55 protein-coding genes, 2 tRNA genes, 1 other RNA gene and 1 riboswitch (1 of these 59 running past the window's edge) are annotated in these 56,099 nt (G+C 62.3%); of the genes, 15 read left to right on the forward strand and 43 right to left on the reverse strand.

What is annotated here, in order from left to right:
* The first annotated feature begins 563 nt into the window (after nucleotides 1–563).
* From K9U15_RS09185 to K9U15_RS09210, 6 genes are all read left to right on the forward strand, one after another.
* Nucleotides 564–2,102, forward strand: coding sequence for a CCA tRNA nucleotidyltransferase (locus K9U15_RS09185; RefSeq protein WP_301155960.1), 1,539 nt, complete (start codon nucleotides 564–566; stop codon nucleotides 2,100–2,102).
* 175 nt (nucleotides 2,103–2,277) lie between these two features.
* A complete protein-coding gene (locus K9U15_RS09190) occupies nucleotides 2,278–3,045 on the forward strand; it encodes a CDGSH iron-sulfur domain-containing protein (protein ID WP_197702164.1) in 768 nt (255 codons plus the stop codon).
* Nucleotides 3,046–3,251: 206 nt separating this feature from the next.
* A tRNA-Gln gene (locus K9U15_RS09195) sits at nucleotides 3,252–3,325 on the forward strand.
* 31 nt (nucleotides 3,326–3,356) lie between these two features.
* Nucleotides 3,357–3,433: transfer RNA gene (locus K9U15_RS09200), tRNA-Glu, on the forward strand.
* A 67-nt stretch (nucleotides 3,434–3,500) separates the two neighbouring features.
* Nucleotides 3,501–4,571, forward strand: a complete 1,071-nt coding sequence (locus K9U15_RS09205; protein WP_227114985.1) for an MBL fold metallo-hydrolase — start codon at nucleotides 3,501–3,503, stop codon at nucleotides 4,569–4,571.
* A gap of 49 nt (nucleotides 4,572–4,620) precedes the next feature.
* On the forward strand, nucleotides 4,621–6,279 hold the full coding sequence (locus tag K9U15_RS09210) for an amidohydrolase (RefSeq protein ID WP_301155961.1): 1,659 nt from the start codon (nucleotides 4,621–4,623) through the stop codon (nucleotides 6,277–6,279).
* Nucleotides 6,280–6,335: 56 nt separating this feature from the next.
* On the opposite strand, the gene thiD is transcribed toward K9U15_RS09210, so the two are convergent.
* The 4 genes from thiD to thiC all read right to left on the reverse strand — a co-directional run bounded on the left by thiD (nucleotide 6,336) and on the right by thiC (nucleotide 10,023).
* Complete coding sequence (gene thiD, locus K9U15_RS09215; protein WP_301155962.1) at nucleotides 6,336–7,136, reverse strand: bifunctional hydroxymethylpyrimidine kinase/phosphomethylpyrimidine kinase; 801 nt, start codon at nucleotides 7,134–7,136, stop codon at nucleotides 6,336–6,338.
* A 31-nt stretch (nucleotides 7,137–7,167) separates the two neighbouring features.
* Entirely contained in the window at nucleotides 7,168–7,818 is a 651-nt protein-coding gene (gene thiE, locus K9U15_RS09220; RefSeq protein WP_301155963.1) for a thiamine phosphate synthase, read from the reverse strand.
* Nucleotides 7,819–7,842: 24 nt separating this feature from the next.
* Nucleotides 7,843–8,679 carry a hydroxyethylthiazole kinase gene (thiM, locus tag K9U15_RS09225; RefSeq protein ID WP_157006222.1) on the reverse strand — a complete coding sequence of 279 codons (837 nt, stop codon included), beginning with the start codon at nucleotides 8,677–8,679 and terminating at the stop codon, nucleotides 7,843–7,845.
* Nucleotides 8,680–8,682: 3 nt separating this feature from the next.
* The gene (gene thiC, locus K9U15_RS09230) at nucleotides 8,683–10,023 is read right to left on the reverse strand and encodes a phosphomethylpyrimidine synthase ThiC (protein ID WP_227114984.1); all 1,341 of its coding nucleotides are present in this window, start codon (nucleotides 10,021–10,023) and stop codon (nucleotides 8,683–8,685) included.
* Nucleotides 10,011–10,140: riboswitch (TPP riboswitch) on the reverse strand. (Overlaps the previous gene by 13 nt.)
* Before the next feature lie 167 nt (nucleotides 10,141–10,307).
* Between thiC and K9U15_RS09235 the strand changes: the two genes are divergently transcribed.
* Nucleotides 10,308–10,652 (forward strand): GIY-YIG nuclease family protein, encoded by a 345-nt coding sequence (locus K9U15_RS09235; RefSeq protein WP_227114983.1) that lies wholly within the window; start codon nucleotides 10,308–10,310, stop codon nucleotides 10,650–10,652.
* A gap of 391 nt (nucleotides 10,653–11,043) precedes the next feature.
* On the opposite strand, the gene K9U15_RS09240 is transcribed toward K9U15_RS09235, so the two are convergent.
* Nucleotides 11,044–11,676 (reverse strand): thiamine diphosphokinase, encoded by a 633-nt coding sequence (locus tag K9U15_RS09240; RefSeq protein ID WP_087192079.1) that lies wholly within the window; start codon nucleotides 11,674–11,676, stop codon nucleotides 11,044–11,046.
* Complete coding sequence (locus K9U15_RS09245; RefSeq protein ID WP_096226880.1) at nucleotides 11,677–12,195, reverse strand: GNAT family N-acetyltransferase; 519 nt, start codon at nucleotides 12,193–12,195, stop codon at nucleotides 11,677–11,679.
* Between the two features lie 122 nt (nucleotides 12,196–12,317).
* On the opposite strand from K9U15_RS09245, the gene rnpB reads away from it, so the two are divergent.
* Nucleotides 12,318–12,678, forward strand: an RNA gene (gene rnpB / locus K9U15_RS09250) — RNase P RNA component class A.
* A gap of 63 nt (nucleotides 12,679–12,741) precedes the next feature.
* Here the strand turns inward: rnpB and K9U15_RS09255 are convergent.
* The 16 genes from K9U15_RS09255 to K9U15_RS09330 form a co-directional block, all read right to left on the reverse strand.
* A complete protein-coding gene (locus K9U15_RS09255; RefSeq protein WP_227114982.1) occupies nucleotides 12,742–13,536 on the reverse strand; it encodes an ABC transporter ATP-binding protein in 795 nt (264 codons plus the stop codon).
* A complete protein-coding gene (locus tag K9U15_RS09260) occupies nucleotides 13,529–14,536 on the reverse strand; it encodes an iron ABC transporter permease (RefSeq protein ID WP_301155965.1) in 1,008 nt (335 codons plus the stop codon). The genes K9U15_RS09255 and K9U15_RS09260 overlap by 8 nt, the downstream gene beginning before the upstream one ends.
* Nucleotides 14,537–14,551: 15 nt before the next feature.
* The gene (locus tag K9U15_RS09265; protein ID WP_096226882.1) at nucleotides 14,552–15,559 is read right to left on the reverse strand and encodes an ABC transporter substrate-binding protein; all 1,008 of its coding nucleotides are present in this window, start codon (nucleotides 15,557–15,559) and stop codon (nucleotides 14,552–14,554) included.
* Nucleotides 15,560–15,584: 25 nt separating this feature from the next.
* A complete protein-coding gene (gene nirJ2, locus K9U15_RS09270; protein ID WP_096226883.1) occupies nucleotides 15,585–16,589 on the reverse strand; it encodes a putative heme d1 biosynthesis radical SAM protein NirJ2 in 1,005 nt (334 codons plus the stop codon).
* Nucleotides 16,590–16,739: 150 nt separating this feature from the next.
* On the reverse strand, nucleotides 16,740–17,507 hold the full coding sequence (locus K9U15_RS09275) for a MerR family transcriptional regulator (protein WP_096226884.1): 768 nt from the start codon (nucleotides 17,505–17,507) through the stop codon (nucleotides 16,740–16,742).
* A gap of 190 nt (nucleotides 17,508–17,697) precedes the next feature.
* Nucleotides 17,698–17,988 (reverse strand): DUF167 domain-containing protein, encoded by a 291-nt coding sequence (locus tag K9U15_RS09280; RefSeq protein WP_015539748.1) that lies wholly within the window; start codon nucleotides 17,986–17,988, stop codon nucleotides 17,698–17,700.
* 36 nt (nucleotides 17,989–18,024) lie between these two features.
* On the reverse strand, nucleotides 18,025–18,840 hold the full coding sequence (locus K9U15_RS09285) for a DivIVA domain-containing protein (RefSeq protein ID WP_015539749.1): 816 nt from the start codon (nucleotides 18,838–18,840) through the stop codon (nucleotides 18,025–18,027).
* Between the two features lie 45 nt (nucleotides 18,841–18,885).
* On the reverse strand, nucleotides 18,886–19,146 hold the full coding sequence (locus K9U15_RS09290; protein WP_041239409.1) for a YggT family protein: 261 nt from the start codon (nucleotides 19,144–19,146) through the stop codon (nucleotides 18,886–18,888).
* A gap of 48 nt (nucleotides 19,147–19,194) precedes the next feature.
* Nucleotides 19,195–20,157: a cell division protein SepF gene (locus K9U15_RS09295; RefSeq protein WP_096228559.1), complete on the reverse strand. Its 963-nt coding sequence runs from the start codon at nucleotides 20,155–20,157 to the stop codon at nucleotides 19,195–19,197.
* A gap of 144 nt (nucleotides 20,158–20,301) precedes the next feature.
* Nucleotides 20,302–20,994, reverse strand: a complete 693-nt coding sequence (locus K9U15_RS09300; RefSeq protein WP_096226885.1) for a YggS family pyridoxal phosphate-dependent enzyme — start codon at nucleotides 20,992–20,994, stop codon at nucleotides 20,302–20,304.
* Between the two features lie 4 nt (nucleotides 20,995–20,998).
* Entirely contained in the window at nucleotides 20,999–21,856 is an 858-nt protein-coding gene (locus K9U15_RS09305) for a polyphenol oxidase family protein (RefSeq protein ID WP_096226886.1), read from the reverse strand.
* A gap of 11 nt (nucleotides 21,857–21,867) precedes the next feature.
* Entirely contained in the window at nucleotides 21,868–23,004 is a 1,137-nt protein-coding gene (gene ftsZ, locus K9U15_RS09310) for a cell division protein FtsZ (protein ID WP_041239412.1), read from the reverse strand.
* Between the two features lie 171 nt (nucleotides 23,005–23,175).
* Nucleotides 23,176–23,436, reverse strand: coding sequence for a hypothetical protein (locus K9U15_RS09315; protein WP_227153985.1), 261 nt, complete (start codon nucleotides 23,434–23,436; stop codon nucleotides 23,176–23,178).
* An 85-nt stretch (nucleotides 23,437–23,521) separates the two neighbouring features.
* Nucleotides 23,522–24,640: an AAA family ATPase gene (locus K9U15_RS09320; protein WP_331712879.1), complete on the reverse strand. Its 1,119-nt coding sequence runs from the start codon at nucleotides 24,638–24,640 to the stop codon at nucleotides 23,522–23,524.
* A gap of 91 nt (nucleotides 24,641–24,731) precedes the next feature.
* On the reverse strand, nucleotides 24,732–25,457 hold the full coding sequence (locus K9U15_RS09325; RefSeq protein ID WP_301156105.1) for a reverse transcriptase domain-containing protein: 726 nt from the start codon (nucleotides 25,455–25,457) through the stop codon (nucleotides 24,732–24,734).
* Nucleotides 25,458–25,470: 13 nt separating this feature from the next.
* Nucleotides 25,471–26,115, reverse strand: coding sequence for a hypothetical protein (locus K9U15_RS09330; RefSeq protein WP_123674519.1), 645 nt, complete (start codon nucleotides 26,113–26,115; stop codon nucleotides 25,471–25,473).
* Nucleotides 26,116–26,630: 515 nt separating this feature from the next.
* Between K9U15_RS09330 and K9U15_RS09335 the strand changes: the two genes are divergently transcribed.
* The gene (locus K9U15_RS09335; RefSeq protein WP_154249256.1) at nucleotides 26,631–27,554 is read left to right on the forward strand and encodes a helix-turn-helix domain-containing protein; all 924 of its coding nucleotides are present in this window, start codon (nucleotides 26,631–26,633) and stop codon (nucleotides 27,552–27,554) included.
* 58 nt (nucleotides 27,555–27,612) lie between these two features.
* Nucleotides 27,613–27,891, forward strand: coding sequence for a hypothetical protein (locus tag K9U15_RS09340; protein ID WP_096226890.1), 279 nt, complete (start codon nucleotides 27,613–27,615; stop codon nucleotides 27,889–27,891).
* Nucleotides 27,892–28,265: 374 nt separating this feature from the next.
* Here K9U15_RS09340 and K9U15_RS09345 read toward each other — a convergent pair whose 3' ends face one another.
* From K9U15_RS09345 to loaP (K9U15_RS09425), 17 genes are all read right to left on the reverse strand, one after another.
* Complete coding sequence (locus tag K9U15_RS09345; RefSeq protein WP_123674516.1) at nucleotides 28,266–29,687, reverse strand: lipopolysaccharide biosynthesis protein; 1,422 nt, start codon at nucleotides 29,685–29,687, stop codon at nucleotides 28,266–28,268.
* Nucleotides 29,684–30,982, reverse strand: a complete 1,299-nt coding sequence (locus K9U15_RS09350) for an O-antigen ligase (RefSeq protein ID WP_096226892.1) — start codon at nucleotides 30,980–30,982, stop codon at nucleotides 29,684–29,686. The genes K9U15_RS09345 and K9U15_RS09350 overlap by 4 nt, the downstream gene beginning before the upstream one ends.
* Nucleotides 30,979–32,088 carry a glycosyltransferase gene (locus K9U15_RS09355; protein ID WP_157780531.1) on the reverse strand — a complete coding sequence of 370 codons (1,110 nt, stop codon included), beginning with the start codon at nucleotides 32,086–32,088 and terminating at the stop codon, nucleotides 30,979–30,981. Before K9U15_RS09355 ends, K9U15_RS09350 begins: the two co-directional genes overlap by 4 nt.
* Before the next feature lie 32 nt (nucleotides 32,089–32,120).
* Entirely contained in the window at nucleotides 32,121–32,876 is a 756-nt protein-coding gene (locus K9U15_RS09360) for a hypothetical protein (protein WP_096226894.1), read from the reverse strand.
* On the reverse strand, nucleotides 32,876–33,331 hold the full coding sequence (locus tag K9U15_RS09365) for a serine O-acetyltransferase (protein ID WP_096226895.1): 456 nt from the start codon (nucleotides 33,329–33,331) through the stop codon (nucleotides 32,876–32,878). Before K9U15_RS09365 ends, K9U15_RS09360 begins: the two co-directional genes overlap by 1 nt.
* 35 nt (nucleotides 33,332–33,366) lie before the next feature.
* Nucleotides 33,367–34,686, reverse strand: a complete 1,320-nt coding sequence (locus tag K9U15_RS09370; protein WP_096226896.1) for a nucleotide sugar dehydrogenase — start codon at nucleotides 34,684–34,686, stop codon at nucleotides 33,367–33,369.
* Between the two features lie 15 nt (nucleotides 34,687–34,701).
* Nucleotides 34,702–35,748: a glycosyltransferase family 4 protein gene (locus tag K9U15_RS09375; RefSeq protein WP_096226897.1), complete on the reverse strand. Its 1,047-nt coding sequence runs from the start codon at nucleotides 35,746–35,748 to the stop codon at nucleotides 34,702–34,704.
* 2 nt (nucleotides 35,749–35,750) lie between these two features.
* Nucleotides 35,751–36,965, reverse strand: a complete 1,215-nt coding sequence (locus K9U15_RS09380; RefSeq protein WP_123674514.1) for a glycosyltransferase family 4 protein — start codon at nucleotides 36,963–36,965, stop codon at nucleotides 35,751–35,753.
* A complete protein-coding gene (locus K9U15_RS09385) occupies nucleotides 36,962–38,308 on the reverse strand; it encodes a phenylacetate--CoA ligase family protein (RefSeq protein ID WP_096226899.1) in 1,347 nt (448 codons plus the stop codon). Before K9U15_RS09385 ends, K9U15_RS09380 begins: the two co-directional genes overlap by 4 nt.
* Before the next feature lie 33 nt (nucleotides 38,309–38,341).
* Nucleotides 38,342–38,470 carry a hypothetical protein gene (locus K9U15_RS09390; RefSeq protein ID WP_256172794.1) on the reverse strand — a complete coding sequence of 43 codons (129 nt, stop codon included), beginning with the start codon at nucleotides 38,468–38,470 and terminating at the stop codon, nucleotides 38,342–38,344.
* Between the two features lie 2 nt (nucleotides 38,471–38,472).
* Nucleotides 38,473–40,341 (reverse strand): alginate lyase family protein, encoded by a 1,869-nt coding sequence (locus K9U15_RS09395; protein ID WP_123649922.1) that lies wholly within the window; start codon nucleotides 40,339–40,341, stop codon nucleotides 38,473–38,475.
* A gap of 12 nt (nucleotides 40,342–40,353) precedes the next feature.
* The gene (locus tag K9U15_RS09400; protein WP_096226901.1) at nucleotides 40,354–41,727 is read right to left on the reverse strand and encodes a UDP-glucose/GDP-mannose dehydrogenase family protein; all 1,374 of its coding nucleotides are present in this window, start codon (nucleotides 41,725–41,727) and stop codon (nucleotides 40,354–40,356) included.
* Nucleotides 41,728–41,757: 30 nt separating this feature from the next.
* A complete protein-coding gene (locus tag K9U15_RS09405; RefSeq protein WP_301155967.1) occupies nucleotides 41,758–43,104 on the reverse strand; it encodes a sugar phosphate nucleotidyltransferase in 1,347 nt (448 codons plus the stop codon).
* Nucleotides 43,105–43,113: 9 nt separating this feature from the next.
* Complete coding sequence (locus tag K9U15_RS09410; protein WP_227153982.1) at nucleotides 43,114–43,956, reverse strand: sugar transferase; 843 nt, start codon at nucleotides 43,954–43,956, stop codon at nucleotides 43,114–43,116.
* A 2-nt stretch (nucleotides 43,957–43,958) separates the two neighbouring features.
* The gene (locus K9U15_RS09415; protein WP_096226903.1) at nucleotides 43,959–44,240 is read right to left on the reverse strand and encodes a hypothetical protein; all 282 of its coding nucleotides are present in this window, start codon (nucleotides 44,238–44,240) and stop codon (nucleotides 43,959–43,961) included.
* A 27-nt stretch (nucleotides 44,241–44,267) separates the two neighbouring features.
* Nucleotides 44,268–44,777, reverse strand: coding sequence for an antiterminator LoaP (gene loaP / locus K9U15_RS09420; protein ID WP_096226904.1), 510 nt, complete (start codon nucleotides 44,775–44,777; stop codon nucleotides 44,268–44,270).
* A gap of 309 nt (nucleotides 44,778–45,086) precedes the next feature.
* Entirely contained in the window at nucleotides 45,087–45,605 is a 519-nt protein-coding gene (loaP, locus tag K9U15_RS09425; protein WP_096226905.1) for an antiterminator LoaP, read from the reverse strand.
* Nucleotides 45,606–46,365: 760 nt separating this feature from the next.
* Here loaP (K9U15_RS09425) and K9U15_RS09430 point away from each other — a divergent pair.
* The 5 genes from K9U15_RS09430 to K9U15_RS09450 are packed head-to-tail and all read left to right on the forward strand — an operon-like array spanning nucleotide 46,366 to nucleotide 51,904.
* Nucleotides 46,366–47,223 (forward strand): cytochrome b/b6 domain-containing protein, encoded by an 858-nt coding sequence (locus K9U15_RS09430; protein WP_096226906.1) that lies wholly within the window; start codon nucleotides 46,366–46,368, stop codon nucleotides 47,221–47,223.
* A gap of 5 nt (nucleotides 47,224–47,228) precedes the next feature.
* Nucleotides 47,229–48,014, forward strand: coding sequence for a 4Fe-4S dicluster domain-containing protein (locus K9U15_RS09435; RefSeq protein ID WP_096226907.1), 786 nt, complete (start codon nucleotides 47,229–47,231; stop codon nucleotides 48,012–48,014).
* Between the two features lie 10 nt (nucleotides 48,015–48,024).
* Nucleotides 48,025–50,067: an aldehyde ferredoxin oxidoreductase N-terminal domain-containing protein gene (locus K9U15_RS09440; RefSeq protein ID WP_301155968.1), complete on the forward strand. Its 2,043-nt coding sequence runs from the start codon at nucleotides 48,025–48,027 to the stop codon at nucleotides 50,065–50,067.
* The gene (locus K9U15_RS09445) at nucleotides 50,064–50,627 is read left to right on the forward strand and encodes a hypothetical protein (RefSeq protein WP_227114973.1); all 564 of its coding nucleotides are present in this window, start codon (nucleotides 50,064–50,066) and stop codon (nucleotides 50,625–50,627) included. Before K9U15_RS09440 ends, K9U15_RS09445 begins: the two co-directional genes overlap by 4 nt.
* Nucleotides 50,624–51,904 carry an aminotransferase class V-fold PLP-dependent enzyme gene (locus K9U15_RS09450; RefSeq protein ID WP_096226909.1) on the forward strand — a complete coding sequence of 427 codons (1,281 nt, stop codon included), beginning with the start codon at nucleotides 50,624–50,626 and terminating at the stop codon, nucleotides 51,902–51,904. The genes K9U15_RS09445 and K9U15_RS09450 overlap by 4 nt, the downstream gene beginning before the upstream one ends.
* Before the next feature lie 26 nt (nucleotides 51,905–51,930).
* On the opposite strand, the gene K9U15_RS09455 is transcribed toward K9U15_RS09450, so the two are convergent.
* The 4 genes from K9U15_RS09455 to murG form a co-directional block, all read right to left on the reverse strand.
* Nucleotides 51,931–52,815, reverse strand: a complete 885-nt coding sequence (locus tag K9U15_RS09455) for a cell division protein FtsQ/DivIB (RefSeq protein ID WP_231897333.1) — start codon at nucleotides 52,813–52,815, stop codon at nucleotides 51,931–51,933.
* A 148-nt stretch (nucleotides 52,816–52,963) separates the two neighbouring features.
* A complete protein-coding gene (murB, locus tag K9U15_RS09460; protein WP_087192000.1) occupies nucleotides 52,964–53,890 on the reverse strand; it encodes a UDP-N-acetylmuramate dehydrogenase in 927 nt (308 codons plus the stop codon).
* Nucleotides 53,891–53,898: 8 nt separating this feature from the next.
* Nucleotides 53,899–55,359, reverse strand: coding sequence for a UDP-N-acetylmuramate--L-alanine ligase (gene murC, locus K9U15_RS09465; protein ID WP_096226911.1), 1,461 nt, complete (start codon nucleotides 55,357–55,359; stop codon nucleotides 53,899–53,901).
* Between the two features lie 53 nt (nucleotides 55,360–55,412).
* Nucleotides 55,413–56,099: the 3' portion of an undecaprenyldiphospho-muramoylpentapeptide beta-N-acetylglucosaminyltransferase gene (murG, locus tag K9U15_RS09470; RefSeq protein WP_096226912.1), read on the reverse strand. The gene runs 414 nt beyond the window's last position; only the last 687 of its 1,101 coding nucleotides appear in the window; the start codon falls outside the window, past its right edge; it ends in the stop codon at nucleotides 55,413–55,415.

Raw genomic sequence — 56,099 nt, forward strand, 5'->3', positions numbered from 1 at the left:
TCCTGTCAAGGACTTTTTTCAGGAACTTTCGTTCCGAGTCCGTCCGGGAGGCCCCGGGCCGCGTCCTCCTCGAAAACGCAGCCCGAATATAATACGCTCCCCGCCGCGGCCTGGCAAGGGGTGTTTCGGAAAATCTTCGGGACGGGGGCTCCGGGAGGGCGTTTGCGCAGGCGGGGGACGGGGAAAATTATTCTCGCCACCTCTTTTCGCGAGGGCGCGGGCTCGGGCAGGCGGAAGCTTGGGCGGGGGCGGAGCGGGTTTCAAGGGAGGTCGAGGCCGTATGAGGTTCTGCGGCAGGACCGGCCTCGGCGCGCTGCCGCGATGTGCCGCGGGGCAGGGGCGCGGCACCCAAACGGGAGTGGGAAAGGGTGTCCGGGAAGAACGAAAGCGACGAGGAGGGCTTCGCCTTCGGTAATGCAACGGTGGGACTACTTCAAGAGGGTGCGGGCGATAAGGCCCAACGGATTCACCTATACTAGTAAGGGCAACAAAGAGCGCTAACAGGGAAAAGCAGGGCGGGCAAGGGCGCTCCCGCAGGGAGCACAGGCGGGATAGGAGACGACATGGAGGCACCCGGACAAATTGGCGACGAGCTGGCAGAGCGGGGGCAGGCTCGCAGCGCTGCCCCCGGAGGCCCTCGCCCCGTCACGATCCCCCTGCCCCCGCAGGCCGCCTTCGCCCTCGCCGCTCTCGAGGAAGCCGGCTTCGAGGCATGGTGCGTGGGCGGTTTCGTGCGCGATGCGCTGCTCGGGCGGGCGTGCGCCGACGTCGACGTGGCCACCGACGCGCCCTGGCAGGAGGTGCAGCGCGTGTTCGAGGCGGCCGGCTGCCGCACGCACGAGACGGGCACGGCGCACGGCACGCTCACCGTGGTAGTGGATCAGGAGGCGCTGGAGATCACGACCTACCGGGACGACGGCGCCTACGCGGACGCACGGCACCCCGAGGCCGTCTCCTTCGTCCGCACCATCGAGGAGGACCTGGCCCGCCGCGACTTCACCATGAATGCGCTGGCCTACCATCCAAAACGCGGTATCCTCGATCCGTACGGCGGCGTGGCGGACCTGGAGGCCCGCACGATACGCGCCGTGGGCGACCCCGCCCGCCGCTTCTCCGAGGACGCGCTGCGCATCCTGCGGGCATGCCGGTTCGCCTCGCAGCTGGGGTTCTCCATCGAGCCTGCCACCTACGCCGGCATGATGGCGAACAAGGGCCAGCTTCTGCGCATATCGGCCGAGCGGGTGACGCACGAGCTGGAATGCCTGCTCTTGGGCGCGCACGTGCACGACGCCCTCATGGGCACGATGGACGTGCTGGCCGCGGTGCTGCCCGAGCTGGTAGCATGCAAGGGTTTCGAGCAGCGCACACCCTACCACGTATACGACGTGCTCGAGCACACGGCATTCGTCGTGCAAAGAACCCCGCCCTCCCCCCTCGTGCGCTGGGCCGCGCTCTTCCACGATACAGGGAAGCCGGCGGCGTTCTTCCAAGATACGGACGGCACGGGGCACTTCTACGGCCATGCGAAGATCAGCGTGGAGCTGGCGCGGGCGGCCATGGGCCGGCTCGCCCTCTCGCCGGCCTTCGTGGGGCGCGTGCTGACGCTGGTGAAGTACCACGACGACGTGATAGAGCCCACGCCGAAGGCCGTGAAGCGGGCCCTCGCCCGCCTGGGCGGCGACGTGGAACTGTTCCGCGCGCTCTGCGACCTGAAGCGAGGCGACGCGCTCGCCCAGGCACCGCGATGCGCGGGGCGCGTGGAGCTGGCCGACGAGCTCGAAGAGGTGCTGGACGGGATACTGGAGGCGAACGAGGCCTTCACGTTGAGGAAGCTCGCCGTGGACGGCCGCGACGTGATGGCGGCCGGCGTGCGGCAGGGGCCGGCCGTGGGCGCCGTGCTCGCGGCAGCGCTCGACGCCGTGATCGACGAGCGCGTGCCGAACGAGCGCGCGGCGTTGCTGGCCTTCGCGGCTACCTGGCTGGACGGGCAGCAGGGCGCGCAAGACGGACGGGATGCGGCGGGCGCGAAGGGGGGCAGATGCGCTGCAGGTGCAGAACGGGCCGCCGCCGAAGAGGCGCCGCCCGAGCCGAAGGCGCGGTAAGCAGCAGGACGCGGAAGGCGCCAAGGTTGCCGGGGCCGTCGGCGGCGCGGCCGACGTGGCGAACGCCTAACGGTTGGCCCACCCGCCCGCAACGGCGCCGTCGGATGGCATCGAGAACACAGTGAGCGCTCTTATACTGGCGGGATACCGAGACCCCGACAGGAAGCGAGGCGCCATGGCAACGATGACGCAGGAGCGCACCGAACGCGAGACGAGCCGGCAGGCGCAGCCGGAGGACGCGCCCCAGACCCAGGGCGATGCGCCCACCCCCATGAGCATCACCATCGTGGAGAACGGCCCGTACGTGGTCAACGGCTCAGCGCCGCTGCTGGAGGAGGCCATCACGCCGGTGGGCGGCCATCGCGAGTACCGCGTGCGCCGCACGTTCCCCGCCACGCAAACCTACGCGCTCTGCCGCTGCGGGCGCACGAAGACGCCGCCGTTCTGCGACGGCTCGCACGTCACGGCCGGCTTCGACGGCACCGAGACGGCCAGCCGCGAATCCTTCGAGGAACGCGCCGACGTCTATCCCGGCCCGGGCGCATACCTGCTCGACGACAACCGCTGCGCCTTCGCGCGCTTCTGCCACCGCGAGGACGGCGACGTGTGGACGCTCACCGAGCTCTCGGGCGACGAGCGCCTGAAGGAAGAGGCGATAAAGGCCTCGTCGGACTGCCCAGCCGGACGGCTCGTGCACTACGACACGGCCGACGGCACCCCCTACGAGCCCGTGCTGGATCCTGCGATCTCGCTTCTGGAGGACCCCGAGGAGGGCGTGAGCGGCCCGTTGTACGTACGCGGGGGAATCCCCCTGATCAGCGCTGACGGCAGCACCTACGAGCTGCGCAACCGCTATGCGCTCTGCCGCTGCGGGGCGTCGCGCAACAAGCCGTTCTGCGACGCCATGCACGTGAGCATTGGGTTCTCGGACGGCTTGGACTGACGGAGCGCCGTGCGGATGCGCAGAGCATCCGCACGCGCTTACGGCAGCCCGGGACGAGTGCGCCTACAGGCCCGCTGGCGGGCAAGTTCGAAATTTTCAAAAAAAAAGTGGGCTTGGGGCCTTGACGAAGTCCATGGCTCCCCGTAATATATGCACTCGCGCTTGCGACTGTTGCAACAAGCAACGGAAGCACATCGGTTAGCCGATGGGGTGTCGTCTAATGGCAGGACAGCGGTTTCTGGTACCGTATGTGAGGGTTCGACTCCTTCCACCCCAGCCATTTTTGCGGTATACTGCACAGCGCACTATGTGGCTCCGTCGTCTAGCGGTTTAGGACGCCGCCCTCTCAAGGCGGAGGTCGCCGGTTCGAATCCGGTCGGAGCTACCAAGCAACTTGCAGGCCGGGGCATCAGCCCCGGCCTTTTTGCTATTTCGCCCCGAGGAATGGAGGCCGCATGGATCGAGCGAACACGGAAACGACAGCCGCTTCGAACCCCGCCGCGCCGGGCGCAGCCGACGCCTGCCTGGCGGCGCCCTTCGGCATGCCGGTGGAGTTGCTGCCGAGCCTGTACCTGGTGCGCGTGCTGCTGCCGCATAACCCCCTGCGCGCGCTCAACTCCTACCTGATCCTGTCGAAAGACCGCACGACCATCGTCGACGTGGGCTTCAACCACCCCGCCTGCGAGGAGGCGCTCGACCAGGCGCTCGCCGCCCTGGGGCGCACCTGGGACAGCGTGGAGATCGTGCTGACGCATTCGCATCCCGACCACACGGGAAACCTCGACCGCATCTACCGCGACGGCATGCCCGTTTTCGCGAACCTCCACTCGTTCCAGGAGGTGGAGAACCTTCAGGACATGGAGGCGCGCGTGTTCGGCCCCCTGCTGCTGAAGGCGGCCACGCCGCATCAGAGCGGCCTGGGGTTCGAGAGAGGGAAGCCTGCGCTCCACGTGTCAGCGGAGCTGCTGCCCCTGAAAAGCCAGCCGGCCGTGACGTTCCTGCAGGAGGGCGACGTGCTCCGTGCGGGGCCCTATGCGTTCGAGGTGCTGGAGACGCCCGGGCACGACCCGTGGCACCTCTGCCTTTACGAGCCGTCGCGCAGGATACTGTTGGCAGGCGACCACGTGCTCGAGCGCATCACGCCCTCGATAGCCTCGTGGTTCCCGGCCTACAACGCCCTTGAGGAGTTCCTGGCGAGCCTGGGAAAGGTGAGCAACCTGGACGTCGAGCAGGTGCTGCCGGGCCATGGCGCGATGTTCGGCGACCTGCGCGGGCGGGCCCTGTACCTCATAGGGCACCACGAGGAGCGCCTTCAGGAGATATACGACCTGGTAGCCGAGGGGCACGAGGACGTCGTGTCCATCTCGTCGCACGCGAGGTGGCGCTACGACAACTGGCGCTCCTGGCCGCTCGACCAGAAGTTCTTCTCGATGGGAGAGACGATGGCGCACTTGGTGTACCTGGTTTGCGAAGGCAAGCTGAAGCAGACGATCTGCGGCGACGAGTACCGCTTCGAGCTGCCGTAGCCGACGGGGCACGAGACGGCATACGGCACTGCGAGACAAGGAGCATCCCATGCACATCGACCTGATCATCGAAAGCGAGAACGTGTTCACCGGGACAGACGCCGCGACGAAGCCCGCCGCCGTCGCCACCTCAGGCGACCGCATTGTGGCCGTGGGCCCGCGCGCGGACGTGCACGCCTTCGCCCGCACGCGCAACGAGGGCCCCGCGCCCGAGGTGCGCGACTTCGGCGACGCGCTCGTGGTTCCCGGCTTCCACGACTCCCACCTGCACTTCTTTCACTCGGCCGTATACGCCTCCCCGCTGGCCACCATGTTCCTCGGCGAGAACGAGGCGGACTGCGTCGAGCGCATGCGGGCGTTCGCCGAACAGCGCCCGAGCGGCTGGCTGCTGGCGCAGGGGTGGCGCGAGTACCGCTGGGACCCGCCCGTGCTGCCCTCGAAGCGCTCGCTCGACGAGGCCTTCCCCACCCGTCCCGTGGCGCTGTACTCGGGCGACGCCCACACGCTGTGGCTCAACTCCGCGGCGCTGTCCGAGCTGGGGCTCACGCGCGACAGCGTCCCTCCCGCGGGCGGAACGTACGACCGCGACGAGGCGGGCGAGCTGACCGGCATCGTGCGCGAGGCGGCCGCCATGGAGCTGATGCCGCAGATCATGGGATCGTTCACCGACGACGAGGTGGCAAGCGCGTACCGCGGGTTCTTCGCGCGCCTGGCCGAGAACGGGGTGACGAGCGTGTGCGACCTGTCGCTCATGGCGCATCCGGGACTCGACTTCATCCGCGACGACGTGCACGCCGCCCTGCTCGAGCGCGGGGAGCTGACCGCGCGCGTGCACCTCTTCCCCACGCTGACGGGCGACATGGGCCGTTTCGAGACGATGCGCGCGCGGTACACGGGGCCGTGCCTGCAGGCGCCCGGCTTCAAGCAGTTCTTCGACGGCGTGTCGAGCCAGCACACGGCCTGGGTGTCCGAGCCGTACGCGAACGCGCTCGTCGAAGGCGACTGCGGCCGTCCCACGGTGGACGCAGCCGTCATGCGCTCCTACGTGCTGGCCGCCGCCGAGCAAGGCTATCCCGTGCGCATCCACACGATCGGCGACGCGGCCATCCACGCCGCGCTCGACATCTTCGAGGAGGCGCGCGCGAAATTCGGGCCGTTGCCCGAAGGGCGCCGCAACTGCCTCGAGCACTTGGAGAACTTCCTGCCCGAGGACCTCAGCCGCCTCGCCGAGCTGCAGGTGGTGGCCGCGGTGCAGCCGCCGCATATGACGCTCGACCCAGGCGGCCCCGAGCGCGACCTGGGGCCCGGGCGCGTGCCCTACATGTGGCCGCTGCGCACGCTGCTCGACCGTTCCACGGTGCTCGCATTCGGAACGGACTCGCCCGTGGTGGACGTGAACTCGATGGACGTGCTGTACAGCGCGGTGAGCCGCCAAGATCCCGGCACGCACGAGCCCGCAGGCGGATGGCTGCCCGGCGAACGCATCGGCATGGCGGAGGCCCTGCGTGCCTACACGCAGGGCAGCGCTGCGGCGGCGGGCCGCCGACGCGAGCTGGGAACGCTCGAGGTGGGCAAGCTGGCCGACATCGCCGTGCTCGACCGCAACCTGCTGACCTGCGAGATCGAGGACATCCAGAAAACGAAGGTGCTGGCCACCTTCATGGGCGGTCGCTGCGTGTTCGGGAATGAGACACGGGGACGGGGATAACGTCTCATTCCACCGAACGTTGAAGGGAAACGACTGTCGATCTGTGGGATGAGACGTTATCCCCGTCCCCGTGTCTCATTCCACATGTGATCGAGCGGACCGCTGCCCCGTCCCAGGTCGAGGCCCGAGGCGAGGGCGCCGTGGACGTAGTCCTTCGCAGCGCGCACTGCTTCCTCCGTCAGAAGGCCCTTCGCGAGGCCGCAGGCGATGGCCGATGAGAGCGTGCAGCCCGTGCCGTGGGTGTTCTTCGTGTCGATGCGCGCGGCGCGCAGCCAGCAGGCCGGCGCATCCGCGCTCGCCACCAGCACGTCGTCGGCGCGCTCGACGCCGTGCCCGCCCTTCACGAGCGCGGCGCCCCGCACCCGTCCGGCCAGCTCGCGAGCCGCACGCTCCATGGACGCGTCGTCGTTCACGGGGAACCCGCACAGCACCTCCGCCTCCGGCATGTTCGGCGTGACCACGTCCGCGAGGGGCAGCAGGCGCGCCTTCAGCGCCTCAACGGCGTCCTCGCTGATGAGCCGCGCGCCGCTCGTGGCCACCATGACGGGATCGACCACGATGTTGGTCGCCCCGTGGCGCTCGAGCGCGTCGGCAACGGCCTCGATGATGGCGGCCGACGACACCATGCCCACCTTCACGGCGGCGGGGCGGATGTCCTCGAACACGGCGTCGATCTGCTGGGTCACGAAGGCCGGGTCGACGTCGAGCACGCCGGTCACGCCGAGGGTGTTCTGCGCCGTGAGGGCCGTGAGGGCCGTTTCGGCGAACAGGCGATGCGCGGCGATGGTCTTGATGTCGGCCTGGATCCCTGCGCCCCCGCTGGAATCCGACCCCGCGATGCTGAGCACTGCTTCCATACGCACGTCCTTTCCTCGAGCGACGGCGCGGCTACGCGCCGAGCGCCGCCTGCACCGCCGCACGCAGGCGGCGCGTGGTCGCTTCGATATCGTCGGCCGCGAAGATGGCCGACACCACGGCCGCCCCGTCGGCGCCCGTGCCCGCGAGCGCGGGGATGGTCTGCTCGTTCAGGCCGCCGATGGCCACCACGGGAACGTCGACCGCCGCGCAGATGGCGGCGAGGCCGTCCGTTCCCACGTCGGCGGCGTCCGGCTTCGTCGGCGTGCCGAACACGGCGCCCACGCCCAAGTAGTCGGCCCCGGCGGCCTGGGCGGCCAGCGCCTGCTCCACGGTCTGCACCGACACGCCCACGATGGCGTCCGGCCCGAGCTTCGCGCGCGTGTCGGCGCACGCGGCGTCCTCCTGGCCCACGTGCACGCCGTCGGCGCCGGCGATCCGCGCCGCCTCCACGTCGTCGTTCACGACGAACGGAGCGCCCGCCGCGCGGCAGAGCGGCGCGAGCGCGCGGGCCCGCAGCACCACCTCGGCCCGGGGCGCGTCCTTCTCACGCAGCTGCACGAAAGTGGCACCGCCCCCCAGCGCCTCCTCGACGCATGTGGCGAGCGTGCGCTCCCCCAGCCACGCGCGGTCGGTTACCGCATACAGCGCCAATGCGCGGCGCAGATCCTCACGTGGGAACATCGGCCCTCCTCTCGCTTCCGCCGACTACACCAGCTCTTCGACCTTCGCGCCCGCCTCGAGCGCGTTGCCATCGAGGTGGTACAGCGCGTCCAAGAGGTAGGTGCGGAACGACCCGTTGCCGTCCAGGCCCCCCATGCGGGTTTGCGCCTGCTGGCCCGCGAGGCCCATGCCGGCGACTGCGGCCACCTGCGACTCCAGAAGCGCGCCCGGGTTCGCCACCGCGTACGCCGTGCACAGGCACGACAGCATGCAGCCGGCGCCCGTGATGCGGCCCATAAGGGGGCTGCCGTTGCGGACGGCGTAGGCACGATCGGCGTCGGCCACGATGTCGATGGCACCCGTGATGGCCACGACCGCGCCCGTCTTCGCCGCGAAATCGCGCGCGAACGCCGCGCCGGCCGCCAGGTTGTCCTCGGTCACGGCATCGTCGGGGCACACGTCCACCCCGCGCGTGGCCGCCGCGCCACCGGCGAGCGCCTTCATCTCCGACATGTTGCCGCGGATGACGGACACGGCCAGCTTGTCGAGCAAATCGCCCGCCACGCGCGTGCGCAAGGCCGACGCGCCCGCGCCCACCGGATCGAGCACGATGGGATGCCCCAGCTCGCCCGCGCGCTCGCCCGCCGCGAACATGCCCTCGATGGAGCGCTCGTTGAGCGTGCCGATGTTGAGCGTGAGCCCGCCGCAGATGGACGTGATGTCCTCCACGTCGGCAGGCTCGTCGCTCATGATGGGGCTCGCGCCGATGGCCAGAAGCGCGTTCGCGCAGTCGTTCACCGTCACGTAGTTCGTGATGTTGTGCACGAGCGGCGAGCCTGCCCGCACGTTGTCCAAAGCCCTCTTCAAAGCGAATGCCTCCATAGGTTACTCCTTCCCGAGATCGACCGTCAGGCCGTCCATGATCTGATTTACGGTGCGCATCGCGCACATCTCGCCGCACATGGTGCAGGTGCCCTCCGTCGAGGGCGGCGCGCTCTCGAAATACTCCCGCGCACGCGCAGAATCGAGCGCCTCGGCGAACATGCCCTCCCAGTCCACGCGCCGACGCGCGTCGCTCATGCGGTTGTCGGCATCGCGCGCACCGGGCACGCCCTTCGCGATGTCGGCCGCGTGTGCGGCGATCTTCGTTGCCACAAGGCCCTCGCGCACGTCGGCGGCGTCGGGCAGGCGCAGGTGCTCGGCCGGCGTGACGTAGCACAGGAAGTCGGCGCCCGAGGCCGCGGCCACAGCCCCGCCGATGGCGGCCGTGATGTGATCGTAGCCCGGCGCGATGTCGGTGACGAGCGGCCCGAGCACGTAGAAGGGCGCGTCGTGGCACAGGCGCTTCTCCAGCTTCATGTTGGCGGCGATCTCGTCGAGCGCCATGTGGCCCGGGCCCTCCACCATCACCTGCACGCCCGCATCCCATGCGCGGCGCGTGAGCTTGCCGATCTCGATGAGCTCGGCGATCTGCCCCGCGTCGGTGGCGTCGTAGGTGGACCCGGGGCGCATGGCGTCGCCCAGGCTGATGGTCACGTCGTGCTCGTGCAGGATGGCCAGCACCTCGTCGTAGAACTCGTAGAAGGGGTTCTCGTTGCCGGTGGCCTCCATCCAGGCGAAGATAAGCGACCCGCCACGGCTCACGATGTTCGTGAGGCGGCCCGTCTCGCGGAAGCTCTCGATGGTGCGGCGGTTCATGCCAGCGTGGACGGTGACGAAGTCCACGCCGTCCTGGGCATGCGCGCGCACCACGTCGAGGAAATCCTTGGCCGTGATGGTGACGAGCGGCTTCTCCAAATAGCCGATGGCGTCGTACATCGGCACGGTGCCGATCATCGCCGGCGACTTCTCCACGAGGGCGCGCCGGAACGCGGCCGTCTTGCCGCTGTTCGACAGGTCCATGATGGCCTCGGCGCCCAGTTCAAGAGCCACGTCGACCTTCTTCCATTCCTCGGCCTCGCAGGCGACGTCGCCCGAGATGCCCAGGTTCACGTTCACCTTCGTGCGCAGGCCGCCGCCCACGCCCTCGGGCGAGAGGCTCGCATGGTGGATGTTCGCGGGGATGGCGATGCGTCCGGCCGCCACGCCCTCCCGGATGAACTCGGGATCGCGCCCCTCCTTCTCGGCCACGGTGCGCATGGCCGGCGTGACGGTGCCCGCGCGGGCGTGGTCGATTTGCGTGACCGGTGCAGGATTGCCGCGCGCTGCGGCGCTGATCTGCGTCATAGAGCTCCCTTCGTTGGCATTACCCATGTCAGGTTCCTCGGGTCGAAGCGTGCTTCGGCGCTTCCTCTCAGCCTGCCCGGCCGCGCATGCGGCTTGCAAGCTCCCCGGTATGTCGAGGCCGCCTCGCGGCGGCACGGCGCCAGGCGGTGCCGCTCGGGCGATTATACCGCCCCGCCCTGCGTTTCGCGCGCCGAATCCGCCGGCGAGCTCTACGAACCGTCGATTGCACACAGGCCGAAGATGCCCCACAATGGAGGGAAAACGCGAGGCGGCGAGGAAAACCCATGGACAGCGAACGGAAAAAGCAGCTCAAGCAGGCCTACGGCGAGCGCAGGCCTGCCATGGGCGTTCTGGAGATGCGCTGCCTCGCCACGGGCGAGCGGTTCCTCATCGCCTCGCGCGATCCGCGGGCAACCGAGAACGGCCTGGTCGCCCGCTTCGACGGCGGAAATCACCCCAACAAGCGCCTGCAGGCGCTGTGGAACGAGCACGGCCGCGGGGGATTCGCGTTCGCCCTCGTTGAGGAGCTGGAATACGACGACGCCCATGAAGACCACGCCGAAGAGCTCCAGGCCCTGCTGGAGCTGTACCTGGAGGAGCATCCGGAAGCGAAGCGCGTTTGGAAGTGAGCTGCGCGCCAGAAGCAGAAAACGTGGAGCCGGGTTCGCGCGGACGCGAGAGGAAGCCCGGGCAAGGCTCTTGTGCACAGTTTTTACCGATTCCCCACAACGATGAGCCCCTCAAAACTCTACAGCATCGCTTATCTCCGCGATGAGATTTTCTGATCAGGAGAAACTCTGCAAGAAGAAAACTCTCCAGCGCCATGGGAGAGCCTGCGCGATCATGCTTGGCAAGAATCGGTGATTACTGTGCAACGACGCCCCAAACCCCTCCGGGTCATCCCGAGCGGAGGCGCGCATCGACCCGCGAAACGCCAACGGTGGTTTGAAGCGAGCAGCGCGACCGCGATCGCTCCGCAGTCCGCACTCCACCCTCCGCTCGGCTGTGTCCCCCGCCCCGTCAGGGCAGCGGGTAGAACACGTACAACGTCCCTTCCTCCACGGCGATGCGCGCGGGCTTGCCCACGAGCTCGTTGGACACGCCGCGCGACGTGCGGTTCGACAGGTCCTCGTCGTCGAGGGAGTACAGCATGCCCGTCTCGATGACGCCGCGGGCGCAATCGTTCGCAGAGAACACGGATACCGTGCCGGACTCCAGCAGGGGCAGGTCCATCACGTCGGGGCCGGTGAGCGCGCGCAGGGCGCTGCCCTCGCCCACGGCGGTCACGTAGAACTCCCGCTCGGAGAACTTCGCGAACAGCTGCAGGTTGGCGATGGTGTGGTCGAGCCGCCCGCCCAGGGCCGCATACACCACGAGGTCGTCGTAGTCCCAGGCCACGGCCTTCTCAAGCGCCAGCTCCATATCGCTTTTGTCCTTCTTCACCGGGAATCGCGACACGCGGCGGCACTTGGGAAGGTAGCCGAGCGAGTCGAAGTCGCCCACCGCCATGTCGGGCTTCACGCCCAGCTCTTCCAGGTAGGCGAAGCCGGCGTCCACGGCGATCACGAACTCGAACATGCCCGCCTCGTAGCGGGCCTTGAAGTCCTCGGCATTGAACTCGGGGGACGCTCCCACGATCGCGCACGTCGCCATCTACCTCGCCCCTTCCGCACATCCGCCTGTCGGAGCCTGGGCCGCGAGCACGGCAAGCCGCTCGCCCTCCAACCGGTGCAGCACGAGCGCGTCGACCCGTTCGGCATCCAAGCGCTCGTAGAATGCAAGCCCCGCCTCGTTCGCGTCGCGGCAGTGCCATGAGAGGCGCCGATAGCCCCGCTCCTCGCAGAGCGCTGCCAGGCGCGCCATGAGCGCCCGGCCCGCACCGGCACCCCGGTACGCCTCGTCCACGAACAGGTCCTCCAGGTACACGCCGCAACCCCCCGTCCACACGGAGAACGCGCGGCAGAAGACCGCGCACCCCACCACGCCGTCGTCCGGATGCTCGGCGACCAGCGCCTCGCCCCCGCCTTCGTCGAACATGCCCCTCACGATATCCGCGGGCGTGGCGGCCACCGCACCTTCGCGCCCCATCGAGGCGGCAAGCCCCTGGGTCAGCCTGAGCAGTGCCGGTGCGTCCCCGCGCGTGGCGAAACGTATGGTGAGTTCCTCGTTCATGGTGCTCCTTACCTCTGCCGGCACGCGGCCCGCCCGCCAGCTGCACGCGGCCGGATCGGTTTTTCGCGCTGCTTCGCTTTTCGCGGGCGCGCGCTGCTTTCGGTTTGCTAGAATACCATATGCGAGCGGGCCAGACGATCGCGCACCTCGGTGTGAGGAAAGTCCGGGCTCCATAGGGCAGGATGCCAGCTAACGGCTGGGCGGGGCGACCCGACGGATCAGTGCCACAGAAAAGAAGACTCCCCCGCGAACACGCGCTTCGGCGCGCGGCAACGGGAGAAAAGCTGAAACGGTGCGGTAAGAGCGCACCAGCGCGCCGGCAACGGCGCGGCTTGGAAAACCCCATCCGGAGCAAGCGCAAATAGGAACGCGACACGGTGGCCCGCCGTACGTTCGGGTTGCGTGCTTGAGGCGTGCGGCGACGCACGTTCGAGATAAATGGTCGTCCAACGACAGAACCCGGCTTATCGGCCCGCTCGCATCTTCCCTTCATACAGCGACCTTTTCCGAGAATTCCCAACTGCCGATAGCGGCGATCAGCAGCGGCTACGCCGGGAACAGCGTGTACGCGGTCCCCTCGGGAGCGGCGCAGGTGCGGATGCTCACGCCGAAGGCGCGCTCGATGGCGCCGGTGGCGAGGACCTCTTCCACCGTGCCGGACGCGGTGGCGCGCCCGCGCTCCATGACGAGCAGGCAATCGGAGTACCGCAACGCCAGGTCGAGGTCGTGGATGACCATGACGACGGTCTTGCCCGCCTCGACGTTCAGGCGTCGCACGAGCTCCATCGTCTCGTGGCAGGCGCGGATGTCGAGGTAGGTGGTGGGCTCGTCGAGCACGATGAGGTCGGTGTCCTGCGCCAGCGTCATGGCGATGAACGCGCGCTGACGCTCGCCGCCCGACAGCCGACGCAGCTCGTGCGCGCGGAACCGCGCGACGTTCGCCAGCTCGAGCGCGCGCTCCACCTGCTCGCGGTCCTCGCGCGAGAGCCTCCCCTGATGCGCCTGGTACGGGTAGCGCCCGCACGCCACGAGCGCCTCCACCGTCATCGCCGGCGGGCGGCTGGCCTGCGCCAGCACGGCCACGCGACGCGCACGCTCCTTCGCCTTGAGCGACAGGGTGGCCACGCCGTCGATGCGCACCTCCCCCATCTGCGGGCGCAACAGCCCGTCGATGAGCTTGATCATCGTTGACTTTCCGCAGCCGTTCGGGCCCACGACGCTCGTCACCGCGCCGCGGGGAAACGCGGCGCTCAGCCCCTCGATGAACGGCTCCTTGCCGTAGGAGAACGACACGTCGCGCACCTCGATGGCCGCGGCGTGTCCTGCGTCGGCGCTAATCAAGGGAACCCCTCCTGTTCTTCAAGATGAGGTAGATGAAGAACGGCCCGCCGAGAAACGCCATGAGGATGCCCACGGGCACCTCGTAGGGCGCGAACAGCACGCGCGACAACAGGTCGCACACGACGACGAACGCCGCGCCGCATACGGCGGACAGCGGCAGCACGATGCGGTTGTCGTGCCCGACGAAGAACCGCACGAGGTGCGGGATGATGAGCCCCACGAACCCGAGCAGGCCCGCGAAGCTCACGGCCGCGCCCGCCAGCACGGCGGCGAGGCCGAGCATGGCGAGCCTCGTCGCCCCCACGTTCATGCCAAGCGCATGCGCCGTGTCGTCGCCGAGGGCCATGATGTTGAGCTTGCCCGCCGAGAGCAGCGCCACGACCAGGCCTCCCAGAATGTAGGCCGCCGGCCACGCGAGGTCGTCCATGAGCACGCCGGCCAGGCCTCCCACGAGGAACGCCGACGAGCCGACGTAGGCGTCGGGGTTCACGATGAGGATGGTGTTCATGCCCGCGCCGAACACCGACGTGATGGCGATGCCGGCCAGCACCACGGTGAGCCTCGACGTGCTCGCGCCCAGCGAGATGCCGAAGATGATGAGCGCCGTGGCGAGCGCCCCGAGGAAGGCCGCGAGCGGCGGCAGCCACAGCACGCTGGGGAACACGCTGGCCGCGATCAGCACGAACAGTCCAGCGCCGGAGTTGATGCCGATGATGTTGGGGCTGGCCAGCGGGTTGTCCAGCACGGCCTGGATGATGGCGCCGGCCACGGCCAGCGCCCCTCCCGCCAGAAGCGCCGCCAGCACGCGCGGCAGGCGCACGTTCACGAGGATGCTCTTCGCCGACGCGCTCACGTCGCCGCCGGTCGCCCAGGCCACAAGGTCGCCCAAGCTCACCGACGTCGATCCCACGAGGAACGCCGCCGCCGTCACCGCCGCAAGGACGGCGACGGAAGCGACGATGGCGAGCGGCGCCGCCTTCTCACGGTTGAACGGGGTCACCGGGCAGCCTTCCGCCTACGCGTACAGCGCGTCGAACAGCACCTGGTAGCTCTCGTCCCAGCGCTCGTTCGGCTTGTACTGGAACAGGTGCGGGTCGAGCGCGACGTAGCGGCCGTTCTGAACCGCGTCGAGGGTCGACCAGGCGGGGTTCGCCGCCGTCTGGTCCTCGAGCGCCTTCATGGCCGCGGCGTCGTCGTTGCCCATGGGCACGACGAAAATGAAGTCGGGGTTCATGCCAATAATCGACTCCAGGCTGAAGTCCTTGAGCAGGCTCGGGTTCTCGTCGGCCAGGTTCTTCACGCCGAGGTCGGCCAGCATCGATCCGGTCATCGTAGAGGACGCCTGCACTCGCGTGCCGCCCGAGAACGTGGTGAGCACCAGCGCCGAAGGCGCTTCCCCGGCGGGCACCTTCGCCGTGATGGCCGCGATGCGATCGGCCGTGGCCTGGACGTTCTGCTCATAGAGATCGTCGCGACACGTGATGTCGCACAGCGTGCGCAGCATGCGCTCGTAGTCGGCGAACGTCGTCACCTGGAAGCACGCAACCGGGATGTTCGACGCGGCGAGGGCCGCCTTGAGGTCGGCTTGGTTCGAGTCGCCGCCGCGGCCGCCCGAGCCGCTCGTCATGATGACGAAATCGGGCTCGAGCGCGATGATGGCCTCGAGGTTCGGGTTCGCGAAGTCGCCCACCTTCTGCACGTTCTCGGATTTCAGGTCGTAGTCCGACAGCGTGAACGCGTCGTCGGAGGCGCCCACGAGCGTGCCGCCCGCAAGCTCCCACATGCTGGCGAAGCTGCCCATGCACGCCACCACGCGCTGCGGGTTCTCCACGGTCACTTCGGCGCCCGTGTCGTCGGTGAACGTGACCGCGCCGACCTGCGAGGCCTGCCCGGCCTCCGCCTGAGGGGCGCCCGCCTCGGCTTCGGCTTTCGGCTGCGCGGTCGAGCAGCCGGCGAGGATCATCGTCGCGGCCAAGGACGCGGCGACGGCAGTGGGAACGATGCGTTGGGAGATGATGGTCATGAGGGGTCCTTTCGATGCCGATGGTCTAGACGGCAGCCGCTACCAAAGCGTTGCCGTGGGCGCAGTAGTCGTCCTGAGCGAGGATATCGCCTTCGTGGTAGTAAGCGGCCCGGGCGCGGCAGCCGCCGCAGCCTTGCGCGTAGTCGCATGTGCCGCACGAGCCGGAATAGGCCTGGGTGCGCAGCTTCTCGAACACGGGGCTCGTCTTCCATATCTCGTCGAAGGGCTGCGCGCGCACGTCGCCCGCCTCCTCGGTCATGTAGGCGCAGGGGCGCACGATGCCCTCGCTGCCGATGACGCAGTACGTGAGGCCCGCCAAACAGCCGCGCTCGAAGCGCGTGTCCACGCCGAGCTGCTTCGCCACGCGCGTGAACTGGGGCGCGCACGTGGGCTTCACGTCGATCGGCACCTCGGCCGCCTTGCGCATGATGTCGTTCAGCAGACGCTCGTTCTCCAACACCTCGAGCGACGTCTCCTGGATGAACTTGCCGCGACCCACCGGGATGAGGAAGAACACGTAGTGCGCGATGGCCCCGATCTCGACAGCGAAGTCGGTGATGGCGCACACCTCGTCGCGGTTCCAATCCACCACGGTGGTGTGCAGCTGGAACGGCAGGCCGGCCTGCTTGCAGGCCTCGATGCCCGCCATGGTGAGGTCGTAGGCGTGCTCCAGCCCGCGGAACTTGTCGTGCTTGGCGGCATCGAGGCTGTCCACCGAGATGCCCATGGCGCAAGCTCCGGCCTCCTTCAGCCGGCGTGCCACCTCGGGCGTGATGAGCGTGCCGTTCGAGCCGAACACGGGTCGCAGCCCGTTGCCGGCCGCGTGCGCCACGAGCTCGTAGATGTCGGGGCGCATGAGCGGCTCGCCGCCCGAGAAGATCATCACCTTGAAGCCCGCGCGGGCGATCTCGTCGATCATCTTCCTTCCCTCGTCGGTCGAGAGCTCCAAGGCGCTGGCCTCCTCGGCATCCTGGTAGCAATGGACGCACTTGAGGTTGCACTTGTTCGTCGTCATCCACGACACGAGCATGGGCGTATCCTTTCGTTCGGGCGCACCGACAGAGGGTGCGCGGGGCACCGGGTGAATGAGCAGGCAAGATGAAGGGTTTGCGCCGGACGGACAGAACACTGGGGAGAGAGCGAAGGAAGAGGTGCCGCGCCCGTCCGGCGCCGGATGAGGCTAGCCGGACGGGTCGGGCTGGCCGCGGTAAGCGGCTACCACGGCCTCCAGATGGTCGAACACCGCCTGGCGCAGCTCGTCGAACGAGCCGTCGTCGCCTCCATGGGGAGCGATGTTCTCCATGAGGATGAAGTTCCTCTCGGCCGCGGCGGCATCCTGCGACGCGTCGAGGGCCAGGTAGCGTCGTGCCAGGTCGCGGTTGGACGGGCTGTCGACGGCCTCGCCTGCCGGCATGAGGCGGATAGTGTCGGCGATGAGCTCGTGCCATTGCGATACGGACTCGCCGCGGGCGATGCGATCCTCGGCGGCCGTCTCGGCGGCGGGGGCGTCGTCGCGGATGCAGGTGAGGCGCCAGAAGAACTGGCTCTCGCCCTGGCAGCGCTCCACGGTGGAGGCGAGCGCCTCCCAGTCCGGCATTCCCTCGCCGGCCTCGTCGTGCAGGGCGCGCAGGGTGGACATGCGCCTGAACAGCGCTTGGAACTGCTCCTCGATGGCGTCCATTTGCTCGCCGGCGAGCTCCTGCAGCGCCGCCGCCTCGTCGAACAGATCTGCATCGGATTTGACCTGGGCAAGCGACAGCCCCAGGTACTTCAAGGTCAGAATGCGATACAGGTCTTTCACGTTGTCGTCGGTGTACAGGCGCTGGTTCTGCGGACCCTTCGCCGACGGCGAGAGCAGGCCCTGCTGGTCGTAGTACTGGATCGTGCGCACCGTCACCCCGACGCGCCGGGCCAGCTCTCCCACGGTCAGGTATCGTTGATCGGTCATGCGGCTGCTCCTCATGAGGCTCCGCATCCGCTCGATGCGGCCGCCTCCTCGTCCTCGGCCGAACGCCCCCGTCCGACCGAAACCGAGCATATGCGATGACGCTACGTCGCCGTCAACGGCAAATCCCCGTCTTTCAGAAACTCGCAACAAAAACGAGGGGAAATCCCTCGCCGCCGAGCGCACTGCCCGGCTAGCAGCGCGGAAGAGATGCCAGCCACGCGTCCACCTGGGCCTGGTCGGCCTCCACGGACAGGCGCTTGCGGCGCGCCGTATGACCCGAGGCCACGCCCACGCGCGACTTCGGCACGCCGAGCGCCTCGGCCACCAGCTTGCACACCGCCTTGTTCGCCTTGCCCCCGTCGGGCGGTGCCGTCACGCGCACGCACACCTCGTCGGCGCCCGCCGCATCCGCGCGCACGCCCGAAACCTCGTCACGCCCCGAGCGGGGCGTGACGTGAACGGCTATGATGGCAGGCTTCATGACCCTTGCGCTCGGCCGACAGGCCAGCGGAGCTCGCTAGTCGATTTCCTCGAACTCGAAGGCATCGTCGGCATCGCCGAAGCCGGAGAGGTCCTTCTCCACGCGGGAGGGCGTGGGGGTGGCGGGCGCCACGGACACGGCGCCGGTCTGCGGCATGGCGTAGGCGGCGGTGCCGTCGACGTTGATGGGGGCCTGGGCGGGCGAGGTCATCACGCGGCCCGTGGCCTCCACGGTCGTCTCCGCCACGCGGGCGTGCGCGCTCGTGGGCAGGGACGGAGTCGGGATCTCGCCGCCGATCTCGGCCAGCTTGCGCGTGGCGTCGGCGATGAAGTCGGTGAGCAGCTCCTGGTAGTCCTCGCGGGCGTCCTCGCGATCGTCCTCGAGCTTCTTGATGGCGTCGAGCACCTTCTGCTTCTCGGCCTCGGCCTTGTCCACGATGCGCTTGGCCTCGTCCTCGGCATCGTTGATGGTGCCGGCAGCCGTGGCATTCGCGTTCGAGATGATCTCGTCGGCGGAGCGCTGCGCGATGATGAGCGCCTGGGCGATGGCGTTGTCGTCGGCCTTCTTGGCCTCGAGCTGGCGCTCGAGGTCGGCGATGCGCGCATCCTTCGCGGCCAGCTCCTCGTCGCTCGCGGCGGCGACGGGCGCGGGCACGTCCTCGATGCGCGCCGGCGTGTCGAAACCGGCGAACGAGGAGTCGTCCAACTGGCGCTCCAGCTGGTCTATCTGCGCGGTCATCGCGTCGATCTCGTCGGCAACGTGCTCCAGGAACACGTCCACTTCGTCGACATCGTAGCCCTTGCGGTCGATCGAGAAGCTCTGGTTGTGGATATCAGCCGAGGTGATTGCCATAGTCGATCCCTTCGTCCTGTCCGCGCGGACGCGGTTCAAGCGCAGCTAAAACAAGTTTACTATCAAACGTACCCCGAATTGTAGTACAAGCAGGGCGATGATGGGAGTAACGTCCACCATACCTCCAAGCGGGGGAATCAGTTTCTTGAACAGGTTGAGGTACGGATCGCACACGCGGCCGAGCACCCGGTAGATGTCGGCGAGCAGGCCGCGGTCCGTGGGGAGCCACGACATGAGCACGTACACGAACAGCACCATGCTGTACACGTCGGCTAGCGATACGATGAGGTATTTCAAGCTCAGCACGAGCCCAGCTCCTTCTCTTGGTAGACGGTCGGCGCCCGGGAAGGCGCGCTACAGCACGCCCTGGTTGCGCAGCGCCAGGCGCTCGGCCTCGGTGAGCGCGGCGCCCCGCGTGATGGCGAACACCTTGTCGGCCACGGCCTCCACGCGGGCGTCGAGCGCGCTCGACACGCCGAACGAGAAGTCCAGGATGCGCTTGGCCAGCTGGTCGGGCGTGTTGCGCAGCGCAAGCACCACCACGTCGCCCGCTTTCAGTATCTTGGCCACGCGTTCCACCTCGCCGTAGCTCGCGGGCTTGAGCACCGAGATGGCGCGCGACGGGTTGTGCGCGGGCGTGCCCGAGCCGGCGTACGCCTCGTAGGGGTCGAACGAGCCGGTGGCCTGCGAGGAAGCGGGCGCCGTGGCCGTCGCGGTGGCCACGGCCACGGTGGCGGAGGCCGCAGCCGCCCCCACGGTCGCCGCAGCCGGAGAAGCCGCCTTGCCCGTTGCGGGCTCCGCCTCGGCCGCGCTGGGCTCGAACAGCGCGTTCAGGCTCTCGGAGCGCTCGCGGCGCGCGGCCGTGTGGGCCGGCGACGAGGGCGCGGGCATCGTGGCGTCCACCACCGTGCGCTCGCCCCGGTAGCTGGACGACGTGGACGACACGCGGCGCGGCGGCAGCGGGTCGCGGCGCAGGCTGTCGGGCACCTGGGTATGGGCGCGCACGTCGTCGATGGACACGAGCTTGGGGAAGTCGGAATCCGACGAGGAGCGTGCGCTGCGGCTCCCCCCGCGCGCCGGGCGCGTGGTCACGGGCGCGTACGGATCGTAGCGCGAGGCGGGCGCCCCGTCGTCGTAGCCCGGGCCGTACTCGCCGAACTCGTCGTCGTAGTCGCCGAAGTCGTCCCCGTAGTCATCGAGATACGCGTCGTCGTATCCGCCGCCGTTGCCGGCCGCGTCAGCAAAGCCCAGCTTCGACTTGATGCCGTCGAGCATCCCGCCGCCGTGCTCGGATCGCTTGATTTTGGGCAGCTCCATGTTCACCACCTGCTTCGTTTGGTTCCGGCGGTCGAGCCGCCGCTGCGTTCACCCTGCTGCGTTTTTCCGTCTGTCCTTGCTTCGCGCCGCTCGAGGCGTGCCGGCGCCCATCGGCCCTGTGCGCAGTGCCCCGGCACCCGGGCCTCAAGCCTCGAAGGCATCGTCGAACACGGCCCTTCCGATGCGCACTATGGTAGCGCCCGCGCGCACGGCCTCGCGCCAATCTTCGCTCATGCCCATAGAAAGCCCATCGAACAGGGCCGCTTGCGCGGGATCGAGCCCGGCGCGCAGCTGGGCATGCAGGTTCGCGAGGCCCTCGAACACGGCGCGCGCCGCGGCCGGGTCGCCCTGCGGCGCCATGGTCATGAGGCCGCGCACCCGCACGTGCGGAAGGCGCGCGCATACGTCGAGCAGCGCGCGCACGTCGCCGGGAGCCAGGCCGCCCTTGCTCTCCTCCCCCGACACGTTCACCTCCAAGAGCACGTCCTGCACCTTGCCCGCCACCGCGGCGGCCTCGTCGATCTTGCGGGCGTGGCGCTCCTCGAAAAGCGAGTGGACGAGCGCGGCCGACCGCACGATGTCGGGGATGCGGCGCGACTGGATGTTGCCGATGAAGTGCCAGGTTGCCTGCGGGAACGCCGCCGCCTTCTCGGCCAGCCCGTCGGGGCGGTTCTCGCCGAAGTCGCGCGCGCCGGCTGCCAGGGCGCGCGCGACGGCGTCCGGGCCCACGGTCTTCGACACGGCCACGACCGTGACCTCAGCCGGGTCGCGCCCGGCCTCGCGGCAGACGGCGGCCACCTCGGCCGCCACGTTCGCATATCGTTGCTCGATGCCCATGGCCCTATCCTTTCTGCAGCACGGCGATGGCGCCATGGCGGCCGCAGGTGCCGCCCGACGCGCGGTAGGAGAAGTAGTCGTCCAGCCGGCAGGCCGTGCACGCGCCGGCATCCGCGATGCGCTCGGCGGCGAGGCCGGCCCCGCCCAGATCGCACGCGAGGGCGCGCGCGAGGTCGACATGCCGCCCGTCAGGGGCGACGTCCGCGCCATAGCGGTCCACGAACCGGGCGCGCACCTCGGCGCCCGTCTCGAAGCATTCCGCGTGGATGTGCGGACCCAGGTAGGCGTTGAGCGCTGCGGCCGCAGAGGACGGCGCTATGCCCAGCTCGGCGGCGTCGCGCGCGGCCAGGAGCCGCACGGCCTTCCCGGCGATGCCGGCTACCGCCCCGCGCCAGCCGGCGTGGACGACGGCGAAGCGCCCCGTGGGAGAGGCGAGCACCACCGGCACGCAGTCGGCGAAGCACAGCAGCGCCGCAACCTGCGGCACGTCCACGAGCAGGCCGTCGGCCCCCTCGAGCGCGCGGGCGCGCGCGGCCTCGACGGCGCCCGGCTCGGCCGAGGCCACCTCCACGATCTCGTCGCCGTGCACCTGGCTCGGCACCACGAGGGCCGCCTCCCCCGCGCCGAGCGCCTCCAGCAAGAGCTCCCGGTTGCGCGCCACGGCCGCAGGGTCGTCGCCCACGTGCCCGCCCAGGTTGAGCGCGGCGTACGGCCCCTCGCTCACGCCGCCCGCGCGGCCGGTGAACGCGATGCGCACGCCGGTGCGCTCGAACAGGGCCTCGTCGGTGAGCGCCGATAAGCGACGCGCGCCGAAGAGGCGCGCGTCGAGATGCGGTACGGGAAGGGTTGCGGCCGATGCCATGCAGGCGGCCCCTAGCGCTGGCGCTTCAGGAAGTCGGGAATGTAGTCCTCGTCCGCGAAGCGGCCGTTGTTCGACGACGTGGAGAACGACACCGGCGGCATGGACTGCTGCGGGATGGACGGCGCGGCAGGCTCGGGCGTCGTGGACGCGAACAGGTCCTTGCGCGAGAAGTCCATGGAGGACTGCTGCTGCGCGCTTGCCTTGAAGCCGGTGGCGATGACGGTGATGCGCACCTGGTCGCCCATGCCCTCGTCCACGATCTGGCCGTAGATGATGTTGGCGTTGTCGTCGGCGCAGGCCTCGACGGTGCGGGCCGCCGCGTCGACCTCGGTGAGCGTGAGGTCCGGGCCGCCGGCGATGGAGAACAGCACGCGCGAGGCGCCCGCGATGGACGTCTCGAGCAGGTTCGAGTTCGTGGCCTGCTGTGCGGCGTCGAGCGCGCGGTTCTCGCCGGAAGCCAGGCCGATGCCCATCATGGCCGTGCCCGCATCCTTCATGACGGTGCGGATGTCGGCGAAGTCGAGGTTGATGAGGCCGGGGATGGTGATGAGGTCCGTGACGCCCTGGATGCCCTGGCGCAGCGTGTCGTCGGCGATGCGGAACGCGTCGAGCATGCTCGTCTTCTTGTCCACGATCTCGAGCAGGCGGTCGTTCGGGATGACGATGAGCGTGTCGACTTTCTGGGACAGCAGGTCGACGCCCTGCTCCGCCTGGTTGCGGCGGGTGCGCCCCTCGAACGAGAACGGCTTCGTGACCACGCCGACCGTCAGCGCGCCGATCTCCTCGCGCGCGATCTCGGCGATGATGGGCGCGGCGCCCGTGCCCGTGCCGCCGCCTTCGCCGGCGGTGACGAACACCATGTCCGCCTCGGCCAGCGCCTCGCGGATCTCCGCGCGGCTCTCCTCGGCCGCCTGGCAGCCCACCTCGGGATTCGCGCCGGCGCCAAGGCCGCGCGTCAGCTCCTCGCCGATGTGGATCGTCTTGTCGGCATCCGACATGAGCAGCGCCTGGCGATCGGTGTTGACGGCGATGAACTCGACGCCCTTCACCCCCGCCTCGACCATACGGTTCACGGCATTCGTGCCGCCGCCGCCGACGCCGACGACCTTGATGACCGCCAAATGCTCGGAACCCATTTTGTTTGGCATTGTATCCTCCACACCTGCTGCGTTTCTTTATGCTGCGTTTTCCCAACGTGGGTACAGTTCACGTGGGGTTATTGTACACGATGCTCAACCATTTGCAAATTACGCCGCGGTAATGAAAACCGCACGTCCACAATATGAAACCGGTGGGAGGAAAGGGAGGGACCGCAGCGCCTACGGCAGCATCTTCGTGAGGTCGCGAGCACCGTAGAGGAAGCGCCGGATTTCCATCACATCGTCGAATACGACGTAGAAAAACCATGTAGTTACCGACTTCGAACCAGTAATAAGGTAGAGGACGCTCTCGGTTCGTTTTATACTGCAGCGATCGGAACCGTATCCGTTCTTCGTGAGGAACACGGGACCGCTTTCCAAAACATCGAGTTCGACTTCCGAGTAGTGGTTCCTCAGATCCGATATCGGCCTGATGTTCATAGCTCCTCCCTTCATCGTGATAATATTTTAGCGAAATTACACCACACTAGGTCTTGAGCTAGCAGGACGACAATAAACCGCTCACTCACCATTCATTAACGAAGCAGTCGTGCGTATCGGTCATCGTATGCAAGTCAATGCCGACAGCTAGGGCCACCACCATGGCTGGGAATATGTCGTCTTGGGTGGACAGGCTCATGGACGAGGCCGCGTAGTTCTCCATCTCCGCGCGCTCCGGCTCGCCGGCTGCCATGCGCACCAGGTCGTCGCGCACGGCGGCGATGTTGTTGCGCACGTAGCAGTGGATCTCGTCGTAGGGGCCCGACTCGGTCCAGCAGCTGCGCAGGCTGTCGTCGATGAGCGCCAGCACCACCGACCGCGGGTTGAAGCGGCGCTCGCCGTCCTCGGTGAGGTAGCCGTCGTACCAGTGCTCGAGCCCCTCGTAGCCTACCCGCGCGTCCGGTGTGCATGCGAGGTGCCGAGCGCAGAGCTCGCACACCTCGTCCTGGGTGAACCCGAAGAAGCGGTCGTAACGCAGATCCTCCACGGCGCCGTACTCGACGAACATGTTCAGCTCGGAGCCCGTGGAGTGCTTGGCGATGGAGAGGATGCCCGCCATGTGGGAGAGCTCGACGTAGGGCTTGGTTTTGAGCAGCTGCTTCAGGAGCATGAGGAACGAGCGCTGGCCGTCCTCGGTGAACAGGGGGTTGAAGAACAGGGAGTCCCATTCGTCCATGATGAAGCAGAATTGCGCTTTCGTGACATCGTAGACGCATTCGTGCGCTGCGAACAGGCCGATCCGCGGCTCGACGCCCGCCTCGGGAGCAAACGCGCGGAGGTCGTCGACGATGCCCGCGCGGATGGCGTCGATGTAATCTCGGTAGCTCTCGCATTCGTCAGGCAGCACGCTGAAGTCGATGTAGATGACGTCGTGGGCTCCGAGGTGCGCCATGGCCGCAGGGTCGCAGGACACTTCGAGCCCCTCGAACAGCGGGGCCGCGTCCAAGCCGCGCGTGAGGAAGCTCGCCAGCATTTGCGCGTTGACCGTCTTGCCTAACCGACGCGGACGCGTGATGCAGATATATCCCCCGTCTTGTCGACGAAGTAAGGCGAGCCCGTAATTCTTAAGGAGGTTCCCGTGGCATATATCAACAGTAACGCGCCGCCGGTCGGATATGGTTCGCAAGCCCAAGTATACCAACAACGACCCAGCGATCAGGATCCTTTCACAAAGCGTAAAAGAGCAATAACCCCTTGCGGCGCTTTTTTCGCAGCGGGGAGGTGCGTCGAGCTTTTCATGTCGACCTTAATGCCGATCGATGGCGGCGACCACTTTCGCGGACTTTTTTAGCGCGTCTCCGAATCTTGCGCTTATGGTTTTTCACGTCGACCAAAATGGGGTCATTCGGAAAAGCATTCTGAGCCCTTTCGGCGTAAGTTAGAAAATTCCCTCGACCTCCGCTCTTCCTAACTCGCTCGCGCACTTTGGCATTTCTCTTAGGCTTGCGGCCCCAATCACTGTACTCCAGATAAAGTGAATCGACTCGTTTTTTTGCTGGCCTGAACTTCCATTTGTACAACCGGCCTACTCTCCTGTACATGCGCTTGTAGAAACGACCGATAGTTCTTTGCCGCAGTCTCACCGACGTACCGTCAAAGGAGAACCCCAGATAGTCGATAGCGCATTTCGGCTCGTCTTCCGAGTCGAGCAGGTAAACCCCTCCGTCAACCATCCTAAACGAATGCGTCTTACGTGGATGAATCTTCAACGACGACATCGTTCCGGCCAAACGTGAAAACTCATCCCGCCCCTCTTCAAACCCTTCCTCGGTAGGCACAACGAAGATGAAATCATCCGAATAGCGCATATATAAACCGTCGTGCCTTTCGGCTACAGCTTTGACTGCCGCATCAAATTCCAGCATGTATATGTTCGCTAGCGTGCCACTAATGGGAAGCCCCTGGGGTACACCCTTTTCTCCGTTTTCCCTCCATGGACGCTCAACCGAAGCGCCCACCATGTTTTTGAACTCATCAGAGCTCAGCACTCTGCCCCTGTTGTTGAGTCGTTTGACGCCGCTCTTCGTATAAGGAAGCCCGTAGTGGTCGAGAAGCTTTTCTTATATCCCAAACCGAATGCCTGGTTGCATTCTTCAGCACATGGTAATAATCGTCCGGGATCGCACCGCCAGGGAACAATCGCCTAACCTGCTTTTTCAGATAAGCATGATCAAGCGTTTCGAAAAAGTCCTCGAAATCCCCCGCATAAGCGAAACAAGCTTCAAGATCTCTCATCTTCGAAAAAGCGCGCAACGCGAAGTCGCAGTTTGACTGCCCCTTGAGATGGGCGCGATACGCGATAGCGCAATCGCCAATGCCGATTTCGGTCGCAACATCGTTGTATCGTTCATTAAGCAAGCCCGAATAGTACTGATAAATGCATCTATCGAGGTGTGCGGCGTATTTTATAGGACGTGGATCGTTAAAAAACTTGCCATGTCCATCGGGCTTCATGCGGCGCAAGTCCCTCTGAATGAGGGGATAAAATGCATAGCTTTTTACAAAACCAGGATCCATGACAAGGTTGGCCTTGGCGGCGAACGAAGTCCTGAAATCAAAATGAACGTACGACTTTATCGTATGCGGCTTCTTAATGTAAGGAGGAATGCTATCCGTCATATCTCGTCTGCCCGGCAAGCCGGCCCTATCAAGGGGCGGCGTCCATTTCAGGGTCGGCTCGCTTACATAAATGCTGCGGCCATCCCGCAGCCCTTACCGCTTCATCGCGAAACGGTAGCCGCCTTTCGGGTCAAGCCCGTAAAGCAATCTTCATCTGCGGCACAATCGCCTTAGACGAAAGGAACGCATCCATGAGCCTCGCCGCGCTGTTTGTCAGCACCATTAGCCTAGCTGATGGAGATTTCGTGAGCATCCATCGATGGATGTTTACGACAGTGTTCCCCCACCGTGGCTAATTCCACGGTGCAAGATCATGTTAACTCTAACTCTATCGTTCTTGAAGTCCCAAGTTTTTCAATCAGCCAATAGGCGTCAAAACCACAATCAAGTTGATTAGCAACTTGATCCGAACACTTTGCCTTTCCTCTTGAAGTTAGCCGAACGCGTACGGTTGAGTCCGAGAATCCTTGTCCGAGGGCGGGCCCGAAGGGGGCGGCCGCGTAGGGGCAAGGATCATGGCAGAGAGGAAGCAGAAGCGCTACTTCAGGCTCACGAGGTCGGAGCGGGCCTCCATCGAACGAGAGTTCGGGAAGAGGAGGCCCTCGGCCCGCGACGTCGCGCGCGACCTCGGGCGCTCGCCCGCCTCGATCTCCGACGAGGTCAAGCGCAACCGCACGGTGGCCCGGGGCCCGGGCAAGGGCGAGCGGGCCGGAGATGCGCCGGAAGACGCTTGCGCGCGGCTGCAGGCGTGGCCTTGGACCTGCAACGGCTGCCAGCACCGCCGCTACGGATGCGGCAAGGCCCTCCGGTGCGAGTACTCGGCGGCGCGCGCCCAGACGCTCGCCGACGGGCTCTTGTCAGGGGCGCGCAGGGGCGTGAACGCCAAGGAGTACGACTTCGAGCGGGCCATGGCGACGATCAGGTCGGACGTGGCCCGGGGCCTCTCGCCCGCCCAGATAGCCTGCGGCCGCGCCGATCGGTTCAAGGTTCACCCCACGACGATATACCGCTGGATAGCGGCGGGCTACGCCGGCATGTCCGACGCCGAGCTGCGCCGCAAGGTCGGCTACAAGCCCAGGAGGGAGCCCTCCGCGGCCAAGCCGACCTCCCACGGCCCGGAGAGGTCGTACAAGGCGTTCTCGGCGCTCCCCGAGGAAGGGCGGGCGCGGGCTGCCGAGATGGACACGGTCATCGGGCTGTCCAAGGACTCGCAGTGCATCCTCACCCTCTACTCGAAGCCCTGCAAGGGTCCAGGTCTGCCTGCTTCTGCCCGAGAAGACGTCGAGCGCCGTTGCCGCGGCGCTCGACATGCTGGAAAGAGCGATCGGGAAGCCCCTCTTCCAGCGCCTATTCGGGCTCGTCCTCACGGACAACGGGTGCGAGTTCTCGGACACGGAGGCCCTCGAGCGCTCGGCCTTCCACGGGACGGCCCGGACTAAAGTCTACTACTGCGACGTGCGAGCGTCCCAGCAGAAGGGAGGATGCGAGCGAAACCACGTGGAGCTCCGCAAGCTCCTGCCCAAGGGCCGGGGGATCTCCTTCGACGAACTGGACGGCCGCGATCTGGCCGTCGTCATGAGCCAGCTCAACTCGGAGCCGAGGCCCTCCCTCATGGGCCTGTCGCCCACGGCGATGCTCGAGGCCGCCGACCCGGAGGCCGCGGCCGCCCTCATGGACGCGCTCGGCATCGAGGAGGTGCCCTACGGCAGGCTCGACCTGACGATCGGCGCCGTCGACCGGGATCGGGAGGAGAGGGGCCTGCCGCCGCTGGCCTAGCGCCTTCCAAAATATAACCTTCCCGGTCATAGGTATATCGAGCCGTCCGGATGAGCCTGCGAGCGGGCACGGAGGGCGTGGCGTAGCCTGCCCGCGAACTCATCCGTACACACCGACAAGCCGGCATACCCCCTGGCCGTGAATCAAAACAGGGGGTATGCCGCATTGCAAAACGTCCGGCTAACTGCGCAAACGCCTATCTAGGAGAGAACGTTCGGATAGCTTCGCAATTCAACCGAAACCACAATCATGAACCACCCCTCTAAGGTATGATTTGCACAGGGCATATAGGCCAATATCTACCGGCAGCGTGCGCTGCCTTTCGCTTCGTTCAAAAGCAGCAGAACACTTGCCTTAGAATCACAACGGTAGAACTACATTCCACCTTTCTCCCTGGTTTTCTTCAACGAGAAGCATTCGAAAAAGTAATAAACGACCAATGCGATCGAACCAAAAACGTAGCTCCAGCCGCCGTCGATCATGACAACGAAAATAAAGCAAATAGCCAATAAGAGCTCTCTAATGGAATGGGGGAATAAGTTTAGTCCAAACGATCGCGCCAGATTAAATTCTGAGATAAGGTTTCTTGTAACTATTCCTGACAGCATCGAAACGGCCAGCAGCACAAGGTTGTGGAACAAGAAGACCGAAAAAAAGGACAACACAACGCTGACACACATTGCAACAACATTTGCAATGAGTAGTTTGTTTTCCTTTCGAAGAGCCTTAAAATACGGAACGCACAGCATGCTCATTCTGCAATCAAAAATGCAGATGGGAAACAAGAGTCCTAAATATATTAGCGATTGGCTATACTGAGGAAGCCAAAACTCACAGAATATGCAACACGGAAAATAAAGCACGTATGCAATGGGTAAAAAAAGCGCAAGGATGCTTCGGATTTTGACAAAGTTTTCTTTTTGGGCTTCTTTCGAAGCTCTTTTTATATGCGGGAACAGCACCATAGAAACCTGACCGGCAAATGAAATGACAAAAGAAACAAGGGACACGGCAAAAGAGTAATAGCCAAACGTCGCTAAATCCCAGTTTGGCTCGATAAGCATCCTACCAAAACCGATAATAAAAGTACCTGCATAGTAGGAAATCATGATTTTCATGCCAGCGCCTATATCGATCTTGGTTGCATGAAGCACATCACGATTTTTTCCGGAAAACGAAAAACGAGCCTGCAGTATTTGACGACCGCTATACAACAGATACACCGTCGAAAAACACTGGCTCACAATGTAGAAAGCTACTATGACACGATAATCACCTGCACCGAGAACTAGGGCCGCCACAATCATTATGAAAAAGGAGGCCTTGGTAATAATTGCCGCTTTCGAGAAAATTTGCGTTAGATTGACCGCCTGAAAAACATAGGAAAGGTAGTTGGCCAGATTCACGACAATTGTGTATATGGACAAAGCGGCGGCAATCAGACAAAACTGGGCACTCAACCTAGCAAGCAAGGCAAAGGCAATCAAAAGCGCCGAAAAGAAGAATTCCAGGATTAGCACCAGAACCATTTGCGCTTTTATCCCGGCGTGATCAAGGTCCCCGTAACGTTGACCACCAATACGCAAATACAAGCCGTCGTTAATCCCGACAAGAAGGCACCCAGAATACCCTGCGTACAGCAAAAAAGACTGCCAATATGCATATTCCTCCACCGCAAGGATTTTGGGGACAATCAGAGACATCAAGATACTCGACAGGAGAGCAACACCTTGCGCGCTAAACGCATAGGCAAGATTTTTCTTTATTCCTTGGTTTTCCTGAGGCAGCGCCGTCATTGTGGGTTTTCTCTTTCCGCGTTGAACGAGGCAAGAATCACAGCGATGCACAGGAACAAGACGAACGTCTGAAGACCTATGTAGGACAACGACCGCTCCGCTAAGCAATAGAGCATAAAGTACGCAAGAAATGCACTGATCAATTGGTTTTGCATTTGATTTTTAGCATACCGCGATTTGTCAAACACTACAGCAAGCATCAGAAGATATGACAATACGCCTGTCAGCCCGAACATCAGCAGTAATTCGACAATCGCATTATGCGACCCCGTATGCACAGCCCCCAAACCATTCGCAGCATAGACAGATTTTATTAAGAAATAGACCGGACTCTCTTCAGACCAAAAATCACCATATCCAAAGCCGAACAACGGTGATGTTTCAAGAACGAGCTGCGAAATAGATTTCCATATTGTTGTTCTCCCTGTGAGATCTGAGGTTTTGCCCCAAATCGCTAGCACGTCAGAAAATAGCGGAAGTATCGCCGTGGCAAACAAAAGAAAACCCACGCTGAGAAGAACCCAGAAAGTCCCTTTTCGTTTTAGAGAAAGGACTCCCCTCCTATCCAAAACGACGAAAGCCGCTGGCACAACTGTGCAAATTAATCCACCAAGCGCATCTGCCGACAAGAGCATTCCCCCAAAGCCTAGAAGCATCAATACAAGAATCCACCGCGGAATAGATAGCGTTAGACTCTTGTCCTGTGGCAAATAGACCAGCAGTCCGAGTAAAAACAGAATACAGAATGCGATAAAACCCGCGCAGACATTTTTCGTTGTCCATATTCCCGTAAAGGCTCTCGTTGTTTCATAATCGACAAACCCATAGCCTGGCAGAAAAAAAGCAAGAGAGCAGCAGAGGAAGACTATCGCAACTGCAATAAACACAGATTTGAGCAGGTTTTCAAGGTTGAACGAATCGGCCACAGAAAAGGCGAATAGAGCCAACAGCGCAAGCCGAGCAACATTCCACAAACCAGAGCTAGGAACATATTGGCTGATAAAAGACGATATCCCAATGCAGAGAAAAAACAGCACGACGCTAAAAAAGGGGAAGGTAATTTTCGTTTTCAAAATGGCGCCATTAACCAAAAAATGCCAAGTAACATATGCTGCCATCATCGCATAAACAAGAGCGGTAAGTGGACTTGTCACCATACCGCCAATGAGCCTATCCAACGTTCCAGGAACCCCGAAAAGGCGGACGAGCACGACGGTCAGCAATAAACATCTGAACCCCGCCCCTTTCCCTTTTTTCGTTCTAAGCTCTATGATATGTAGATCTGCGGCACTCATCGGAATAGCACCTTTTTGTATGAATCGATTAGTATATCGCTAGACTTATCCCAGTTATATTTTTCAAGCCTCAGCTCTTCAACCGCCTTTACGCGGTTCTCGTATTCGTCGTCACAAGCATTGATCGATTTTCGAATTACCTCAGCCAGTGACTCAACATCCCCAGAACGAAACAAGTAGCCAGTTCTTCCAGAATCCGTTTCCTCCACAAATGCCGGAATATCACTGGCAATCACTGGCTTTTTATAGGAATATGCCATTAGCAAGGCTCCGCTGCCGTAAATATTCAAGTAGGGAAAAACGCAGTAATCGGCTTCCTGATGCAGATTTTCTAAATCATTTTCTTCAACGAAACCCGGCCTCACCAAAACGAACGATTCCACGGAGAGCTGTCTCGATAGCTCTAAGTAGTCTGTGGAATTGTTTTTATCTTTCGCGCCGGCGATCACGATTCGACAGCGTTTTCTGTAAGAAGGCTCCAACAAGGCCGCGGCTTGGAGCAGGATATCGATACCTTTGTTTTTTCTCATCACTCCCAGAGAAAGAAAACAAACTGGATCTCGCTTCTCGGCCTTTTTGGCTGGCCTTTTCGAGTAACAGCCGTGAGGCATAATCGTAGCCGCAGGGGCCTTGCTTGAAAGCGATTGCTCTAACTCTGCCTTACTTAGACCATTATGAACTACAAGCACATCACATTTTTCATAGAAGCGGCCATACGCCTCGGCCTCGCCGGCTTGTGCCTCATGCTGCACAACGTTATGCACCGTAAAGGCCATCGTTCCAATCAAGCCGATTTTTTTCAATGCCGCGTAAAGGGGCATCTCGATCGCATATTTCTTAAACGTCTGAATGTGCACGACATCATAACTGTTTAAGGCGATATTGACTGTAAGGCGAACGAGCCCTATCAAGTATTCGATGTAAGAGAGCACGCTTCGATTTCCATGAGAAGTGTTGAACAAAATCGGATACAGCCTCTCGCACTTAACTTCTAAATCAGAGCTCTTCATATCATGCGAAGTTGCAAGGAAAACTCTGGCCTTGGAGCCGAGCGCCATGCAAAGTTCAGCTGAATAAGAATTTCCCGGAAGCATGTGATCGATCATTAAAATCTTCATTGAAGACCCGTTTCCAAACCCTAATCAGACCACTCGATTGAAAACTCGTCCGATATTTCCGACAGAGGAATTTTTCGCCGGAAAGCTTGCTCCACAAGCCGTACTTTTGAATATCCTCGACCCATCAGAGAGTGATTGTCCCCCGTGTCGCGAACATATATGCTCGCTTTAAAAGGAAGAGGTTCGAGCGGGCGTCCGAGTTCTTTGCAAATGCGAGGGATATCGCCGTGCCTCTTACGAATAATGTGCGGATTAAGGTTATTAGACGAGGTCAACGGTTCGTAATGCTTTTCAGGCAAATCTTCAGCGGAGTATTTCACTATCGTTGAACTTCCATTTGGAAAATGAGAGCCAGACTTCACGAAGCCATTGCCAACGTGGTAGAAATAGCCATTTTTTGCATAGAACCCATTCGATGATTGATGAGAGTTCGCAAATCCAGCAATCCTGTTGCTCTGAATATCGTCTGCGTCGACAAGCATAACGAAACCGCCACCTAACGCACGCACCCTCATGGCGATCTCATGAACCTTATAGCCTTTATCCCTCATCATCGCATCGGGGTCTCCGGGAATTGACGCATCTACCTCAATAAACTCAACTCTCTCATCATAGGAATGCGCAAGATGCGGCTTTTCATGACAAGCCACTATAACCCTGAAATCAGGATCGGTCTGGTTGTATACCGACCACAAGGTTCTGTTGAAAAACATCTGAACCTTTTCCCAGTCGCTTGACGCCTTTGCACTTCTAAGGGGAATGCCGAATGTAATCATTAATATCTCCCCAAGCTGCAATATTCGTTCACGTTAATATTTTCCTTGATAATCCTCGCAGGAACGCCAGCGACAGAGCAATTGCTGGGCACGTCATGGATGACCACTGCGTTTGCTCCAATAATAACGTTATCAGAAATGGTTACTTCGCCAAGAACCTTTGAGCCGGTGGCAATGTAAACATTGTTGCCAATGACAGGCGCTCCCGGCTTATTGGAGCGCCCCCCTATTGTCACATTCGTGCCTATTAGCACATGTTTTCCAATTTTTGCGTTCCTTACAACGACCGTCCCTAAACCGCCGTATAGGAACTTGCTGCCCTCGCCAATCTCGCAGTCATATGGCACCACGCAACTATGAAACAAGTAATTGACGCCCTTTAAAATTTTAGGAAAAAAAGGAATATGCCGCAGATAGAACCATCGAGATGCTTTATACATACCATATGTGCTCATGCCACTACCTAACTATCGGAGGCTTCATTCGCCAATTACAGTCGCCACAGCGACCAACCCAAAGCAGCCGCCTCGTTGGGATTAATAAGTCCCTTCACATCAATGACGACTCGCTGCTCGACAGGAACAGCTTGGCTAAACAAAGCATCCCACTCTTCAACAGACTTCTGTTTGAATTGTTCATGAGCAACAGCAAGGACCACGCAGTCGGCCTGAACCGCCTCAAAATCCATCAAGTCGACATTGTAGAAACGCCTAGCCTCTTCCTTGTCAGCCCATGGATCCACCACCGTCGGAACAACGCCGTAGTCGGCAAGACCCGCAATAATGTCGACTACCTTTGTGTTTCTGATATCCGGACAGTTCTCTTTGAAGGTAAGCCCCATGATCACTATTCGCGCATCCTTCGGAGCTTTTCCAGCTCGCACAAGCTGCTTGATTATCGCATCCGCAACGAAACCGCCCATATCGTCATTCACCTTGCGGCCAGCAAGGATAATCTGAGAATGATAGCCCAGTTTCTCCGCCTCGTATGTAAAGTAATAAGGATCAATACCTATGCAGTGGCCACCGACGAGACCCGGTCTGAATCCCAAGGCATTCCATTTGGTATTCATTCCGTCAATTACCTCATTGGTGTCAATGCCCATGCGATCAAAAACCATTGCCAGTTCGTTCATGAAGGCAATATTGATATCTCTCTGGCTGTTTTCAACAACTTTAATTGCCTCAGCGGTCTTAATGGTTGAAACAGGATAGGTGCCAGCCGCTATAACAATGTTATAGACATTCTTGATGTCCTCAAGAGACTCCGCGTCCATACCGGAAACTATCTTACGGATCGTCGTCAAGGTATGCACCCGGTCGCCCGGGTTGATCCTCTCGGGAGAGTAACCAACTTTGAAATCAATGCCACATTTCAGGCCCGACTCTCTTTCCAAAATCGGAACACAAACATCTTCGGTGACGCCCGGATAGACCGTCGACTCGAAAACAACAACAGAGCCAGGCATCAACCTTGGCCCAAGTGTCTCACACGCACCGACAACTGGCGTCAAATCGGGTGTTTTGTCCAAATTGATGGGCGTGGGAACAGCAATGATGTGGAACAAGGCCTCTTTAAGTCTCTCAGGATCATCCGTAAACTCGACCTTGCACTCCCTCAGCGCTTCGGATCCAACCTCGTTTGTCACATCAATGCCATTTTCGTACTGGTTGATCTTCCGTGAATTGATGTCGTAGCCAACCACCTGAACATGTTTGGAGAACTCAACGGCGATAGGCATGCCCACATAGCCCAAACCGATAAGGGATAACTTTGTCTGCCCTTGCACCAACTGCTCATAAACGCTCACACTCGTTCCCTCCTATCAAGAATTGAAGCAATAATCCAGCGCCTCAATAAAGCCAGACGCCATAGCGCCGATGCTCATTTCTTTGGCGAAAGTATCCTTGCAGCTTTCGGACATCTTGCCGAGCCTTTCACGATCAACGGAAAGGCCAACTAGTTCGGAAATGAGCTGGTTCTCGTTTTTCGCCACAACCCCATTTTCCCCATCAACGACATACTCTTTTTCGGGCCCGTGAACACCTTCGCTTAACATAAAAAAGGGCAAGCCCCAAAACATGGCCTCGTTTACGGCAAGTCCAGCTGATCCGGGAACGCTAAAAACATCCGCCAACGCGAACAGCTCGCAAACTTCATCGCCATAGCGTTCTCCAAAATAATAAAAATTTTCATGGGAGTTCACGGAGGCTAATACGTCATCGGACATACCAGGCCCCGCAACAACTAGGCCTATTTGAGGAAATTCCTTTAGCCCCTCTGTAAGGAGCTCCAACCTTCGATTCTGATTGATTCTAGCCACGAACAAAACGACAAACGACTGCGATATGCCGTATTTTGCCCTCAGAGCATGGTTGTCGTACTGGGATCTATCAATTCCAGAAAAACTTAGCGTATTGGGAGCAATAAAAAGCTTGTGCTGGTTCTTTTTCTTAAAATGTTTCCGCATGCAGGGCATATACGTTATAAGGGCATCGCACTTTGAATGAACCCTATGAAATGCTGCGTTCTTGACGATGTTATTTGGATCGGCAATGTTTATGCCATGGTTCCAATAGATGACCTTTATCTGATGTTTTTTGCAGTAGCTAATCACATCAAACAGGATTCCATCTTTGAGGTGTAAAAACAAAATCACTGCTTCGGGCTTCTTGGCATCAATGGCCGCTTTCCAGTCCTTCAGCGATTCAAGTTTTACGCAATCGAACCTAATAGGATTGACGTCATCCTGAAACGAATCTCCGGCAACGCTAAGAGCATAACCGTGTTCTTCAAGTATCGGCGCGAGGTCATTGTAGACCTTGACTCGATAATGCAGCACTTTGTTCGACAAAAGGAGAACTTGTTTCATCTCTAATCAAATTCCCCCGCAAAATAGCGCTCATAACCGTCGAGCAGCGCTTGACTGGTATGCCCCCAGCTAAGTTCGTTCACAACCCGGTTGCGGCCGTATTCGCCCATGGTCTTGCGACGCTCTGGATCCTCCAAGAGCTTGACGACCTTCTCTGCCATGTTCGCAGGGTTGTTGGGCTCAGCATAGAGGCTTGCATCCTGAGCGCTAAACCGACCTTCGGTCAAATCAAACTGGACGATCGGCTTCGCAAGGGCCATGTACTCTAAAATCTTATTCATGGTCGACTTGTCGTTCATAGGATTGAACTCGTCGCTGTTCACGCAAATATCTGCTGTGTTCAGGTAACGGAGCAAATCTTCATCGCTCACCCTGCCGGTGAACTCAACACAATCGTCAAGCCCCATGTCGGACGACATCTTACGCAGCGCATCCAGATGCGGCCCGCCTCCCACAATCCCCCAGAACACGTCATTTCGGGCTTTCTTGATAATCTTCGCGGCTTCCAAGAGATATTCGATCCCCTCCTGTTGCCCGATAACACCCAGGTAGCCGACCATATACTTCTTGCCACGCTTGATGCTCTCGTCGCTAGGTTGAATACGCATGCGCTCAAGTTTCGGGCCGCTGCGCAATACGATTATGCGATTCGGATCCATTCCTCCACGCTCAATGGCGATGCTCCGGTAACTCTCATTGGTCACAAATGCAAATTTTGCGTTCTGGTACGTCTTTTTTTCCAGATAGGTCTGACTCTTGTACAGCATCTTTTTTACAAGGCCAAGCTCTTCTTTTTTTCCGAATTTGGCCTCGAAGAGTTCGGGGCAGATGTCGTGATGATCAAATACATAGTCAACGCCACGGCTCTTGAACTTCTTGGCAACCATATAGATATCATCGGGCGGGTTGCAACCATGAATGACGTCAAACCCGTGTTCCCGATAGACAATCTCCGCAAGCTCACGCTGAGCCTTAAGAGCGCCGTAGTATTCCCGCACGTACCCGACAACGCCATTGGCCTCAGGGAGGTCATGCCGGTAAATATGAACACCTTCTAACTCTTCCATCTCAGCTGTTGCGCCTTTTCCTTTCGGGCAAATCACACTAACTTCGTAGCCATTGGCCGCAAGCGTCGTCGCTTCCTGCCAAACACGGGTGTCAAAAGGAACGGGAAGGTTTTCAACAATGATTAGAATTTTTCGATTTTGCTCACTCACTTTTTGAACTCCGGGTATTTCGAGTAATCGATTTCATCAATAAGCCATGCGTATTTTCCACGCTTGTTTGTTCGCAACTCCTCGACTTCACGAATTTCAATGTCTAGGAGGCCTTCGCATTTTCTTTCAAAATAGGCGGCCAGAGTATCGCGGTCCTCTTCCGCAAAAGGCTCGTCCATGACCACGTCTAAGAACACATGGCCTGGGCGATCTTGAACATACTGATACAAGCGCACCTTTTCAAAGGGGCCGGAATGCGGTGAAACTGTTCCCTTGTATATGCGTGCGCCATTCTTTGCAATGATTCTAGCTTCCGACGTCGTATGACCACGAACCTCCATATGGCCATTCTTATCAATTACGACATAATCATCAGTCGCATACCTTACCAGAGGCATTTTCTTGCTCAGAAAACCCGTGGACACAATCCTAAACACATCCGATTCATCGGTTGGGAGCAGCTCGGTGTATCCGTATAGTCGATTAATTCTATAGCCATCCCTGTCTCTCTCCAGGAACGCACATCTCTCGGTATGGCCGTAGTAGGTAATGCATGGGCAATGAAGCACCTCTTCGACTTGCCTTCGGTCAGACTCTGACGAACCTTCTCCGTAAAAGAGGACGAACTTTAAATCTAGCTTTTTCTTGTTTCTCCTGATCAAATCACAGAGAACCGAAATAGCAGAGGGATAACCTGCCACAACTTCAGGAGAATAGGCTTCTATGATCCCCCAAACAGAATCGAATTCTTCGCTCTTGAAAAGCCTAAACGGCGAAATCACAATCTCGTTTTTCAAAGGCGAATAATAGTAATCGGAGTCCTTGTTATGACCCCAGAGAGCAAGGGTTCTGGTTCGTCGTGCGTCGTAGCCAAACTTCTCCATAAAATGGCAAACCACGGCACGCTCGCGATAGATTGACGCCCGATCGAGCAATACCCGAAACACCTTTCCTGTGCTTCCCGATGTATGCCCCTCATAACAATCAATATCTTCATCGGAGTAGAGCTTATTTCCCTGTTCTTGAGCTATAAATTTGTCAATGAGAGGGACTTTTTCAAAACCTTCGAACGAAGACATGTCTTTTGGGTTGAATCCGATACTGTCGAAAAGCTCCTTGTAATACTCCGTGTGCTGGTACGCATAGACACACTGCTTCTTCAATTCTCTAAATTGAATTGCCAGCTGATCCTCCTCAGACATGCAGTCAAAGTCCTCGAGTCTTTTATGCATCTCTTTATAGTGAGGGTTTCCAATCATTGCCTGCACGAACAATGGGGCCAGCAAATGCTTTATGCCCTTGGGCATATTTTCATACATGTTCTTAAGTTTTTCGCTATTCATTAATTTCGTCCTCCGAGCCGATGGCGAGGGCAATCATAGATAGGCAGAGAGGTCTTCGTAACACAATCCTGCAACTTTGGCAGCATCAAGCAGCATTGAAACGGCAGTCATGCCTGGAAGAGTGGTTGCTCGCTTTTCAAGTGACTGGAAATAATTAGCCATACTTAACTACTCACCCTTATGGTTGATTTCAAAATTCCCGAAAAGCGGTATTTAATTTTCTTTCCAGGCTGAAGAACTCCATAATTTGCAGAAAATGATGCTTTTTCAACTGACGGATCGATACCAGAAGATTCGATTTGCCCGCTCACATCACCCAACTTAAATGCAATCCCTCCTTCCCCCCTGCTTAAAACAAGAGATTCAGGACAAGCAAAAATCGCATCCCCACAAAAGCCATCACCTGCATCATTAAATAATTCATCTCGGATCGCCAGGAATCGCCGCCCGTCAAACTCAAAGGTACGGCGGTGAACCAACGGCGCATAGCCATCGTGCTCTGCAACGAGTTCGACGCCACCGTCGTCTCTCTCCTCGTAACTCAACAACTTGCAGTTTGCCTTTCGGCCCCACAGAAAGGCGCCGAGCATTTCCGACTGGTCTTTTCCGTCAGCACAGACAGTGTTGTGGTTTGACGTTTTGCGCAAGCTGTTGCGCATGGGCAGATTGCAATGGTAGATATATGTGCCAGGGTCGATGAAGACCGGACTCCCATCTACAAACATTTGAAAGCTCAGGGCGTCTGCATGACCGTGAGCGGCAATGCTTCCAAAGCCCAAGGCAGCATGGTCGATTCCTATAAGAATGCGCCCGTCGCGACTCTTGAGAATGGTGTTGCCGCCCTCCCTGTAGCAGGCATTATGGGCGTTGTCGTAGAGCGGTTTACGCTTAGCCCCACCAATCTCGCTCTCATCGAAAAGCCAATGCAGGGTTTCATCGGTTTGCTCCATCGCGTCATAGCGCTCGTCGAGCAGCGTGCTCATGAACTGGAGGATGTAGGCATACCGGTCTGCTCCTTTTCCAACCAGATCCAGGATTTTTCCCTCGTCGTCGTCTCCAAAAACGACCACTTCGCCAAAAGCCCCGCGGCAGTCCGACACGTAGCGACACTGCTTCTTCAGCATGGAAGCCCATTCGACTGGGATGGACCCTCCGTTTTTAAGAAGCAGATTGCCGACAAGGGCGTAGGCCTCCATCGCGAAAACCTGATAGTGAAGACTGAGCTCCTTATTGACGCCATCGCCGTAGTTCTGGCGCTCGAGCTCCTCCGTCAATATCTCAATGGCCAACGTCACCCACGGCTTATACGAAAATGCGAACCCAGCGATGCCTATAGCGGCAGCCTCTACCAGCAGGTGATTGTTCGCAGAGCTGAATCGGCTCCTATGCTGCTCGATGTGGTCGACCATGTTGATTGCGCCGACCGCAAGCTTTCTCTTCAGCTCTAGCTCGTCCACATCCTCCAGGAACGCCAAGGTGTACATCCAATTGATCGCCCTGATCGCCAGCTCCATAACACTTGTCCAGCTGATGCCAACCAGGAAAGGGTTCTGCTTATCCCAATCGTTAAGCTGGTCTTTCAAATCATGAAGATATCGCTCGTCCCCCGAGGCCCTGTAGTTCTTTGCGAGAATGGCGAACTGGAAGTGCCTGTTCAATTCCCAGTTCGTTCTTGCGTCGCCTATTTCGTCTCGCTGCCTGTATTCCAGCGAATAGGCGAATTGCTGTGGCCATTCGTTCTCCGTCTGGAAGCCAGCATGCCATTTGCCCTTGAAGTCCTCGTATTTAAACCCCAGCAGGTTGATATCCTCATTCAAGCCATAGCTAGTATTCTCCAAATTCAGATGGAGCGCCGCGGCATAAAACTTGAGGCTGACATACTTGGAAGAAAGCACTTCGCCGCAGGCGCTTACGCGCGAATCTGCGAATCGCCTCTTCTCTTTGTTCTGCAGGCTCTTTTGCTGAAGCCTCCATGCAATTTCAGCAGGACTCATCGCCTTCAGCCTATTTACCAACCATTTGATGCCTACCACGTCGTAAAGTCCCTAGAACTCGGTCTTTGCCATATCAGCTTCAATGGCTTCGGCTTGGGAGGCGTTGCTGTTGATGTTGCCCCAGCTAATGCCTTCATAGTTGCCTTCATAGTCCAAGCTGTCCCACATACGAGCCAAGTCAACGATGGCTTTGCCAGGATACTGCTGAGGGATGTCAGAGAATTCCTTTTCTTTGTTGGTTACGACCAGAACGTCCGATCCAGAACAAACGGCATCGAGGTCATCGGTCACGAACTCATACATGAAGGGAATCTTGGACATGATGAAGTCTTTGTTCGTGTTGGTGTCGCTGGAAACCTTCACGTTCCTATCGTAGATGCTTACCTGGTATCCCTTGCCCAGCAAGCCTTCGATAACATCGACGATTGGGCTGCAACGCAGATCGTCTGTGCCGCTCTTGAAGCTGAGGCCCAGGATGCCGACTTTGCGACGGCCCTTGGACTCAATGATTTTCAAAGCCCGCTGCTTCTGGAGCTCATTTGACGGGTTGATGGCATTTATCACTGGGACGTCAATATAGTTGTCGTGTGCCAAGGTACGCAGGGCCTTAGAATCCTTGGGAAGGCAGCTGCCGCCGTAGGCAAAGCCCGGCTTGAAATAACAGGGGCTGATGTTGAGCTGCTCGTCCTTGCAGAAGATCTCCATGACCTTATGGGAATCGATGTCCAAAGCTTTGCATATATTGCCAACCTCGTTCGCAAAGACGATTTTCAGGCCGTGGTATGTGTTGTTCACATACTTCATGATTTCTGCCACAGGAACGTCGGTAGTAATAAATTCAGCGGGAATGTCCTTGTAAAGCTCGCGCATCATTTGCTCAGCCTTAGGGCTAGCGGTGCCCACAAGGCTCAGGGGCGGATTCAGATAATCCTTGACGGCCGTTCCTTCGCGGAGGAATTCAGGGTTGGAGACCATCGCAAAGCCGGAGCCTTCCTTCTTGCCGGAAGCTTCCTCGATGATTCGAGCCACATTGGCGTTGGTTCCCGGCAGCACAGTTGAACGGATTGCGACCACATGAAAATCGTCCTTCTTCGCAATCGCCTCACCGATCTGCCGCGCAGTTTCAAAGATGTAGTCGAGTTTCAAGTGGCCTTGCGGCGTTGAAGGTGTTCCCACGGCAATGAAGGATATGTCACTGTTAACAACGGCATAGTCAGCGTCAGTGGTAGCTTCCAGCCTGCCGGCTTCGTGCGCCTCTTTCACCAAGTCATCGATTTCAGCCTCGATTATGGTGGCGCGACCTTCGTTGATAAGGTTCACTTTGTTCTCAACAGGATCCGTGCCAATAACGTGGTGTCCCAGCTTTGCGCAACAAGCTGCTCCCACGCAGCCAACATAGCCTAGACCGAAAATGCTAATGTTCATTTACGCTTCCTTTCAAAACCGGCCTAGCGGCTAATCGTCCCAGTAATTCCCAAATCGCCGGATGTCTTCCTCTTCAAGGACATCGCCGAGCTGCACTTCTATCACGTGCAGATCCCTGAAAGCTCTCACTGAATGCTTGACTCCTTTAGCGACTTGAATCACGTCGCCGCATTTCGCATCTGCAACAACGTCGTCTAAAACCACTTGCCCGCCACCGCTCACAATGGTCCATATTTCGCTTCGGTGCTCATGAAGCTGATAGCTCAGCTGCTTTCCAGCACCAATGATCAACTCTTTTGTCAGAGCCTTATTGCCGTCTGGGTATAGGCCGACGTCTATAACTCTATATTCGCCCCAACGGCGGCTCTCGTACATCGGACGACTGGCGGCAGCTTCTTCAACCTGTTTCTTTATGTAGGCGCTTTCCTGCTTACCCGAAACAAGAATTCCGTCATGCGTTGCAATAACCACAGCATCGCTGATGCCAGCTACGACTAACGGCAACCCGGTTTCATTAATCACGTGCAGTTTTTCGCAGGTTTTCTCATCGATAACCGCACGGCCAGAATAGTTGTCGGCCATCTCCTCAGACAAGGTATTCCAGGTGCCCAAGTCTTTCCAGCTGGCGTCACAAGGAACCACAGCTACCGATTCAGCCTTCTCGACCACCTCATAGTCGAAGGAATTCTTGGGCAAGTCTGAGTAATGGGCAACAAGCTCATCAAAGTCTTTGATATCGGTATATACGGACAATATGTCCACCATGTACCGCAACTTGAAAGCAAACACGCCGCAGTTCCACAGAGCGCCTTTTTCGATAAGCTCCTGCGCCATCTCCTTAGCCGGCTTTTCCTGAAAAGTGGATACCTTCTGCACAGCGTCTTTTGAAGTGGTCGGAACGATGTAACCGTACTTCGTTGAAGGAAAACTAGGCTTCACGCCCATAAGCGTAAGTTCAGCGACGTCTTGTTGTACCGTAAAATCAAGTTTTAAGAGAGTTGCGTAGTAGCCATCATCCGCGTAGGTATCAATAGGCATTACGACTACGGTCTCATCTGGCGAAACGCCTTTTCTGTAAGCCAGGTTCGCACAAGCAAGCATGATAGCGGACGCCGTATCCCTACGCTCGGGCTCGACTACCACATCGCAGCTGTCTTCGAGCTGCATCGCGATTGACTGCACCTGGGTGGCGCACGTAGCGATAGTGATTTTTGCCGTCGGAGCGACAGAGGAAATCTTCCTGTATGTACGCTGCACCATAGACTCCGATTTACCATTGGAGTTGCGCAGGACTTTAAGAAACTGCTTGCTTCTGGAGTTGTTGGAGAGCGGCCAGAGACGTGTTCCCGATCCACCGGAGAGAAGGATTATTTGCATTACATACCGCTAGCTTCCCTGCATTGTCAGCACGACGCCGACGGTCTGAATAATGAGTTTAAAGTCGCTCCAGACACTGCACTTCTTGATGTAGAGCAGGTCAAGGTCGATCCATTCGTCAAAAGTGACGGTGTCGCGGTTGCGACGGGTCTGCCAATAGCAGGTGATGCCCGGCTTCACCAGCAAACGTTGGCGTTGATAGTCGTCGTATGTTGCCACTTCCTTCGGCAAAGCCGGACGCGGGCCTACGATGGACATTTTCCCAGTTAAAACATCGAAAAATTGGATGGTTTCGTCAAGTGAGGCCTTTCTCAGAACACGTCCCACGCGAGTGTTGCGGGGATCCCGGGCAATCTTGAAGACTGGGCCATCCTTTTCATTGAGGGCTTGCAACTCCGGCAGTTTATCCTCCGCATCCACGCACATAGTGCGGAACTTGTGCATGGTGAAGGTCTTGCCGTCCTTCCCTACACGTTCCTGTTTGAACAGCACCGGGCCCTTCGGATCATCGATCTTGATAACGATGGCAATAATGGCAAACAGCCAGCAGAAGCAGATCAGCACGGCGGCGCTGAAAACGATGTCGAAGGCGCGCTTGATAGCACAGTAGACCGGTCGGCTCTCGATGCCCGTCAGTGGCTCGTCGCCGATCTCCGCGCGGATCCTCTTGGCGCGTGCAGCGCTGCTAGGGCTAGCAGTTTCCTCGGCTCCCACGTCAAAGGCGTAACCGCGGTGATAGCTCCATTCGCCTTCGACGGCAGCCTCCTGCGTTTCTTCTTTGTCCAAGTCAGCTTCGGAAAGCTTAATAGCCCCTCCGCCATCCATGCTCGCGGCAGTTTGCGCTTCGCTCATGCCTACGTCACCGTCTGTCGACGGCCCAAGTAGTCCATGGCGCCGAAAGCCGGATAGCGAACACCATCCGTTCGCCGGGAGGAAGACACAGCACGGTGGCAGCGGTAGTCCGGCCCGCCACCCACCTTGTGCTCCTCGAGCCCCATGACGTCGTCGCCGGGCAGCAGCACCTTAAGGGCACCTCGTGGGACGGGGCTCTCGATCGCCTCATCGTACCCGATAGCACCCGACCCCATCTCCAGCACCTCATCCATCTCTATTTCGTTGTCAAGCACGTCTTCCATGTTCGCCCTACCGGGCCATCCCTGTCCTTATCGCTTCCGTACTATTCCCAGGCCGATCTTGGTCTGGATCGTCCTGCCGAACATCTCTATCTCCAAATACGCGGTGCGTTTGCGGCGGTTGATCTTCCTGATCCAGCCGGTGCGGTTCACCAGCGGGCCCTTCAGGACGACTATCTGGTCGCCTTCTATCACGCCTTCCGACATGCCGATCACGCGGTGCTCCTTCTCGGTGAAGGCGTCGATCCAAGCCACCTCGTGCGGTTCCAGGGGAATGAACGTGCCGTCGTTGTTCAAGACGCTCGCGAACTGGGGGATCTGCTTCAGCTGCGCCTGCAGCTCGGCAATATGGTCGCTCACCACGATCAGGTAGCCGGGGAACAGCACGGCGGTGCAGGTGCGCCACTCGCCGCGCAGGTGCTTCTGCACCTCGTACTGGGGGACGAAGCATTCGTCGAGCACATCGTCGCTCGCGAACTGCTCGATCTGGCGCTGGACGGCGAACTCCCGCCCGGCCATCGTTTGAACCACATACCACATACGCACACCTCCTCGCGCCATCTCGGGTCGACTGCGCGAGGCCACGGCTTCGCCCCTTGGCCCTCTCGGGCGCGGGGCATACCGCTTCAAGCTTCGCGACGGCTATTCATTCCCAAGAGGCTGGCCGAAACGCACACGTGGCATCGTTTTCGCGCATCAAGGTATGTCGAAAAGGTTCGCGCCCCTTGCGAGGCGCCTGCAGTTTCCTGCAGGGAGATCGGTGCGGCGCCGTCGGCGCCAGGACCGGCCTCCCTGCAAAAAGCTGCCTTGCCGCAGGTCAGGCTCCTGCTAGCAGCGGAGCCCCAATCGTCACGTCTTCCTGGTGATCTCGAGCCCCACCCGCACCCGCACCTGGTCGAGCAGCCCCACGTCCAGAAACGCCACCCGCTTGTGCCGGTCGATCTTGCGGATGAGGTCCTCCCTCCCCCGCAAGGGGCCGCTGCGCACCACGGTGCGCCCGTCCTCTATCACGCCCTCGGACATGCCCACCACATGCCCCGCACCCCCGAACTCGGAGACGAAGGCCGCCTCCTCGGGCGTGAGGGAGAAGATGGCGTCGCCCGCGCCCAGAAGGCGTGCGAAGGAGGTGGACAGCTTCAGGCGCTCGCGCACGGCGTCGATGTCGCCCGTGGCCAGGAACACGTAGCCGGGGAACATGACCTCGGTCACAAGGCGCCACGCGCCCTGCTGCTTCTTGAGCAGCTCATAGCGCAAGGGAAAGCACGCGCTCAGAAGCTCCGGGCCCACGAGGCTCGCCGCGCGCTCCGCCATGGACTGCTCCTGGCCGGGGACCACCTGCAGCACGTGCCAGCCCACGGACGCGGGCATGCGAACGCCGCGGGCTGCCTCGCCCGCGGCGTCAATCGATGAGGTTGTGGGAAGTTCGGAGGTGCGCCGGCTTAGCCGGCCGGGTTCGATGCGCCGCTCGCGGCACCCTCTTTCAGAGCGCCCCCCCCCGTGGGGCATTTTTAGGCGATCGGCTTCGGCGGCAGGGGCAGCCGCGGGCATGAGGGCAGAGCGATCCGCGGGCGCAAAGATGCGTCCATCGAGCGAGTCTTTTGTGGGAGTCGCCACGCTCATGTCTCGAACCTATCTGGTAAACGTCGAAGCGCCGAAGCGCACAGGATCATTCGTGTTCCGCATCAAGATGGTAACAGAGCATAAACGATCTAGCAATTAGAAAACACCCCCTCCCCCTGCTGCTTTCGCATTCATTTCGCACAGTAACCACAGCCGGGAGCAGTAAGGGCGCGGAAAAGACCGCCGGGCCGCCTTCCGCTCGCCGGCATGGGGATGCCGCTGGCTTCACGGTCCTTCCGCTCGCGCAGCGACGCAGAGCCATCCGCCGTCGACTCTTCCAGGCAACAGGTCGTCAACGGTATCTTAGAACCATGGCATTATGAAGTGCCAGCTCGCGAGCAACGGAAAATCCGCGACAGGAAGGGAGTCCCCATGGCTCCGCTCGTGCTCACCTCCTACAAGGTCTAATCGCGTCGTGCGCCTCCTCCGGCGCGATTAGACCCCCCCCCCAGCACCGATTTTCGCCAAGCCCCAAGGGGCCGGGCGAAGCACGTCGAAAGGAAGCCTCATGCCTTGGTTCGACCAAGCGCCCTGGCTCGTCGCCCTGGCGCCGTTCCTCGGTCTGCTCCTCTCCGCGTTCACCAAGAGGACAGACCCCTTCTTATCCGGCGACCGGGTATTTCGCCACGACGCTCCCGCGCGCATCTCCCATTGGGCCCATGCCGCAGGCACGACCGTCTGCCTTGTCTCGGGCATCATCTTGGGCCTGCGGTTCACCCCCGCGTTCGTCGACGACGGCCCGGCGGCCATTGTCTGGCAGAACGTGCACTTCGTGGCCGCGGTCGTGTTCCTGTTCGGGACGTTCTACTACCTGGGCAACACGATCGTGTCTCAGTGGCGGCTGCACGAGCACCTGCCCACGAAGAACGTCGTGTCCTACACCGTCCGCCACTACAGCCTGCTCGTGGGCATCAAGAAGTTCACGATGCCGCCCGAGGACAAGTACTTCGAAAGCGAGAAGGCCGCCTACGTCATGGCCGTGGTCACGGCCGCGCTGCTGGTGGTCAGCGGCCTGTTCAAAGCGGCGGCACACGTGTTCCTCGCACTGCCCGACGGCCTGATGAACGTCATGTTCTGGATCCACGACATCGCCGCCGCCCTCATGCTGGTGTTCCTGGCAGCCCATGTGTTCTTCGCCGTCATCGCGCCGTTCTCCTGGAAGACGTTCCCGTCCATGTTCACGGGCTGGATGCCGCTTTCCGAGGCCGAGAAGGAGCACCGGGGATGGCTCGATCGGTTGCAGCGCGAGCATGACGAGCGCACTGCCGGCGAGGGCTCCTGCGAAAGAACCGCGCCCGCGACAGCCCCCGACACGACGATGACCGCGGCGCCCGCAACGGGTACGCCCGGGTCTCAAAGGAGATGAGAGAGATGGCAGATACGAACGAACGCGCGGCAGGCGCGCAGAGGAAGAGCGGCCTTTCGCGGCGCCAGTTCCTCGCCGGCATCGGCGGGCTGGGCATCGGCGTGGTGCTGGGCGGCGGCATAACGGCGCTGCTCTTGCCGGACGACGTGTACGCCATCGAGGCGAGCCAAGGCTACCTGCTGGTCGACGCGAAGAAGTGCGCCGGCTGCGAGACCTGCGTCATCGCATGCTCGCTCTCGCACCTGGGACGCATCAACACCTCGCTTTCGCGCATACAGGTGATGAAGAACGCCCTGGGCAGCTTCCCCACGAACGACGTGCAGCAGAACCAGTGCCGCCAGTGCCCCTACCCCTCCTGCGTGGAAGCTTGCCCCGTGGGCGCCATGCATGCCGATCCGGACACGGGCGTGCGCCTGGTGGACGAGGGCAAGTGCATCGGCTGCGAGCGCTGCGTGGAGGCGTGCCCCTTCACGCCGTCGCGCGTGCAGTGGAACTTCGAGGACAAGCACGCGCAGAAGTGCGACCTGTGCAAGAACACGCCCTACTGGGACGAGGCGGGCGGCGTCGGCGGCAAGCAGCTGTGCGTGGAGATCTGCCCCATGAAGGCCATCAGCTTCACGAACGAGCTGCCGGTGCAGACCGACGAGGGCTACACGGCCAACCTGCGCAACGACCATTACCTGGAGATAGGCCTGCCGAGCGACGACGAGGCGCGCATCCCGCCGGCCCGGCTCGGGTACGGCGCCGGAGGCACGGCGGCTCAGGCGGCAGCCGGATCGAACGAGAAGTAGGAGGAGCACCATGACCGAACACTACGGCTACGCCGGCAAGATACTCATCGTGAACCTGGACGACCGGACGTCCGAGACCATCGACACCGACCCCTATATCGAATGGGTGGGCGGCCACGGGATGGCCTCGAAGCTGTTCTGGGACTACTGCGAGGACAAGACCGTGGAAGCCGTCGACCCGAAGAACGTGCTCGTGTTCGCCACCACGCCGTTCTCGGGCGCCGTGGTCCCGGCCGCGTCGGCGCGCTGCGAGTTCACGGGCATCAGCCCGTTCTCGCTGCCCGAATGGTACAACCGTTCCAGCATGGGCGGCCGCCTGGCCGGCATGATGAAGGAAGCGGGCTACGACGCCTGCGTCGTGCGCGGCAAGGCCGACGCGCCCGTATGGATCAGCGTGGTGAACGACCAGGTGACGTTCAACGACGCCACCGACCTCTGGGGCCTCGACGCCTTCGAGTGCCAGGAGCGCATCTGGGACGAGGTGACGCACGGCACGCCGCAAGGCTCATGGTACGAGCTCACGGGCAGCCGCGACGGCGGGCGCACGACGCAGCGCCCCTCCGTCATCTGCATCGGGCCGGCCGGCGAGAACCTCGCGCGCGTGTCGTGCATCGTGCATGACGCCGGCCACGTGACGGGCCAGAGCGGCTTCGGCGCGGTGTTCGGCGCGAAGAACCTGAAGGCCATGAGCTTCATCGGCTCTAAGAGCATCCCCATCGCCGACCCCGCCGCGCTCGTGCGCCTGCGCCTCGAGGTGCAGCAGAAGTTCGGCTACGACATCGACGCCGGCAAGGTGCCGGGCGCGCCGGGCAGCCCGGGAGCCGCATCCACCGTGCTGGACACAAGCCCCACGGTATCGCGCGCCGAGGGCTGCCGCGGGTGCTTCAAGAACTGCCGCAACCTCTACCCCGGCGGCGTGGGCAACGAGCTGACCTGCTCGGCCGGCCTCTACTTCACCGACTCGGGCAAGATCGACGAGCAGCTGGCCGCCTACAGCCTGCTGTCGAAGCTGGGCCTGAACGGCTACGAGATCGACATGCCCGTGTACTTGCACAACCTGTACAAGATGGGCGTCATGGGCAAGGGCAAGGACATCGACACCGACCTGCCCTTCGAGAAGTACGGGACCTACGCGTTCATCGAGGAGCTGCTGATGCGCATCGCCTACCGCCGCGAGATCGGCGACGATCTGGCCGAGGGCATCGCGCGCGCCGCGCAGAAGTGGGGGCGCTGGGACGAGGACACGTCCACGGGCCTGCTCGCGCGCCCGAACTGGGGCTACTGCGAGCACAACGAGCCGCGCGCCGAGGTGGAGTGGAGCTACGGCAGCATCTTCAGCGAGCGCGACATCAACGAGCACGGCGTGCACAACGCGGTGTACAACACCTCCATCATGGCGGTGCTCACCGGCGCCGAGCCGCCCGTGTCGGCCGAGAACATGGCCAAGCAGCTGGCCGACCAGTCCGGCCTGGGCGACCCGCTGTGCTTCGACTGGAGCGAGGAGGGCATCTACACCGACGCGCGCGTGCGCGAGATCCACTGGAACCGGGCCTACGGGCGTTTCTGGCTGCAGTCGCTCGGCATGTGCGACTGGGTGTGGCCGAACTTCGTCAGCCGCAAGCACACCGCCGAGACGGGCTCGACCTACGGCGCCACGCCCGAGTACGAGGTGAAGTTCTTCCAGGCCGTCACCGGGCGCGACCTCTCCTACGAGGAGAGCATCGAGCTGGGGCACAAGTTCTGGGTGCTCGACCGCGCCATCTGGGCGCTCGAGGGACGCCACCGCGACCAGGAGGTGTTCGCGAACTACGTGTACGACGTGAAGACCACGAAGCCCTTCCCGCTCGTGGTGTGCGAAAACGGAACGTGGAGCTATTCGCTGTGCCAGGGCCGCACGCTCGACCGCGAGAAGTTCGAGGACTTCAAGTCGCGGTTCTACGTGCACGAGGGCTTCGAGGAGTCCACCGGGCGCCCGACGCGGGCCGGCCTGGAGACGTTGGGGCTGGGCTTTGCCGCCGACGCGCTCGAGACCGCCGGGAAGCTGGGATCGTGAGCGGGGCAGACGTCGCCGAGCGTGCCGTCGGGGAAGAGGGAGCGGACGTCGCCGCTCCCTTCCCGCCCGGGGGCGAAGGCGCGATGCTCGAGGAGATCCCCGGTTTGGCCGAGGCATGCCGGCGCTTCCCGATGCCCGACGGCGCGCAGGCCGAGCGTGCGCTGCGGGAGCTCTCCTGGGGAGAGCACTTCGTGGCGGGACGCATGGTGCCCTCGAAAGGCGGGTCCGACCTGTACCTTTACAATCTGAAGAGCGCCGCCGTGTTCCTGCTCGATCGCGACCAGGCGAACATCGGCAAGGCGTCGGACCAGATCATCAAGCTCATCGACGTGGATGCGTTCGCCGCATGGGTGCGCGGAACGGTGGGCGACGAGGCGCTGGCCGACGCGCTGGCCGAGGAATGCCCGGCGGAGGACCCGTACCACGACCGACTGCAGGGCGTCCAGCGGCTGCTCGCGCTGCGCATGGTGCAGTACGGGGCATTAGAGGGAGCCAGGGGCGGCACCGAGGGCGACGAGCACGACAGGGCACCCCTTGGCGAAGGCGCGGCATCGCTATGACGCGGGAGGGCGCGCATCCGTCGCCACCCTCCGGCGCGCTCGCCGCGCCGGAGGACTTCCCCTTGCTCGCGCACGAGGCCGCCGGGGACGGCGGCCTCGTGTACCTGGACAGCGCCGCCACGACGCAGAAGCCTTCCTGCGTGCTGGAGGCCCTCGACGCCTTTTACCGCACGGTCAACGCGAACCCCCACCGCGGGGCGCACCGCTTGGGCACGGCGGCAACGGAGGCCCTCGAGGCTGCGCGGCGCGATGTGGCCCGCCTCGTGGGCGCCGACGCCGACGAGATTGCCTTCACGAGCGGGACGACGTGCGCCCTCAACCAGCTGGCCTACGGCCTGGCGGGGCTGCTGCACCCAGGCGACGAGGTTGCCGTGTCGCTTCTGGAGCACCACAGCAACCTCGTGCCGTGGCTCACGGTAGCGCGGATCGCAGGGGCGAAAGTGCGCCATATCGTGCCCGACCGGCAAGGGCGCATCCCCGACGACGAGATCGACCGCGTCATAGGTCCGCGCACGCGCATCGTTGCCGTGTCGCACGTGTCGAACGTGCTCGGCTGCATCCAACCGGTGGAGCGCATCGTCCGCGCGGCACGCGGCGCGGACGCGCTCGTCGTGCTCGACTGCGCCCAGAGCGTGGCCCACCTGCCCGTCGATTTGCATGTGCTCGGCGCGGACTTCGCGGCGTTCTCGGGCCACAAGATGTACGGCCCGATGGGCGTGGGCGCGCTGTACGCGCGACGCGGCGCCGCCGTGGCGCTCCAGCCTCTTCTGCGCGGAGGCGGCATGGTGGAGGCCGTGTTCGAGCAGGGTTTCACGTTCAAGGGCTTCCCCGCAGGTCTCGAGGCGGGCACGCCGAACGCCGCGGGCGCCATCGGGATGGCCGCCGCGGCGCGCTTTCTGGAGGGTCTGGGCATGGAGGCTGTGCACGCCCACGGCGAGACGCTCGCCCGCCGCATGGCCGCCGGCCTGGCGGCCATCCCGTCGGCGCGCCTCTACGGCCCCGGACCGGGCGGGGCGGAGGAGCGCTGCGGCATCGTGGCTTTCAACGTGCGCGGCGTGGGCGCCGACCTGGCGGCGCACGCCCTGGACCGGCGCAACGTGGCGGTGCGCTCGGGCGCCCACTGCGCCCAGCCCCTGGTGCGCCACCTGGGCGCGGAGGCCGTCTGCCGCGCCAGCGCCGGCGTCTACACCTCCGAGCGCGACGTCGACCGCTTCCTCGAGGCCGTGGAGGCGGCGCGCCAGGACGCGGCGAGCCTCATGGCGGCGGCGATGCTGTAGGGAGGGAAGCGGCGGCGCCTCCCTCCCTACAGCGCCCTCCACGTGGGGCGGTCCACCGCGCGCACGTTGATGTAGACGACCGTGGGGTTCTCCTCCATGATCTTCAGCACGACGCGCTCCTTGTCGCGGATGTCCTCGGCCTTGCCGAACGCTATCTCCACGTTGTCGTCCAGCGTGAGCGTGGTGCCCTCGGCATCGGTGGCCGACACCTTCGTCACGCGGCCCGCGAGCTCGGTGGTCATGCCCGACACGATGTCGAGCGCGTTGTTCACGTTGTCGTCGGAGCAGTACGTGCCGATCTCGGCCTTCGTGCCGTAGGGCACGTCGGTGATGGACAGCACGGCCGCGGCGTCCTCGTAGACCTTGGGGCTGGTCCTCTTGCCCGCCTCGGAGTCCTGGTCGGGGATGGGCATGAGCCACATATGGTCCGACGCGATGGCCCACTGCTTCACGGACTTGGCGTCCTCGGTGGGCACGGCCACCACGGCCGCGATGGTGCGCTCGGTCACGGCCAGCTCCAGCGTGTTCGGGAACACGCGCTTCACCTCGGCGTCGGCCACCCAGGCGTTCTTGAGCAGGCGCTCGCGGATGCCGGCGGCGTCCACGCGCAGGAGCGTGGTGTTCGCGGGCACGTTCGCCATGGCCGTCATGTCCTCGGTGGTGAGATGCTCCACGCCGCTCACGGTGACGTTCTCCACGGCGAACAGGCTGGAATTGTACGCGACGACGGCGCCGATGACGAGCGCGGCCACGAGCGAGGCGACCACGGCGAGGCGCACGACATGGCGGCGGTACGTGCTCTGCGCGCGGCTCGCCCGCTCGGCGCGGTCGAGGTCGCCCACGCGTACCGAGGTCAGGCGCTGCTGCGGGTATCCGCCGGAGCCGGCGGCGGGATAGCGCCCGCCGGGCATGGCGCGGTAGGCGCCCTGCTGCGAGGGGCGGGAGGACCGTCCGGCCGGGGCGCGGCCAGCGCTGCTGCGGGCGGCACCGCGTCCCGACGGCCGGGACGCAGACGACGACGCGCGGGCGCCCCGGCCGGGCGTCGTCGCCCCGCGGGCCTTACGCGAACCCGAGGAAGCGGACTTCCGGTTGTAATTCGATGCCATACGTTTCGCTTACCTTCGCCTGTACGAGTTCGATGAGGTCCTTCACGTCGCGCGCCGTGGCGTCGCCCGTGTTCACGATGAAGTTCGCATGCAGCTCCGACACCTGGGCGCCGCCGATCCGCATGCCCTTGAGCCCGGCGCGCTCCACGAGCGACCCGGCCGACTCCCCCGGCGGGTTGCGGAACACGCTGCCGCACGAGGGATCCGTGAGCGGCTGCGTCTTCTTCCGCCGCGCCAGCGACGCCTCCATCTTACCGCGGATGAAGAACGGATCGGCCGGCTCTACGGAAAGTTCGCATTCCACGATGACCTCGTCCGGCGCGAACGAGCTGGTGCGGTAGTCCCAGCCGATCTCGTCGCCGGCGCGTCGCGCGAGGCCCCGCCCGGGCGAGAGCGTGGTCACGGACGCCACGCGCGCGCCGATCCACTCGTCGCGCGAGCCGGCGTTCATGCGCAGCGCGCCGCCCACGGTGCCCGGCGTGCCCACGGCGAACTCCAGCCCCGCAAGCGAGCGGCGGAACGCCTCCTGCACCACCGACGACAGCGGCACGCCCGCACCCACGCAGAACCGGCCGGCCTCCTCGTCGAAGCGGCAGGTGCGGAAGTCGCGCCCGAGCGTGACCACCACGCCGGGAAAGCCCTCGTCGGCCACCAGCAGGTTGCTCCCGCGTCCCACCACGACCCAGGGCACGCCCGTGCGCTCGCACACCTCGACAAGCCGCACGAGCGCGCCCACGGAGGCCGTCTGCACGTAGAAGCGCGCAGGGCCGCCGATGCGGTACATGGTGTGGCGCGCCATGGGCTCCGCCGGATAGACGTCGCCGTCGAAGCGGTCGTCCACGAGCAGCGCCTCGAGCTCGGTGGTATGGCGTGCGGACACGGCCCGCCTCACCTCCCGGCGGCGCCGGGAGCGCCGGCCGCCCCGGCGGCCCCGGCCGCGAGCGCGTCCACGAGCTGCGGCCCGATGGCCGTCACGTCGCCCGCGCCCATGGTGATGACCAGGTCGCCCTCCGCGGCCTTCGCCGCCAGGTACGGCACCACCTCCACGCGGCGCGGCACGTAGGCCGCCTCGGGGTGCCCCGCATGGTCCAGCACCACGTTCAGGAACGTCTTGCCGCTCACGCCGGGCACGGGCGCCTCGCCCGCCGGGTACACGTCCATGAACGTGACGGTGTCGGCCGCGTCGAACGCGCTGCCGAACTCGTCCTTCAGCACCTCGGTGAACAGCGGCACGCGCGAGTAGCGGTGCGGCTGGAACAGCACGTGCACGTGGCGGAAGCCCAGCTGCGACGCCGCGCCGATGGTGGCGGCGATCTCGGTGGGATGGTGCGCGTAGTCGTCCACCACGGTGATGCCGGCAGCCTCGCCCACGAGGTCGAAGCGGCGGCGCACCCCGGCGAACCCGGCCATGGCGCGGGCAGCGGCCTCGGCGTCCATGCCGAGCGCGTCCGCGAGCACGATGACGCCGGCGGCGTTCAGCACGTTGTGGCGGCCCGGGTTCTGCTTGACGTGGGCGGACAGCTGGCGGCCGTCGGGCAGGGCCAGCACGAAATCGCTGCCCACGCCCTGCGGCTCGAAGGACACGATGCGCGCGTCGCAGCCTTCGCCGAAGCCGTACGTGACCAGCGTGCGGCCCGCGGCGCGCGCAAGCGCCGCAAGCTGCTCGTCGTCGCCGCAGGCCACCACCACGCCGCCGTCCGCAGGCACCGAGCCGATGAACGCGGCGAACTTCTCGTAGATCTCGTCGAGGTCGCGGTAGTGGTCCAGGTGGTCGGCCTCGATGTTCGTCACGAGCACCGCGCGCGGCGACAGGTACGTGAACGACTTGTCGCTCTCGTCGGCCTCCACCACGTAGTGCCGGCCCGACCCCGAGTGCGCGTTCGTGCCGTAGGAGCGCACGATGCCGCCGATGAGGAACGTGGGGTCCTCGCCCATGGCGTCCAGCACGCTGGCCAGCATGGACGACGTGGTGGTCTTGCCGTGCGTGCCCGCCACGGCAAGCGTCTCCAGGTCGCGGCCCAGGTGCGCGAGCATCTGCGCACGGTGCCAGATGGCCAGGCCCCGCTCCTTGGCGGCGATGAGCTCGGGGTTGTTGTCCAGGATGGCCGTGGACACCACCACCACGTCGGGCGAGGCGTCGTCGCGCCCGGGGCCGCCCGGCAGGTTGGCCGGGTCGTGGCCGATGCGCACGTCGATGCCGGCGGCCTTCAGCTGCTTGGTGTAGCGGCTCTCCTTGAGATCCGACCCGCTCACGCGCAGGCCCTGGTCGAAGGCGACGCGCGCGATGCCGCTCATGCCCACCCCGCCCACGCCGACGAAGTGAACCGATTCTATGCGCTGTGTGTCCATGATATCCTTAACTGCCCTTCCCTCGGGTGCGCTTCCATGGTAGCCAACGTTCGCTACCGCGCGGCCCCCATCACAACATCTGCCAATTTGGCGGCCGCGTCGGCCGTCTTCTGCGCGCGCGCCGCAGCGGCCATGCGCTCCCGCACGGCCGCGTCGTCCAGGAGCGAGCGCACGAGCCGCGCGAACTCCGGCCCCTCCACGTCGGCGTCCGCCAGCATGTACGCGCAGCCCGCCTCCACGTAGGCGCGCGCGTTCGTGGTCTGGTGGTCCTCCGTGGCGAATGGGAACGGAACGAGCAGCGCCGGGATGGCGCGCGCCGATATCTCCGCGAGCGACGTGGCCCCCGCGCGCGACACGATGGCGTCGGCGGCGGCCATGGCCTCGCCCATATGGTCCGTGTAGCCGAACAGGTGCCACCGCTTCTCCTCGGCGGGCGTGAGCGCCAGCTGCCCGGCGACGGCGTCGAGCTCCTTCGGGCCCGTCACGTGGACGACGTGCACGTCGCCGGCGGCCAGCAGCTCGTCCTTCAGCGCGCAGACGGCCTGGTTCAGGTGGCGCGCGCCCAGGCTGCCGCCCGTCACCAGCAGAAGGCGCGCGTCCTCGGGCACGCCGAAGCGCGCGCGCCCGTCCTCGCGCGTGGCATCGAACACGCTCTTGCGCACGGGATTGCCCGTGACGGCGATGCGCGAGCGCGCGCCTTCGTCGAGCGCACCGGCCGCATGTTCGTAGGTCAGGCACAC

It is taken from the genome of Gordonibacter sp. RACS_AR68, assembly GCF_030418485.1.
GTDB lineage: Bacteria > Actinomycetota > Coriobacteriia > Coriobacteriales > Eggerthellaceae > Gordonibacter > Gordonibacter urolithinfaciens.

What these genes read in the sequence shown, in the direction of transcription:
- K9U15_RS09185 (WP_301155960.1), top strand. Translation starts at nt 564, where the DNA reads ATGGAGGCACCCGGACAAATTGGCGACGAGCTGGCAGAGCGGGGGCAG.
- K9U15_RS09190 (WP_197702164.1), top strand. Translation starts at nt 2,278, where the DNA reads ATGGCAACGATGACGCAGGAGCGCACCGAACGCGAGACGAGCCGGCAG.
- K9U15_RS09205 (WP_227114985.1), top strand. Translation starts at nt 3,501, where the DNA reads ATGGATCGAGCGAACACGGAAACGACAGCCGCTTCGAACCCCGCCGCG.
- K9U15_RS09210 (WP_301155961.1), top strand. Translation starts at nt 4,621, where the DNA reads ATGCACATCGACCTGATCATCGAAAGCGAGAACGTGTTCACCGGGACA.
- thiD (WP_301155962.1), bottom strand. Translation starts at nt 7,136, where the DNA reads ATGGAAGCAGTGCTCAGCATCGCGGGGTCGGATTCCAGCGGGGGCGCA.
- thiE (WP_301155963.1), bottom strand. Translation starts at nt 7,818, where the DNA reads ATGTTCCCACGTGAGGATCTGCGCCGCGCATTGGCGCTGTATGCGGTA.
- thiM (WP_157006222.1), bottom strand. Translation starts at nt 8,679, where the DNA reads ATGGAGGCATTCGCTTTGAAGAGGGCTTTGGACAACGTGCGGGCAGGC.
- thiC (WP_227114984.1), bottom strand. Translation starts at nt 10,023, where the DNA reads ATGACGCAGATCAGCGCCGCAGCGCGCGGCAATCCTGCACCGGTCACG.
- K9U15_RS09235 (WP_227114983.1), top strand. Translation starts at nt 10,308, where the DNA reads ATGGACAGCGAACGGAAAAAGCAGCTCAAGCAGGCCTACGGCGAGCGC.
- K9U15_RS09240 (WP_087192079.1), bottom strand. Translation starts at nt 11,676, where the DNA reads ATGGCGACGTGCGCGATCGTGGGAGCGTCCCCCGAGTTCAATGCCGAG.
- K9U15_RS09245 (WP_096226880.1), bottom strand. Translation starts at nt 12,195, where the DNA reads ATGAACGAGGAACTCACCATACGTTTCGCCACGCGCGGGGACGCACCG.
- K9U15_RS09265 (WP_096226882.1), bottom strand. Translation starts at nt 15,559, where the DNA reads ATGACCATCATCTCCCAACGCATCGTTCCCACTGCCGTCGCCGCGTCC.
- nirJ2 (WP_096226883.1), bottom strand. Translation starts at nt 16,589, where the DNA reads ATGCTCGTGTCGTGGATGACGACGAACAAGTGCAACCTCAAGTGCGTC.
- K9U15_RS09275 (WP_096226884.1), bottom strand. Translation starts at nt 17,507, where the DNA reads ATGACCGATCAACGATACCTGACCGTGGGAGAGCTGGCCCGGCGCGTC.
- K9U15_RS09280 (WP_015539748.1), bottom strand. Translation starts at nt 17,988, where the DNA reads ATGAAGCCTGCCATCATAGCCGTTCACGTCACGCCCCGCTCGGGGCGT.
- K9U15_RS09285 (WP_015539749.1), bottom strand. Translation starts at nt 18,840, where the DNA reads ATGGCAATCACCTCGGCTGATATCCACAACCAGAGCTTCTCGATCGAC.
- K9U15_RS09295 (WP_096228559.1), bottom strand. Translation starts at nt 20,157, where the DNA reads ATGGAGCTGCCCAAAATCAAGCGATCCGAGCACGGCGGCGGGATGCTC.
- K9U15_RS09300 (WP_096226885.1), bottom strand. Translation starts at nt 20,994, where the DNA reads ATGGGCATCGAGCAACGATATGCGAACGTGGCGGCCGAGGTGGCCGCC.
- K9U15_RS09305 (WP_096226886.1), bottom strand. Translation starts at nt 21,856, where the DNA reads ATGGCATCGGCCGCAACCCTTCCCGTACCGCATCTCGACGCGCGCCTC.
- ftsZ (WP_041239412.1), bottom strand. Translation starts at nt 23,004, where the DNA reads ATGCCAAACAAAATGGGTTCCGAGCATTTGGCGGTCATCAAGGTCGTC.
- K9U15_RS09315 (WP_227153985.1), bottom strand. Translation starts at nt 23,436, where the DNA reads ATGAACATCAGGCCGATATCGGATCTGAGGAACCACTACTCGGAAGTC.
- K9U15_RS09325 (WP_301156105.1), bottom strand. Translation starts at nt 25,457, where the DNA reads ATGGTGGGCGCTTCGGTTGAGCGTCCATGGAGGGAAAACGGAGAAAAG.
- K9U15_RS09330 (WP_123674519.1), bottom strand. Translation starts at nt 26,115, where the DNA reads ATGACGGATAGCATTCCTCCTTACATTAAGAAGCCGCATACGATAAAG.
- K9U15_RS09335 (WP_154249256.1), top strand. Translation starts at nt 26,631, where the DNA reads ATGGCAGAGAGGAAGCAGAAGCGCTACTTCAGGCTCACGAGGTCGGAG.
- K9U15_RS09345 (WP_123674516.1), bottom strand. Translation starts at nt 29,687, where the DNA reads ATGACGGCGCTGCCTCAGGAAAACCAAGGAATAAAGAAAAATCTTGCC.
- K9U15_RS09350 (WP_096226892.1), bottom strand. Translation starts at nt 30,982, where the DNA reads ATGAGTGCCGCAGATCTACATATCATAGAGCTTAGAACGAAAAAAGGG.
- K9U15_RS09355 (WP_157780531.1), bottom strand. Translation starts at nt 32,088, where the DNA reads ATGATCGATCACATGCTTCCGGGAAATTCTTATTCAGCTGAACTTTGC.
- K9U15_RS09360 (WP_096226894.1), bottom strand. Translation starts at nt 32,876, where the DNA reads ATGATTACATTCGGCATTCCCCTTAGAAGTGCAAAGGCGTCAAGCGAC.
- K9U15_RS09365 (WP_096226895.1), bottom strand. Translation starts at nt 33,331, where the DNA reads ATGAGCACATATGGTATGTATAAAGCATCTCGATGGTTCTATCTGCGG.
- K9U15_RS09375 (WP_096226897.1), bottom strand. Translation starts at nt 35,748, where the DNA reads ATGAAACAAGTTCTCCTTTTGTCGAACAAAGTGCTGCATTATCGAGTC.
- K9U15_RS09385 (WP_096226899.1), bottom strand. Translation starts at nt 38,308, where the DNA reads ATGAATAGCGAAAAACTTAAGAACATGTATGAAAATATGCCCAAGGGC.
- K9U15_RS09390 (WP_256172794.1), bottom strand. Translation starts at nt 38,470, where the DNA reads ATGGCTAATTATTTCCAGTCACTTGAAAAGCGAGCAACCACTCTTCCA.
- K9U15_RS09400 (WP_096226901.1), bottom strand. Translation starts at nt 41,727, where the DNA reads ATGAACATTAGCATTTTCGGTCTAGGCTATGTTGGCTGCGTGGGAGCA.
- K9U15_RS09405 (WP_301155967.1), bottom strand. Translation starts at nt 43,104, where the DNA reads ATGCAAATAATCCTTCTCTCCGGTGGATCGGGAACACGTCTCTGGCCG.
- K9U15_RS09410 (WP_227153982.1), bottom strand. Translation starts at nt 43,956, where the DNA reads ATGAGCGAAGCGCAAACTGCCGCGAGCATGGATGGCGGAGGGGCTATT.
- K9U15_RS09415 (WP_096226903.1), bottom strand. Translation starts at nt 44,240, where the DNA reads ATGGAAGACGTGCTTGACAACGAAATAGAGATGGATGAGGTGCTGGAG.
- loaP (WP_096226904.1), bottom strand. Translation starts at nt 44,777, where the DNA reads ATGTGGTATGTGGTTCAAACGATGGCCGGGCGGGAGTTCGCCGTCCAG.
- loaP (WP_096226905.1), bottom strand. Translation starts at nt 45,605, where the DNA reads ATGCCCGCGTCCGTGGGCTGGCACGTGCTGCAGGTGGTCCCCGGCCAG.
- K9U15_RS09430 (WP_096226906.1), top strand. Translation starts at nt 46,366, where the DNA reads ATGCCTTGGTTCGACCAAGCGCCCTGGCTCGTCGCCCTGGCGCCGTTC.
- K9U15_RS09435 (WP_096226907.1), top strand. Translation starts at nt 47,229, where the DNA reads ATGGCAGATACGAACGAACGCGCGGCAGGCGCGCAGAGGAAGAGCGGC.
- K9U15_RS09440 (WP_301155968.1), top strand. Translation starts at nt 48,025, where the DNA reads ATGACCGAACACTACGGCTACGCCGGCAAGATACTCATCGTGAACCTG.
- K9U15_RS09450 (WP_096226909.1), top strand. Translation starts at nt 50,624, where the DNA reads ATGACGCGGGAGGGCGCGCATCCGTCGCCACCCTCCGGCGCGCTCGCC.
- K9U15_RS09455 (WP_231897333.1), bottom strand. Translation starts at nt 52,815, where the DNA reads ATGCCCGGCGGGCGCTATCCCGCCGCCGGCTCCGGCGGATACCCGCAG.
- murC (WP_096226911.1), bottom strand. Translation starts at nt 55,359, where the DNA reads ATGGACACACAGCGCATAGAATCGGTTCACTTCGTCGGCGTGGGCGGG.